47 protein-coding genes, 2 tRNA genes and 1 pseudogene (1 of these 50 running past the window's edge) are annotated in these 57,671 nt (G+C 64.7%); 32 read left to right on the forward strand and 18 right to left on the reverse strand.

Annotated features, from left to right (window positions below; translation table 11 throughout):
* Window positions 1–641: 641 nt before the first annotated feature.
* Both ABWV23_RS20075 and ABWV23_RS20080 read left to right on the forward strand, forming a co-directional pair.
* On the forward strand, window positions 642–1,640 hold the full coding sequence (locus ABWV23_RS20075; protein ID WP_353351043.1) for a phosphotransferase: 999 nt from the start codon (window positions 642–644) through the stop codon (window positions 1,638–1,640).
* 24 nt (window positions 1,641–1,664) lie between these two features.
* Window positions 1,665–3,002 carry an aspartate aminotransferase family protein gene (locus tag ABWV23_RS20080; protein WP_353351045.1) on the forward strand — a complete coding sequence of 446 codons (1,338 nt, stop codon included), beginning with the start codon at window positions 1,665–1,667 and terminating at the stop codon, window positions 3,000–3,002.
* A 32-nt stretch (window positions 3,003–3,034) separates the two neighbouring features.
* On the opposite strand, the gene ABWV23_RS20085 is transcribed toward ABWV23_RS20080, so the two are convergent.
* A complete protein-coding gene (locus ABWV23_RS20085; protein WP_353351047.1) occupies window positions 3,035–3,364 on the reverse strand; it encodes a hypothetical protein in 330 nt (109 codons plus the stop codon).
* On the opposite strand from ABWV23_RS20085, the gene ABWV23_RS20090 reads away from it, so the two are divergent.
* From ABWV23_RS20090 to ABWV23_RS20130, 9 genes are all read left to right on the forward strand, one after another.
* Window positions 3,363–4,949, forward strand: coding sequence for an ABC transporter substrate-binding protein (locus tag ABWV23_RS20090; protein WP_353351049.1), 1,587 nt, complete (start codon window positions 3,363–3,365; stop codon window positions 4,947–4,949). The two genes, ABWV23_RS20085 and ABWV23_RS20090, sit on opposite strands and share 2 nt — an antisense overlap.
* A gap of 7 nt (window positions 4,950–4,956) precedes the next feature.
* Window positions 4,957–5,898, forward strand: a complete 942-nt coding sequence (locus ABWV23_RS20095; protein ID WP_353351051.1) for an ABC transporter permease — start codon at window positions 4,957–4,959, stop codon at window positions 5,896–5,898.
* Window positions 5,899–6,013: 115 nt separating this feature from the next.
* Complete coding sequence (locus ABWV23_RS20100; protein WP_353351053.1) at window positions 6,014–6,925, forward strand: ABC transporter permease; 912 nt, start codon at window positions 6,014–6,016, stop codon at window positions 6,923–6,925.
* A gap of 38 nt (window positions 6,926–6,963) precedes the next feature.
* The gene (locus ABWV23_RS20105; RefSeq protein ID WP_353351055.1) at window positions 6,964–8,604 is read left to right on the forward strand and encodes a dipeptide ABC transporter ATP-binding protein; all 1,641 of its coding nucleotides are present in this window, start codon (window positions 6,964–6,966) and stop codon (window positions 8,602–8,604) included.
* A gap of 17 nt (window positions 8,605–8,621) precedes the next feature.
* Window positions 8,622–10,148 (forward strand): M81 family metallopeptidase, encoded by a 1,527-nt coding sequence (locus ABWV23_RS20110; RefSeq protein ID WP_353351057.1) that lies wholly within the window; start codon window positions 8,622–8,624, stop codon window positions 10,146–10,148.
* Between the two features lie 24 nt (window positions 10,149–10,172).
* Window positions 10,173–11,570, forward strand: coding sequence for an amidase family protein (locus ABWV23_RS20115; RefSeq protein ID WP_353351059.1), 1,398 nt, complete (start codon window positions 10,173–10,175; stop codon window positions 11,568–11,570).
* 16 nt (window positions 11,571–11,586) lie between these two features.
* Window positions 11,587–13,191 (forward strand): gamma-glutamyltransferase, encoded by a 1,605-nt coding sequence (locus tag ABWV23_RS20120; RefSeq protein ID WP_353351061.1) that lies wholly within the window; start codon window positions 11,587–11,589, stop codon window positions 13,189–13,191.
* A 15-nt stretch (window positions 13,192–13,206) separates the two neighbouring features.
* Window positions 13,207–14,646, forward strand: a complete 1,440-nt coding sequence (locus ABWV23_RS20125; RefSeq protein ID WP_353351063.1) for an amidase family protein — start codon at window positions 13,207–13,209, stop codon at window positions 14,644–14,646.
* Window positions 14,647–14,712: 66 nt separating this feature from the next.
* A complete protein-coding gene (locus tag ABWV23_RS20130) occupies window positions 14,713–15,396 on the forward strand; it encodes a GntR family transcriptional regulator (RefSeq protein ID WP_353351065.1) in 684 nt (227 codons plus the stop codon).
* A gap of 195 nt (window positions 15,397–15,591) precedes the next feature.
* On the opposite strand, the gene ABWV23_RS20135 is transcribed toward ABWV23_RS20130, so the two are convergent.
* The 3 genes from ABWV23_RS20135 to ABWV23_RS20145 are packed head-to-tail and all read right to left on the reverse strand — an operon-like array spanning window position 15,592 to window position 18,678.
* Window positions 15,592–16,629 (reverse strand): ABC transporter substrate-binding protein, encoded by a 1,038-nt coding sequence (locus ABWV23_RS20135; RefSeq protein WP_353351067.1) that lies wholly within the window; start codon window positions 16,627–16,629, stop codon window positions 15,592–15,594.
* Complete coding sequence (locus ABWV23_RS20140; RefSeq protein WP_353351069.1) at window positions 16,626–18,002, reverse strand: sensor histidine kinase N-terminal domain-containing protein; 1,377 nt, start codon at window positions 18,000–18,002, stop codon at window positions 16,626–16,628. The genes ABWV23_RS20135 and ABWV23_RS20140 overlap by 4 nt, the downstream gene beginning before the upstream one ends.
* Complete coding sequence (locus tag ABWV23_RS20145; RefSeq protein ID WP_353351071.1) at window positions 17,995–18,678, reverse strand: response regulator transcription factor; 684 nt, start codon at window positions 18,676–18,678, stop codon at window positions 17,995–17,997. Before ABWV23_RS20145 ends, ABWV23_RS20140 begins: the two co-directional genes overlap by 8 nt.
* Window positions 18,679–18,834: 156 nt before the next feature.
* On the opposite strand from ABWV23_RS20145, the gene ABWV23_RS20150 reads away from it, so the two are divergent.
* From ABWV23_RS20150 to ABWV23_RS20170, 5 genes are all read left to right on the forward strand, one after another.
* Window positions 18,835–19,812 (forward strand): Bug family tripartite tricarboxylate transporter substrate binding protein, encoded by a 978-nt coding sequence (locus tag ABWV23_RS20150; protein ID WP_353351073.1) that lies wholly within the window; start codon window positions 18,835–18,837, stop codon window positions 19,810–19,812.
* A 124-nt stretch (window positions 19,813–19,936) separates the two neighbouring features.
* Window positions 19,937–20,368, forward strand: a complete 432-nt coding sequence (locus ABWV23_RS20155) for a tripartite tricarboxylate transporter TctB family protein (RefSeq protein WP_353351075.1) — start codon at window positions 19,937–19,939, stop codon at window positions 20,366–20,368.
* Window positions 20,369–20,371: 3 nt separating this feature from the next.
* Complete coding sequence (locus ABWV23_RS20160) at window positions 20,372–21,907, forward strand: tripartite tricarboxylate transporter permease (RefSeq protein WP_353351077.1); 1,536 nt, start codon at window positions 20,372–20,374, stop codon at window positions 21,905–21,907.
* 195 nt (window positions 21,908–22,102) lie between these two features.
* Window positions 22,103–22,507 (forward strand): DUF2946 family protein, encoded by a 405-nt coding sequence (locus ABWV23_RS20165; RefSeq protein WP_353351079.1) that lies wholly within the window; start codon window positions 22,103–22,105, stop codon window positions 22,505–22,507.
* A gap of 98 nt (window positions 22,508–22,605) precedes the next feature.
* Entirely contained in the window at window positions 22,606–24,675 is a 2,070-nt protein-coding gene (locus tag ABWV23_RS20170; RefSeq protein WP_353351082.1) for a TonB-dependent receptor domain-containing protein, read from the forward strand.
* 411 nt (window positions 24,676–25,086) lie between these two features.
* On the opposite strand, the gene ABWV23_RS20175 is transcribed toward ABWV23_RS20170, so the two are convergent.
* Complete coding sequence (locus ABWV23_RS20175; RefSeq protein ID WP_353351084.1) at window positions 25,087–25,698, reverse strand: TetR/AcrR family transcriptional regulator; 612 nt, start codon at window positions 25,696–25,698, stop codon at window positions 25,087–25,089.
* Between the two features lie 81 nt (window positions 25,699–25,779).
* On the opposite strand from ABWV23_RS20175, the gene ABWV23_RS20180 reads away from it, so the two are divergent.
* Window positions 25,780–27,825, forward strand: a complete 2,046-nt coding sequence (locus ABWV23_RS20180; RefSeq protein WP_353351086.1) for an FAD-dependent oxidoreductase — start codon at window positions 25,780–25,782, stop codon at window positions 27,823–27,825.
* Window positions 27,826–28,088: 263 nt separating this feature from the next.
* Here ABWV23_RS20180 and ABWV23_RS20185 read toward each other — a convergent pair whose 3' ends face one another.
* The 4 genes from ABWV23_RS20185 to ABWV23_RS20200 form a co-directional block, all read right to left on the reverse strand.
* Entirely contained in the window at window positions 28,089–28,973 is an 885-nt protein-coding gene (locus ABWV23_RS20185) for a pyridoxamine 5'-phosphate oxidase family protein (protein ID WP_353351088.1), read from the reverse strand.
* Window positions 28,974–28,991: 18 nt separating this feature from the next.
* Window positions 28,992–29,639, reverse strand: a complete 648-nt coding sequence (locus tag ABWV23_RS20190; RefSeq protein ID WP_353351090.1) for a glutathione S-transferase family protein — start codon at window positions 29,637–29,639, stop codon at window positions 28,992–28,994.
* Between the two features lie 18 nt (window positions 29,640–29,657).
* Entirely contained in the window at window positions 29,658–30,122 is a 465-nt protein-coding gene (locus ABWV23_RS20195) for a nuclear transport factor 2 family protein (RefSeq protein WP_353351092.1), read from the reverse strand.
* A gap of 74 nt (window positions 30,123–30,196) precedes the next feature.
* Window positions 30,197–30,751, reverse strand: a complete 555-nt coding sequence (locus ABWV23_RS20200) for a carboxymuconolactone decarboxylase family protein (protein ID WP_353351094.1) — start codon at window positions 30,749–30,751, stop codon at window positions 30,197–30,199.
* 103 nt (window positions 30,752–30,854) lie between these two features.
* Between ABWV23_RS20200 and ABWV23_RS20205 the strand changes: the two genes are divergently transcribed.
* Window positions 30,855–31,751: a LysR family transcriptional regulator gene (locus tag ABWV23_RS20205; RefSeq protein ID WP_353351096.1), complete on the forward strand. Its 897-nt coding sequence runs from the start codon at window positions 30,855–30,857 to the stop codon at window positions 31,749–31,751.
* Window positions 31,752–32,103: 352 nt separating this feature from the next.
* On the opposite strand, the gene ABWV23_RS20210 is transcribed toward ABWV23_RS20205, so the two are convergent.
* Window positions 32,104–32,628, reverse strand: coding sequence for a TetR/AcrR family transcriptional regulator (locus tag ABWV23_RS20210; RefSeq protein ID WP_353351098.1), 525 nt, complete (start codon window positions 32,626–32,628; stop codon window positions 32,104–32,106).
* 88 nt (window positions 32,629–32,716) lie between these two features.
* Here ABWV23_RS20210 and ABWV23_RS20215 point away from each other — a divergent pair, with 88 nt between their 5' ends.
* Entirely contained in the window at window positions 32,717–33,769 is a 1,053-nt protein-coding gene (locus ABWV23_RS20215) for an alcohol dehydrogenase family protein (protein WP_353351100.1), read from the forward strand.
* 273 nt (window positions 33,770–34,042) lie between these two features.
* On the opposite strand, the gene ABWV23_RS20220 is transcribed toward ABWV23_RS20215, so the two are convergent.
* Genes ABWV23_RS20220 through ABWV23_RS20235 form a run of 4 tightly spaced genes read right to left on the reverse strand, consistent with a single transcriptional unit; the run spans window position 34,043 to window position 37,224 of the window.
* The gene (locus tag ABWV23_RS20220; RefSeq protein ID WP_353351102.1) at window positions 34,043–34,426 is read right to left on the reverse strand and encodes a nuclear transport factor 2 family protein; all 384 of its coding nucleotides are present in this window, start codon (window positions 34,424–34,426) and stop codon (window positions 34,043–34,045) included.
* Window positions 34,419–35,225, reverse strand: a complete 807-nt coding sequence (locus tag ABWV23_RS20225) for an SDR family NAD(P)-dependent oxidoreductase (RefSeq protein WP_353351104.1) — start codon at window positions 35,223–35,225, stop codon at window positions 34,419–34,421. The genes ABWV23_RS20220 and ABWV23_RS20225 overlap by 8 nt, the downstream gene beginning before the upstream one ends.
* Window positions 35,226–35,235: 10 nt before the next feature.
* Window positions 35,236–36,204, reverse strand: a complete 969-nt coding sequence (locus ABWV23_RS20230; RefSeq protein WP_353351106.1) for an LLM class oxidoreductase — start codon at window positions 36,202–36,204, stop codon at window positions 35,236–35,238.
* Between the two features lie 24 nt (window positions 36,205–36,228).
* A complete protein-coding gene (locus ABWV23_RS20235; protein ID WP_353351108.1) occupies window positions 36,229–37,224 on the reverse strand; it encodes a zinc-binding alcohol dehydrogenase family protein in 996 nt (331 codons plus the stop codon).
* Window positions 37,225–37,328: 104 nt separating this feature from the next.
* Between ABWV23_RS20235 and ABWV23_RS20240 the strand changes: the two genes are divergently transcribed.
* A complete protein-coding gene (locus ABWV23_RS20240) occupies window positions 37,329–38,234 on the forward strand; it encodes a LysR family transcriptional regulator (RefSeq protein ID WP_353351110.1) in 906 nt (301 codons plus the stop codon).
* Between the two features lie 185 nt (window positions 38,235–38,419).
* Here ABWV23_RS20240 and ABWV23_RS20245 read toward each other — a convergent pair.
* Window positions 38,420–39,812: pseudogene (locus ABWV23_RS20245) on the reverse strand (IS1182 family transposase).
* 140 nt (window positions 39,813–39,952) lie between these two features.
* Here ABWV23_RS20245 and ABWV23_RS20250 point away from each other — a divergent pair.
* The 12 genes from ABWV23_RS20250 to ABWV23_RS20305 all read left to right on the forward strand — a co-directional run bounded on the left by ABWV23_RS20250 (window position 39,953) and on the right by ABWV23_RS20305 (window position 55,126).
* Complete coding sequence (locus tag ABWV23_RS20250) at window positions 39,953–41,740, forward strand: acyclic terpene utilization AtuA family protein (RefSeq protein ID WP_353351112.1); 1,788 nt, start codon at window positions 39,953–39,955, stop codon at window positions 41,738–41,740.
* The gene (locus tag ABWV23_RS20255; RefSeq protein ID WP_353351114.1) at window positions 41,737–43,356 is read left to right on the forward strand and encodes an acyl-CoA carboxylase subunit beta; all 1,620 of its coding nucleotides are present in this window, start codon (window positions 41,737–41,739) and stop codon (window positions 43,354–43,356) included. The genes ABWV23_RS20250 and ABWV23_RS20255 overlap by 4 nt, the downstream gene beginning before the upstream one ends.
* Window positions 43,357–43,367: 11 nt before the next feature.
* Window positions 43,368–45,344: an acetyl/propionyl/methylcrotonyl-CoA carboxylase subunit alpha gene (locus ABWV23_RS20260; RefSeq protein ID WP_353351116.1), complete on the forward strand. Its 1,977-nt coding sequence runs from the start codon at window positions 43,368–43,370 to the stop codon at window positions 45,342–45,344.
* A gap of 1 nt (window position 45,345) precedes the next feature.
* Window positions 45,346–46,137 carry a TIGR03084 family metal-binding protein gene (locus ABWV23_RS20265; protein ID WP_353351118.1) on the forward strand — a complete coding sequence of 264 codons (792 nt, stop codon included), beginning with the start codon at window positions 45,346–45,348 and terminating at the stop codon, window positions 46,135–46,137.
* Between the two features lie 60 nt (window positions 46,138–46,197).
* Entirely contained in the window at window positions 46,198–47,766 is a 1,569-nt protein-coding gene (locus tag ABWV23_RS20270; protein ID WP_353351120.1) for a class I adenylate-forming enzyme family protein, read from the forward strand.
* A gap of 9 nt (window positions 47,767–47,775) precedes the next feature.
* Window positions 47,776–48,519 (forward strand): SDR family oxidoreductase, encoded by a 744-nt coding sequence (locus ABWV23_RS20275; protein ID WP_353351122.1) that lies wholly within the window; start codon window positions 47,776–47,778, stop codon window positions 48,517–48,519.
* A 46-nt stretch (window positions 48,520–48,565) separates the two neighbouring features.
* Window positions 48,566–49,522: a LysR substrate-binding domain-containing protein gene (locus ABWV23_RS20280; protein WP_353351125.1), complete on the forward strand. Its 957-nt coding sequence runs from the start codon at window positions 48,566–48,568 to the stop codon at window positions 49,520–49,522.
* A 129-nt stretch (window positions 49,523–49,651) separates the two neighbouring features.
* Entirely contained in the window at window positions 49,652–51,322 is a 1,671-nt protein-coding gene (locus tag ABWV23_RS20285) for a sulfatase-like hydrolase/transferase (RefSeq protein ID WP_353351127.1), read from the forward strand.
* Between the two features lie 48 nt (window positions 51,323–51,370).
* Entirely contained in the window at window positions 51,371–52,426 is a 1,056-nt protein-coding gene (locus tag ABWV23_RS20290; RefSeq protein ID WP_353351129.1) for a TAXI family TRAP transporter solute-binding subunit, read from the forward strand.
* Between the two features lie 82 nt (window positions 52,427–52,508).
* Complete coding sequence (locus tag ABWV23_RS20295; RefSeq protein WP_353351131.1) at window positions 52,509–54,845, forward strand: TRAP transporter fused permease subunit; 2,337 nt, start codon at window positions 52,509–52,511, stop codon at window positions 54,843–54,845.
* Window positions 54,846–54,956: 111 nt separating this feature from the next.
* Window positions 54,957–55,031 (forward strand) — tRNA-Gly (locus ABWV23_RS20300).
* Between the two features lie 20 nt (window positions 55,032–55,051).
* Window positions 55,052–55,126 (forward strand) — tRNA-Gly (locus ABWV23_RS20305).
* A 59-nt stretch (window positions 55,127–55,185) separates the two neighbouring features.
* Here ABWV23_RS20305 and ABWV23_RS20310 read toward each other — a convergent pair.
* The 3 genes in view from ABWV23_RS20310 to ABWV23_RS20320 are tightly spaced (at most 38 nt apart) and all read right to left on the reverse strand, a layout consistent with a single transcriptional unit that may run on beyond the window.
* On the reverse strand, window positions 55,186–56,544 hold the full coding sequence (locus ABWV23_RS20310) for an MATE family efflux transporter (RefSeq protein WP_353351133.1): 1,359 nt from the start codon (window positions 56,542–56,544) through the stop codon (window positions 55,186–55,188).
* Between the two features lie 38 nt (window positions 56,545–56,582).
* On the reverse strand, window positions 56,583–57,497 hold the full coding sequence (locus tag ABWV23_RS20315) for a nickel/cobalt transporter (RefSeq protein ID WP_353351135.1): 915 nt from the start codon (window positions 57,495–57,497) through the stop codon (window positions 56,583–56,585).
* Window positions 57,488–57,671, reverse strand: the final stretch of a protein-coding gene (locus ABWV23_RS20320; protein WP_353351137.1) for a DUF1007 family protein. Its footprint extends 455 nt past the window's final position; the window shows 184 of its 639 coding nt (coding positions 456–639); its start codon lies beyond the right edge, outside the window; the stop codon is at window positions 57,488–57,490. The genes ABWV23_RS20315 and ABWV23_RS20320 overlap by 10 nt, the downstream gene beginning before the upstream one ends.

Below are 57,671 nucleotides of genomic sequence, written 5' to 3' on the forward strand. Positions count from 1 at the left end.
GGGCAGGTCACACGAAAAAGCGGGTTCGAAGTTTCTCGCTCTAGGTGCACCATTACCTTCTCTTGAAGGCCTGTTTTCCAAGGATACTAGGCACCTAGCGCCCCTCCCGAGACAAACTCGGGACACTTCGAGGGCACGGCTATGGTGATGATGAAGCTCAAGCACGTCAATGAACTCTCCGACGGTCGTAAGCGGTTCCGTCGGCGCCCCCCTAAGGCCGTGGTCGAGGTGTTGGGCGCGCCAAGCAGAGCCTCGGTGAGAAGATTGCCAAGGACATCCACCGCGCGACGCGCAAGCAGTGTTCGGCGGAAGAGACGATCAGGATCGTGTATTTTGACGGCTTGAAGGGCGGGGACAACGAGACCTTGTCCTTGTGTTTGGGAAAGAGGCCAACTTCAAACCGCGGACTTTTCAGGGGAGTTTGTCATTCAGCACCCGGTTCGGGCGTCCACGTCCGTCGTTCCCTTCTAAATTGACAATTGTTGACAATCGACTTAACCGTCGATGGATGCAACCGTTGCGAAGGGGAGATTTCATGACGGACGGTCTAGGCGTGGCGGTTGATTCATCGGAGAAATGGCGTGCAGGTTGAGACGGGCGATGCGATGGAGTTCGGGGCGCTTGCCACCTGCTTCACCCCCATGAGCGACGAGGTGGCTGCCGATCTGGCATTGCGCCACTATGGGCTGTCGGGCGGCATCAGGCGCTTTGCGACCGAAAAGGACGATACGTTCCGGATCACTACGGCGGACGGCGCAGCCTATGTGCTGAAGATCGGAAATGCCGATGAAGACCGCACCGAACTGGATATGCAGGTTGCGCTGATCGGGCATCTGGCAGACAGCGCGGACCTTCCGGTTCCATGCGTGTTTCCGGATCTGTCGGGCGATTTGATCAGTGAGATGATCGACCCGGAGGGCCAGACGCGTCTTGCGCGCTTGATTACCTATCTGCCCGGCACGGTGCTGGATACCACCGACAGCAGCGCGGCTGAGCGGGAGCGGATCGGAGAGGTCCTGGCGCGGCTGCGTTTGGCAATGGCCGATTTTTCGCATCCCGGCGCACATCGGGTCGTTGCCTGGGATGTGCGCCACCTGGCCGGCCTGACGGAACTGATGGAATATGTCGCCGACCCCCTCCAACGCGCAGCGCTGCAAGCGGGGCTGGATCGGTTCCTGCCCCTGATGCCGCGGGTCGACGCGTTGCGCCGCCAAGTTCTGCACAATGATTTCAGCCGTTCCAATCTGATCGTCGATCATGCCCGGCCCGATTTCGTGACCGGCATCATCGACTTCGGTGATGCGGTGCATACGGCGGTTGCAGTGGATGTGTCGACGGCATTGCTCAACCAGTTGCCGCGTGATGCAGCCGCGCGGGGGCGCGATGGAGACCTCTTTTCCGAGGGGCGCGATCTGCTGCGCGGCTATTTGACCTTTGCCGATCTGACGGAGGAGGAGCTGCGTCTGATCCCGCACATGGTCATGGGGCGCGTGATCGCGCGGGCGCTGCTGTCGATCTGGCGTGCGGCGCTGTTGCCCGAGAATGCGACCTATATCCTGCGCAACACGGATCAGGGCTGGGCACAGCTTGACTGGTTCCTGGCGCGCAGTCCCGAGCAGGTTTCCGATCTGCTTTTCTGACATCCTATCCTAGGAGTATCCCTTATGACCCAGCAACGCGGAAAGATGGTCAATGCCTTCGATCCGGCAAGCCTTGCCGCCCTCGCGCCGGAAGAACAGGCCGCTATCGAACGCCGTATCCGATTGCTTGGCCCGGCATATCGGTTGTTTTATCAGACCCCGGTTCAGGTCAGCGAGGGCCGGGGGACGCGGCTTTTTGATCGGCAGGGGCAGGAATATCTGGATGCCTACAACAACGTGGTGTCGGTCGGCCATGCCCATCCCCGCGTGGTCGAGGCCGTGCACAGGCAGATGTCCACGCTGTGCACCCATACCCGCTACATTCAGGACGGCATTCTTGATTTCGCCGAACAGATCCTTCCGACCTTCGGCGGCACGATCGGTGAGAGCGGGCACATCATGTTTACGTGTACAGGATCGGAGGCCAACGATCTGGCGACCCGGATCGCGATGCACAAGACGGGCAGGCAGGGCATCATCGTGACGCGTGAGGCCTATCATGGGAATTCCTATCTGACGGCTGGTTATTCGCCGTCTCTGGGGACATCTTCGCCGCTGGGGACTTGGGTGCGTCGGGTGAATGCGCCCGACAGCTATCGCCACGATCCGGCCGAACTGGGCCGGCGCATGGCGGCCGAGGTCACCGCGACGGCGGCCGAACTGGCCCGACAGGGCGACGGCTTGGCCGCGTTCATCGCGGATTCGCTGTTCTCGTCGGATGGGGTTTATGGCAACCCCGAGGTTCTGGGGCCGGTGGCCGAGGCCGTGCGCGCTGCGGGTGGCCTGTTCATCGCCGACGAGGTGCAGAGCGGCTTCGGGCGGTCCGGCGACAAGATGTGGGGCTTTCAGCGCCATGGCCTGGATCCCGATATCGTCACCATGGGCAAGCCGATGGGCAATGGATACCCGGTGGCTGCCGTGGCTTTGAAGCATGATGTCGTTGCGGAATTCGGTCGTGATACACGCTATTTCAACACATTTGGCGGCAATGGCGTGGCGATAGCGGCGGCCCATGCCACCTTTGACGTTCTGCGTGACGAGGGGCTGCAGGAAAATTCACGTCTGCGTGGCGAACAGATTCGCAGTGCTATTCGACAAATGGCTCCACGCTTTGACAAAATCGGCGATGTGCGCGGTGCCGGGCTCTATATCGGGGTCGAAATGGTCTCGGATCGGGAGGCAAAGATTCCTGACGCCGTTGAGGCCACGCGGGTCGTCAATGCGCTTCGGGAACGCCGTGTGCTGATCTCGGCCACCGGGCCGGATGCCAATGTGCTCAAGATCCGCCCGCCGCTGGTCTTCTCCGAAGCGGATGTGGACTGGCTTCTTCACGATTTGGAGGCCGTCCTTGCCTCGGAGTGAGATCGTTTCTGCCGAGTCTCTAAAGCCCGATTTCAAAACCGCCAGCTTGTCTGGCGGTTTTTTTGCACGATTTTGCGGCACGGCAGCTTCATCTTGCCTCCGATGACACTTTTTTTTCGGAGGAGGGGTCGTTCGTTCAAGCCGGTTTGAAACGGTCTTGTGTCGCTAGATGTTTTTTCAAGACACTGAAAAGTATTGATAAAATAAAGGGAGCGCTGACGGTTCTTCTCTGAGCGTTTCCATCCAAGGCTCTCAACCAACGCTGTTGCAGGACGAAAGGATCGCTGGCTAGCTTGCATGGACGATTGTTGACAATCGGCAAGACCGCAAACAGCCAGCATCCGGAGAATTACTATGTTCATGAGCCCCCTTGGTTCCCGCTTCACGAAAGCGGTACTGCTCTCGCTCGCGATTGGTGCGACGACCAGCACCACCGCATTTGCCGAAACCACTGTCACCGCCGTGATGCACGCCCCCCTGCGCGCACTCGATCCGGCGATCTCCACGGCCTACATCCTGCGCAACTATGCCTACATGGTTTATGACACGCTTCTGGCACGTGATGCCGATGGCAACATCAAGCCCCAAATGGCGGATTGGACGGTCTCGGACGACGGGATGACCTATACATTCACTCTGCGTGATGGCCTGATGTGGCACGATGGCACCCCGGTCACCGCCGAGGATTGCATCGCCAGCATCGCGCGTTGGGATCAGGTCGACAAGACCGGCCAGGTCATGGCGTCGCTGATGACCGAAATGTCCGTGGTGGACGACAAGACCTTTACCATGACCTTTTCGGAGCCGACCGCCGTGGTGCTGACCGCGCTCAGCAAGCCGTCCGGGATCGCACCGTTCATGATGCCGAAAGCCGTGGCGTCAACCCCGGTCAGCGAACCGATCACGTCCACCATCGGATCGGGTCCGTTCAAGTTCGTGGCGGATGCCTATCAGCCTGGCGTCAGCGCCACCTTCGAGAAGTTCGACGGCTATGTTCCGCGCGATGAACCCTCGAGCGGCTTGGCCGGGGCCAAGGAGGTTCTGGTCGACGAGGTCGTCTGGACCTCGATGCCGGATCCCATGACCGCCGCAAACGCGTTGATGGCTGGAGAGATCGACTTCATCGAACAGCTGCCCCATGACTTGCTGCCGCTGGTCGAGGGTAACTCTGACTTCCAGCTGAAGATCTTTGCCAAACAGGGCAGCCAGAACCTGGCTCGGATGAACCACACCCTGCCGCCGTTCGATAATCCAGAGATGCGTAGGGCCGTGATGCTGGCGCTGGGTCAGCAGTCGATGCTGGATGCTCAGGTTGGGGCGGGTTCGGAATACGGCAATACCTGCCCGGCAGTCCTTGGCTGCGGGAGCGCCTATGCCAGCGACTACCTGGCCGATGAAATCGTCCAGCCGCATCCCGAGGCCGCGAAGAAGATCCTCGAAGAGCAAGGTTATGACGGCACTCCGATCCTGCTGATGCACGCGACAGACCTTGCCAACCTGACGCCGCAGGGCCCGGTCATTGCCCAGCAACTGCGCGATGCGGGCTTCGCTGTCGACATGGTATCCATGGATTGGGCCAGCGTCGTCGCGCGTCGCGGGTCGAAGGCGACGATCGCCGATGGTGGGTGGAACATGTTCTCCACCACCAACGTGCTGCCCGACGTGGATGATCCAATCGGTTTCATCGGTGTGGCCGCAGGGGGCGATTCCGCATGGTTCGGCTGGCCGGACGTGCCGGAAATCGAACAGGCCCGCGCCGATTTTGCAAGCGTGGCGGACCCGGAAGAAGCCAAGGCGATCGCGCTCAAGATCGACAAGCTGGTCAAGGATAACGGTGTGATGGTCCCGATGGGCGAGTTCTCTTCGGTCACCGTCGCGTCCAGCGCGATCACGTTGGGTGTCGATGCAGAAGCTCCGGTCTTCTGGAACCTGTCAAAGTCAGAGTGATCGACTAATGGGGGTCTTCATTCTCAAGCGGTTTCTCTCGGCGGTGCCGGTGTTGTTCATGGTGGCGATCATCGTCTTCCTTGTGCTGCGCCTGTCACCGGGGGATCCCGCGGTCATGATCGCGGGGCCCAATGCGACCCCCGATCAACTCGCAGCGCTCCGCGATGCAATGGGCCTGAACGAGCCCCTTCTGACCCAGCTGTTTGTCTGGCTGGGTCAGATCCTCAGCGGCGATTTCGGCGTTTCGCTGGTTTCGGGCCAGCCGGTGACTCACCTGATCATGGACCGCTTTGGTCCGACCCTGTCGTTGAGCATCGTTACCTTGATCATCGCGGTCGTTGTGGCGATTCCGCTGGGCGTGATCGCCGCCTGGCAACAGGGCAAGTGGCTGGATCGCCTCGTGATGGCGGGCTCGGTTCTGGGGTTCTCGGTTCCGGTCTTCATCATCGGCTACACGATGATCCTGATCTTCGCGCGTATTTTGGGGTGGTTCCCGGTACAGGGGTACAAGCCGCTGTCGGACGGGTTCGGTGAATTCGCGGTCCGGCTGGTGCTGCCTGCCGTGTCGCTCAGCTTTCCCTATATCGCGCTGATCGCACGCATCGTGCGCACCAATGTGATCGAGGTGATGAACGAGGATTACATCCGCACCGCTCGGGCCAAGGGCCTGACCGAAGGCGGCGTTCTGATGGGCCATGCATTGGGGAATGCGGCGGTGCCGATCATCACCATCATCGGTGTTAGCATCGCGATGCTGATCGGCGGTGTGGTGGTGACGGAATCGGTGTTCAACATTCCCGGTCTCGGGCGGCTGGTGCTGGAAGCGGTATTGGCGCGGGACTACACGGTGATCCAGTCGGTGATCCTGTTGTTCTCGACAATCTACGTTTTCATCAACCTGGTGGTCGACCTGCTCTACAGCCTGTTCGATCCGCGCATCCGCTACTAGCGGTGCCTCGGTCGCGCGGGTTGTCGACCTGCGCGACCGCACTTCGCGAACGGAGACTGGCCGGGTGCGTCCCGGCGCAAACACAATGAACGAGATAGGCAGGGTGACAAAAGACATGACTACAAAGACCTTGACCGAGCCTTCTACCACCGCGCAGGATCTGCCCGAAATGACAACCGTGCCCGAGACCGGTACGGTAGCCACGCTGCGGGCAGTATTCTCTACCTGGGCTGCACGCATTTCCCTGATCGTCGTGGTGGTTATCGTAGCGATGGCGCTACTGGCGCCTTGGCTGGGCACGCAGGATCCGGTGCAGATTGCTCCGGGAGAGCGTTTGCAAGGCAGTTCGCTTGCGCATTTCTTGGGAACCGACAGCTACGGGCGGGATGTATACTCCCGTATTGCCTATGGCGCGCGCATTTCGCTGGCCGTGGGGGCAGGGGCGGTTGTCATTTCTGTTCTGCTCGGCATCTTCTTCGGAGTGCTCACGGGCTATTTCCGTTGGGCGGACCTGATTGTCATGCGTTTCATGGACGGGTTGATGGCGATCCCCGGTATCCTGCTGGCGATCGCGCTGGTGGCGATTTCGGGTGCGACGCTGACCACCGTGCTGATCGCGATCGCCGTGCCGGAAATCCCCCGCGTTGCCCGCATGGTGCGGGCCGTCATTCTGGGGGTGCGCACCGAACCCTATGTGGAGGCTGCCACCTGTCTCGGCACCAGCATGTGGGCGATGGTCTGGCGCCACCTGTTGCCCAACACGTTGGCGCCGTTGTTGGTGCAGGGGACCTATATCTTCGCGTCCGCCATCATGACGGAATCGATCCTGAGCTTCCTTGGCGCCGGCATCCCGCCCGAAACGCCTTCATGGGGCAACATGATGGCCGAAGGGCGGGTCTATTTCCTGCTTAAACCTGAACTGATCCTCTACCCGGGCGTGATGGTGTCGCTGACCGTTCTTAGCGTGAACATGCTCGGCGACGTGCTTCGGGACCAACTGGATCCGCGCATGGCGAAACGGCTTTGAACATGACCAATTCAACAGATTCCGAAGGAAACTCAGACATGACTGATATCGCTTCCGCTCCCAAGGTCGTGCTCTCGGTTGAGGATCTGCGCGTCGATCTGGTGCCCGCTGGCGAAAAGTCGATTGTGCGCGACGTGAATTTCCACGTGATGGAGGGAGAAACCGTTTGCATTGTGGGGGAATCCGGTTCGGGAAAATCGGTGACCTCGATGGCGGTGATGGGCCTGTTGCCAAAGGGTAGCTTGGCCGTCACCGGCGGGCGCATTCTGCTGGATGGCGAGGATATCACCCGCGCCAGCGCCGCCCGAATGCGTGAATTGCGCGCCGCAGGTGTGGCGATGGTATTCCAGGAGCCGATGACTGCGCTCAATCCCGTGCAACGGGTGGGTGAGCAGATTGACGAGGTTCTGCGCCTGCACAGAAAGATGTCGTCAGCAGAACGCAAGAAGAGCGTCCTCGACATGCTCGAACGGGTGCATTTACCGGATGTTCAGCGGATCTATCGCTCTTATCCGCACCAGCTGTCTGGCGGCCAGCGCCAGCGTATCGTGATCGCCATGGCTCTGATCCTGCGCCCACGTCTGTTGCTGGCCGATGAACCCACCACCGCGCTCGACGTGACCACGCAAAAGCAGATCCTGCGTTTGATCCGTGAGCTGCAGCAAGAGGAACGCACAGCGGTCGTCTTCGTCACCCACGATTTCGGCGTGGTGTCGGAAATAGCGGATCGCATCGTGGTTATGAACCGGGGCGACTTGGTCGAAACCGGCAGTTGCGACAAGATTTTGTCCGATCCGGCCGACGATTACACGCGGATGCTGGTCTCTTCCGTGCCCAGTTTGATCCCGCGCTGCGGCCCGGTCGAGAAAACGCCGAAGGTGCTGGATGTCGTGGGACTTTCGAAGACCTACGGCAAGAAGGGGTTTGGCAAGGGGGGCAATCTGGTCCACGCGGCGAATGAGGTGAACTTCACCGTCCGCAAGGGTGAAATCACGGGTATCATCGGGGAATCCGGGTCCGGAAAATCCACCGTGGCGCGCTGCGTGATCCGTCTGGCCGATCCGTCGGCAGGCGCTGTTCTGGTCAATGGGAGTGACATCGCGAGCACCAAGAACCTGAAAGCCGTGCGCAAGACGGTACAGTACATTTTCCAGGATCCCTATCGCTCACTCAATCCGCGTCGCACCATTGCGCAGTCACTGATGGAGGGGTTGGTCAACTATGGCATGGCCGACACCGAGGCCTATGCGAAGGCTGCCGAAACCCTGGAACTGGTCGGGCTTCCCGCAAGTGTGATGGGCCGCTACCCGCACCAGTTTTCCGGAGGTCAGCGACAGCGGATCGCGATTGCACGCGCCTTGGTGATGCAGCCGGATTTGCTGATTGCTGATGAGGCCGTCTCGGCACTCGACGTGTCGGTCCAGGCCCAGGTGCTGGAACTGTTCGAGACAATCCGCAAACGCACCGGCATCGCCGTTCTCTTTATCACCCACGATCTGCGCGTGGCGGCGCAGATCTGCAACTCGATCGTGGTGATGCAACGCGGTCAGGTCGTGGAGGCGGGAACGGCCGCCGATGTCCTCTCCGCCCCGCAGCACCCCTATACCCAAGCCTTGATCGCGGCAGCCCCCGCGCCAGGCTGGGATTTTCAGAATTTCCGACCCTCCAGGGCCGTCTGATCAATAAAGGAAAGATCATGCGTATCGTCTTTGCAGGTTTCCAGCACGAGACAAACACCTTTGCCCCCGACAAGGCTGATGATGCGGCCTTCGCCCATGGCGGCGGTTTCCCCGGCCTGTGCAGGGGCACCGACGTGTTCGACGCGCTGGTGCCCACGGCCAATGTGCCGGCTGCAGGCTTTGTCAAAGCCGCGCGCACGGCCGGGCATGAAATCGTGCCGGTCCTGTGGTGCGCGGCCTGTCCCTCGGGCCCCGTGGCACAAGAGACGTATGAAAGGATCACGACCGAGATCATTGACGGCATCATGGCGGCGTTGCCCGCCGACGCGATCTACCTGGATCTGCACGGCGCGATGGTCGCGGAACATGTCGATGATGGGGAAGGCGCGTTGCTGAGCCGTCTGCGGGCGAAAGTGGGTGACCTTCCGATCGTGGTGAGTCTCGACCTGCATGCCAATGTCACCGCGCGAATGCTTGAGGCGGCGGATGCGCTGGTCGCCTTCCGCACCTATCCGCACGTCGACATGGCCGCGACGGGGGCCCGTGCGCTTGCCGTGCTCGAGTCCCGCCTGGCCGTTGGAAAACCCTTCGCGATGGCAGCGCGGCGCCTGCCGTTCCTGTTGCCGATCTGCTGGCAATCGACCGATGATCAGCCGGCCAAGGGGCTCTATGAACGCCTGGAATCGATCGAGGCGGAAACCGGCGTGCCGGCGCTGAACTTCACCATGGGCTTTGCCGCTGCTGACTTTGCCGAATGCAGCCCGGTCGTCTGGGCCTATGGGGCGACAGAGCGTGAGGCAATCGCAGCTGCTGAAACGATGGAGGCCGAAGTCCTGGCCGCCGAGGCCGCCTTCGAAGGGCCGCTTTTCGATGCCGAAGGAGCCGTCGCCGAGGCCTTGGCGCTGAACGCGCAGGGCATGGCGCCCATCGTCATCGCCGATGCGCAGGACAATCCCGGCGCGGGCGGAAACTCCGACACGACGGGCCTTCTGCGGGCGTTGATCGCGGCGGATGTGCCCGATGCCGCCATCGGCTTGATCGTTGACCCTGCGGCGGTTGCAGCCGCCCATGCGGCAGGCGAGGGCGCGACCGTCCATGTTGCGCTGGGCGGGCGCACCCAACCCGGCGACGCGCCGGTGGAACTGGAGGCTGTGGTGGAGCGTCTGTCGGATGGAAATCTGCGCACGAAAGGGCCTTATTACGGCGAAAACTCCATGGATCTCGGCCCCAGCGCCTGCCTGCGCGTGGGCGGTGTGCGGATCGTCATCGCCTCGCACAAGGCGCAGCTCGCCGATCAGGAGATGTTCCGGTATGTCGGGATCGAACCGACCCGGACAAAGATTCTGGTGGTGAAGAGCGCGATCCATTTCCGTGCCGATTTCCGGCCAATCGCCGCGAAGATACTGACCGCCGTCGCGCCCGGGCCGATGGCGATGCTCGCCACCGATTGGACCTGGACGAACCTGCCCGATGCGATGCGGATGCGCCCCTGCGGCCCGACCTTTGCCGAGGTGTCGGGCAAGGCGTCCGAACCAATCTGCTGATCATCATCATCCGAGGAAACGATCATGTCCAATCTCTGGCGCCATTCCGCCACGACCATCGCCAATCTTGTCCGCCTGAAACAGGTGTCCGCCACCGAGGTGGCAAAAGACGCGCTGGCGCGCCTGGATGCAGTAAACCCGTCGATCAACGCGGTGGTCGATTTCCGCCCCGACGAGGTGATCGCCCAGGCCGAGGCAACCGATGCCGCCATCGCTGCGGGCAAGCCGATGGGCCCGCTGGCCGGGGTGCCGGTGACGATCAAGATCAATATCGATCAGGCCGGTTTCGCCACCAGCAACGGGCTGAAGTCCAAGGCGAACCTGATCGCTTCGGAAAACAATCCGGTGGTGGACGGGTTCCTGCGGGCGGGCGCCACGTTGCTGGGTCGCACCAACACGCCGGCCTTTAGCTGCCGCTATTTCACCGACAACCAGCTGTTCGGACCGACGAAGAACCCGCGCGATCCGGCATTGGGGCCTGGGGGGTCGTCGGGCGGGGCGGCCGCGGCCACGGTTTCAGGGATCGGCTGCATCGGGCATGGCAACGACATCGGCGGATCGGTGCGCTATCCGGCCTATGCCTGCGGCATTCATGGCCTGCGCCCGGGTCTGGGACGCGTGCCCACCTGCAACGAGAGCGGCCCGGATCGCACCATCGGGTTCCAGATCATGTCGGTCCAGGGGCCGCTGGCGCGCACGGTCAACGACGTTCGCCTGGGGTTCCATGCGATGGCTGGCCGCGACATGCGTGATCCTTGGTGTTTCGAGGCCCCCGTGGCCGCAGGCTACAACCCGAAACTCGCGGCGATGTGCCTACGCCCCGAAGGGATCGAGATTGCGCCCGAGGTCGAGGCGGCGATGGTGGACAGTGCCGAACGTCTGCGCGACGCGGGGTGGACAGTGATCGAGCTGGACCAGATCCCGCCGCTCAAGGAGGCGAGCATGATCATGCATGTCCTGTGGGTGGCAGATGCCCCGGAGCAGAAGATCGCCGAAGCCGTCGCCGAGGGCGATCCGGGGGCCATGGCGGCGATGCGGGGGGCCGTGGCCAAGGTCGGCCCGGTCGATCTGGCGCGCTATTCCGACACGCTGACGCGGCGTGCAAATCTGGTGCGCGAATGGCTCGCCTTCCTCGAACGCTTTCCGGTTCTCTTGTTGCCGGTCAGTTCGAAACTGCCACTGGCGGCGGATGCTGATCTGACCGAGGGCTACGAATTCATCTATGACAACCAGCATTTCATGGCCGGCCTGCCCGCGATCGGGGTGCCGTCGATGACCGTGTCCACCGGCATGGCGGGCACGTCTCCCGTGGGGGTGCAGATCGTGGCCACCCGAATGCGCGAGGATCTATGTCTGGCGGCAGGGGAGGCGATCGAGGCGGGCGGGGTGCCCGCGATGCCGATCGACCCGATTCTTGCTTGAAACGAAAGTGCAAACCATGACCCTCACCGATATTCGCTCTCCCAACGTCTCGCGCGCGAGGGTGCTGGAAAAACCCGCCGTGAAGGGACGCGGGGGCATAGTTGCCGCCCAGAACCGCCACGCCGCGCATGTCGGCGCGGAGGTGCTGCGTGCGGGCGGCAACGCGGTGGATGCCGCTGTGGCGACCTCCTTCGCGCTGGGGGTTCTGGAACCCTGGATGAACGGGATTGGCGGGGTTGGTGCGATGCTGGTTCGTCCGCATGACGGGCCGGTGTCGTCGATTGACGCAGGCGCACGATCGCCTGCTGGCCTGAACCCTGCTGATTTTCCGTTGGTCGAGGGTAAGGATGGCGATCTGTTCGGCTGGCCGAACGTGCTGGAAGACCGCAATGTGGTGGGCGCGCGATCCATCTGCATTCCCGGCCTGGTTCGCGGTCTGGGCGCGGCCCATGCCCGCTTCGGGCGGATGCCTTGGGCCGATCTTGTTGCACCTGCTGTAGACCTGGCTTCGGACGGGCTGGTGGTGGATCACCACGTGACACAGTGGGTCGCGCAGGAGATGGCGCGGTTGCAGCGCAACGAGGCCTGTGCGGCCTGGTTTCTGCCGGACGGCTATCCGCCTGTTTCGCCTGCTGCCGTGACCGGAGAGGTTGCCCGGCTTTGCTCCCCGAACCTGTCAGCGACACTGGCCCGGATTGCGCAGGAAGGACCTGATGCGCTTTATCTGTCAGATCTGGCACAGGATTTGACCCGCGACGTGCAGGATCTGGGCGGCTACCTGAGTGCCGAAGACATGGCCGGGTTCGAGGTTGTCGAGGCTCCGGCGCGCAGCGAACCCTATCGCGGATACGAGTTGCATTACGTGCCGGACCTCAATGGTGGGGTTAGCGTCGCGCTTGCCATGCGGTTGTGCAATCGCGATCACCGCCCCGCCGGCCCGATGGTCTCACCGGATGATATCATGGCCTATGCCTCGGCAATGGCCGCATCGTGGGAGCACCGCTTTGCGGAATTGGGCGATGGTGCCGAGCGCACGCTGCCAAGTTGCACGACGCATTTCAGCGTGGTCGATTCCGAGGGTATGACGGTCTCCCTGACCCAGACGCTGCTGTCGCTGTTCGGATCGGGTGTTGTGTCGCCTTCCACGGGGATCTTGCTCAACAACGGGGTGAACTGGTTCGATCCGCGCCCCGGAAAGATCAACGCTATCTCGCCGGCCCGCAAGGCGTTGGCGAATTATTCGCCCGTCATGCTGACTGGCGAGGATGATGTCGTCGCTTTTGGTGGGTCTGGCGGACGCAAGATCCTGCCCGCCGTGTTCCAGGCCCTGGCCCGGATCGCCGATTTCGATGTCGAACTGGATTGTGCCATCGCCGCCCCGCGCTTCGATCTGTCGGCGCCGCCCGTCCTGGTTGCGGATCCGCGTTTTGGCGCGGACCTGCTGAGCCGCCTGGCTGAATGCTATCCGGTCGTCTTGGCCGATCGGATCGACCATCCCAACCATTACACCACCTTGTGCGGCGTCCGTCGCAAGCAGGGGATGAATTATGGTGCGGCAGAGCCGTGGCACCCTTGGGCCGAAGCCGTTTCCGAAGGCGAGCGCCTGTTTCCCGAAGATTGATCAAGCGAGACAAAAATGACCAAAGTTTCCCTCCCCTCTGTTTCCTCCGCCGAGAGCGATGCGCTCTGGAGCCTGAGTGCAAGTCGTATCGCGGCACTCGTCTCGGGGGGCGAGATTTCGGCACTCGACGTCGCCCGCGCGGCAATGGATCGTCTGAGCGCGGTGAACCCGGCGCTGAACGCGGTGGTCGATTACCGCCCCGAAACGGTGATCGCGGCAGCACAGGCCGTGGACGATGGTCTTGCTGCAGGCCGTGACATGGGGCCTCTCGCGGGGGTGCCGATCACAACCAAGGTCAATGTCGATCAGGCTGGGTTTCCCACCACCAACGGGCTGAACGCACAGAAGGATCTGGTTGCCGAGACGAACAACCCGGTCGTGCAGAACCTTATCGATGCCGGCGCCGTACCGCTGGGGCGAACCAACACACCCGCCTTCAGCTATCGGTGGTTCACCTCGAACCTCCTTCACGGGCGCACGGTCAATCCGCGCGGCAAGGGGCTCACGCCGGGTGGATCGTCCGGCGGTGCCGGTGCGTCGGTGGCGGCCGGGATCGGGGCCATCGCACATGGCACCGATATTGCCGGTTCGGTGCGTTACCCGGCCTATGCCTGCGGCGTGCACGGTTTGCGTCCGACAATCGGGCGCGTGGCGGCCTGGAATGCCAGCGGCAAGGATCGCCCGATCGGGCCACAGATGATGGCGGTGTCCGGTCCGCTGGCGCGTCATGTCGGGGATCTTCGTCTGGCATTGCAGGCGATGATGCGCCCGGATGTTCGCGACGCCTTGCATGTGGCGATGCCGTTCAATGGCCCGGACGTGCCGAAACGTGCCGCATTGTGCATTCGCCCCGACGGGATGGACACCGCACCCGAAATCGAGGTCGCGCTGAGGGAGGCGGCCGCACGTTTGGTAGAGGCCGGCTGGGTCGTCGAGGAACTAGAGGATCTGCCGCCGATCAACGAGGCCGTGAAGGTGCAGATCGTTCTATGGATGGGCGACAATTACGATGGTCAGGTCGCTGCGGCACAAGCCGAAGGTGATCCGGGCGCAATCGCTGCGCTGGCCGGTCAACGCGAGTTCGTCGAGGCGCTTGGCCCGCAGGATCTGTCCGAAGCGTTCATCACCCGCTTGGGTATCGTGCGGGCCTGGATGCAATTCATTGCACGCTACCCGGTCGTTTTGTTGCCGCCCTGCGCCGAGTTGCCGTTCGAGGATGATCTGGATCTGAAAAGCCCCGAGGACTACGCTCGTGTCTGGCGCGCCCAGGCCCCGATGCTCGGCCTGCCCGTCACGGGCCTGCCGTCGCTGACGCTTAATACCGGGTTCACAGCGAATGGCACACCGGTGGGGGTGCAAATCGTGTCGGGCAAGTTCCGAGAGGATGTGTGCCTTGACGCAGCCGAGGCGATCGAGGCGCGAATGCCTCCGTGCCCCATCGCCATGCTGCCCTGAACGGAACTTGTGCCCGAGATCGGATGGCTCTACGGTCTTGCGCCGGCAAGCGGGGAGGAGACGCCCATGGCCTTTGAGAATCTTCCGTCTGTCACGCGGAAGTCCACCGAGATGATCGTGACCGACACATTGCGCGACTACCTCCTGTCAGGAGAGATCTCTCCTGGTGAGCGGCTGACGGAAATTTCGTTGGCCGATCGCCTGGGGGTGGCGCGATCAACTGTGCGCATGGCGCTGCATCGGCTCAATTCCGAAGGGATCGTCCGACAGATCCCCTACACCGGATGGGAGGTCGCATCACTCACGGGAAAGGACGTCTGGGAGCTCTGGACATTGCGCGGTGCGCTGGAAAGCCTGGCTGCGCGGTTGGCCGCAGCGCGCAAGGAGCCGGAAATCAGAGCCGATCTGACTGCCGCGCATGACCAATTGATCGCGGCCTGCCATGCCAACAACCTGCCCGCGATTATCGAGGCTGATTTCGAGCTTCATCGTCGGATCCTGGCCGCCAGCGGGCATCAACTGCTGGCCGCGCAATATCGTGTGGTAGAATTTCAGGTCCGGTTGTTCATCGCCACGTCGAACACCCATATTGCCACCGGTCCTGATGATATTATCGCGCAACATGAACCACTGATGAACGCGCTGCTGGATGGTGATGCCGAACGCGCCGCGCAGGAGGCTTGGCTGCATGATGAAAACGAAGGACGGCGGCTGATGGATTGGCTCGCGGGGCAGGCCGCAGCAACATAACCACAGTCGCATTTGCCGCCGACCTTGCCGATTGAGAACGGCGGAGAAAAAGCCCTCCATGTTCCTGTCCGTCGTCATTTCACATGGGACATCAAAGCGACTTGTTCTTCGGGGGCTCCGGCTTGGTCGTGTGATCGGATGTGCGGGTTGTGTTTCGGCCCTGCTTTGTTGATGACGCCGGGATGGGGCATTGCTTCAGGGCGCGGTACCGGACCGGAACGTGTTTTCCCAGGAGTCTAGGAGTTGCGTGCGGCGGTTGGCGTCGAGCGCGACAAGCAGCGCCGGCGACAGCGCGATGGGTCGGCGCGCGCTGGGTGGCAATCCGGTTTCGACAGGGTCCATCGCAGTGACCAGGCCAGCCTGGCCCAACAGCGCCTGCGCCTCGGCCGAGAGCAGGAAATCCAGCAGCGCGGCAGATGCGGTTGCCTGGGCGGCACCGGTCGGGATCATGTAGGCGCGCGACAGGGTCAGGGTGTAATCCTCGGGCAGAATCATGCCGACCTCAGGGCGCGCCGCGCTGGTGACGTAAGAGCCGAGCACGTTGTAGGCGACGACGAACCGGCCCTCGGCAACCCCCTCGATGATCTCGGCGGAGCAGCATGTCGCGATGGCATCGACCCGCGCGAAGCTTTCCAGGAGCGCGCCAAAGGTCGAAGCCTCGAGACTGTCGCTGAAGGCAAAGAGGAACCCCAGGCCGGAGGCGGCGATATCATAGGTGGCGATCCGCCGGCGAAACAGGTCCGGGTCGCTGCGCAGGGCATCCAGCAGGGCAAAACGGTCGCGCGGCACCGCCTTGCCGGTGAACGCGGCCTTGTTATAGGCGATCACCGCCGGCTCCATCGTCACCCCCCACAGTTCGTCGCGCCAACGGCGGGTCGTGGGCAGCGCCAGCGTGGCAGGGGAACGGTGCGGAACCGCGCAGGCCGCATTCACCAGCCAGACCATCTGTTGCACCGCCGAGGACAGGATCGCATCGGCCGGTTGCCCCTCGCCTCGGCAGTCCGCCCGGGCGCGGGCGAACAGGGCGTTGGATCCCCATTGCTCGTAGGTGATGGCCAGGTCCGGGTGCCGCGCGGCAAAGCGGTCGATGAGGGGGCCGATGATCGCGATATCGGTGGTCGACCGCACGAGGAGCCGGGTTGCCCCGGTTCCGAACCGGCCGGTGGCCTCCTGCGCCGAAAGCGGGCCGGAGGCAAGGGCGACAAGGGCGAGCAGCCAGGCGAAACACCTCATGACAGATCCTCCGCTGCGGGCAGGACCAGCGCGATCTGAAACCCCTGCGCGTCGCGGCTCAACGCCACCGTGCCGCCAAAGGCCGTCGCGACCGCTTTCACGATCGACAGCCCGATCCCGGCGTTGGTCTCGCCCGATCCGGCGGTCCGGTTGAACCTCTCGCCTAGTCGGGCGGTCACCGAAGGGTCGGGACCGGACCCGCTGTCGCGTACCCAAAGGATCGCGTCCTGCCCCCGCCGTTCGGCGCCGATGAAGACCGGCGATCTGCCGTGTTTCAAGGCGTTGCCAAGCAGGTTGCGCGCGGCCTCGCCAAGCGAAAAGGCGTCGGCGCGGACCAGGACCGGCTGGTCCCCGATTTCCAGCTTGAGCCGCATCCCGGGTGCCAGAACCGCGTGGTCGTCGCGCTCCAGGATGTCGAGCGCGACATCCCGCAGGTCCACCGGGACACGCGGTGCGCTGTCGCTCCGGTGCACGACAAGGGCGCGGCTCAGAAGCTGGTCCAGAAGCGTGCCCAACGACCTTGTCCGCACCAGCAGGCGGTCCAGGGCATGGGACCTGACATCGGCGTCGGGTTCGGTCGCGGCGCTCTCGGCCTGGATGCGGATCGCGGCCACCGGCGTGCGCAACTGGTGCGCCGTGTCCGAGATGAGGGTGCGCATCGCGTCGACCTGTCCCTCGAGGCGCGCCATGAAACGGTTCATGGCCCCCAGCATGACCTGGAATTCCCGCGGCAGGCGTTCTGTCGGAATCGCGGTGAGGTCATAGGGGTCGCGTCGGGCCAGATCCTCGGTGACCGCCTCCAGCGGGCGCAGCGCCCTGCGGACCACCACCCAGGCGATCAGCAGCAGCGTCGCCCCCGCGACCGCCATCGGCACCAGCGCGTCAAGGACAAGGTTGCGGGTCATCGCCGTCCGGGCCCGCGTGGTCTGTCCGACGATCACCTCGATCGTGCCGGAGAAATCGCGTTCGGCGAACCGGCGGTCGACCTTGACGAAACGGGCGGCCTCGCCGTTCAGCGCCGCGTCGAAAAAGCCGTCCCGGCGGTTGGAGCCAGGGGCGATCCGGGCTTGCGTGTCCAGCCCGGTGACAAAGGCGCCGTCCGGGCCGTGAACCGCGTAATAAACGCGATCGTCAGGCGCCTGCGCGAGGAGTTCGAACGCCGATACCGGCAGGTTTACCAGCGGTTTGCCGTCCTGGATCCGGATCGACTCGGCGATGTGGGTCGCCGCGCCCAGCAGGATCCGGTCATAGGCCTGCTGCGCCGCCTTGCGCCCGTTCCACCAGGTCGATCCGGCCACCAGGACGCCGCCCAGCAGCAGGATCGCCAGCACCGCGACCAGCACCCGGGTGGCAAGGGCGCGCGGTTCAGCCATCCCGGTCGCCACTCTGGCCGATCCGATAGCCGACGCCGCGCTGCGTGGTGATGGTCACGTCGCTGCTGGCCAGCTTCTTGCGCAGCCGGGCAATATACAACTCGATCGCATTGACCCCGACATCGGCATCGTCGAACCCGTAGAGCATATCGTAAAGCCGCGTCTTCGACAGGTATTGCCCCCGGTGGCGCATCAGCGCATCCAGCAGCGTGGCCTCACGACGCGTGAGGCTGAGCGGATGTGCCCCGAGCGCCGCGCTTCGGTCCTTCAGCACATAGGTCAACGACCCGAGGGTGATGGTTTCGTCCTTGCGGGCGGCATCGCGCCGCACCAGCGCCCGCAGCCGCGCCTCGAGTTCGCGCTGGTCAAACGGCTTGCCCAGGTAGTCGTCCGCGCCCTGGTCCAGCGCCTCGATCCGGTCATCGACCGAGGCCAGCGCGGTCAGCATCAGAACCGGCGTGCGGTCGCCGGCGGCGCGGATCCCCCGCAACAGCGACAGGCCCGAACCATCCGGCAGGTTGATGTCCAGGATGATCGCGTCATAGCTCTGCACCGCGCGGCAATCGTGCGCCGCCTCGATGGTCGCGGCAAGATCGCAGGTGAGGCCGGCGCGCCCGAGATGGGCGATCACCCCCTCGGCCAGATCCGCCGCGTCCTCGACCATCAGGATGCGCATGTGCCGTCCTTCCCACCGGTTTCGGAGTTTCTGACAGGTTCGTGACAGGAACATTGGTTACACATTCGGAACCCGCAGGAAAGGGGCCTCGGCCTCATGCCGCGCGGGGACCGATGTCGGCGCAGGGGAGCGCCGGACACACCCAAGGAGGAACACATGAAATTCGTCGCAACCCGCGGTGCGCTCGCCGCCGCCTTGCTGTCTCTGTCCACAATCGCGGCGACGGCACAGGAAAACCCCGAATGCATCGCCCCCGCCAACCCGGGCGGCGGCTGGGACTTCACCTGTCGCCAGGTCGGCAAGTCGATGCAGGACCTCGGCATCATCGAAAAGACCATGCAGGTCGTGAACCTCGCCGGGGGCGGCGGTGGCGTGGCCTTTGCCGAGGTGGTGAACAAGCGCGGCGACGACAACGACCTGATCGTCGCGGCGTCCTCGGCGACCGCGACCCGGCTGGCGCAGGGCGCCTATCCGGGCAACACCATGGACCAGGTGCGCTGGTTGGCCTCGATCGGGGCGGACTACGGCGTGATCGCCGTGGCGGCCACCTCCGAAATCGACAGCCTTCCCGCGCTGCTCGACCAGATCAAGACCGACCCGACCTCGGTCTCCGTCGCCGGCGGTTCGGCGGTGGGGGGCTGGGATCACCTCAAGGTGCTGATCGCCGCCAACGCCTATGGCATCGAGGACGTGCGCTCGGTCAAGTACATCGCCTTTGACGGTGGCGGCGAGGCCGTGACCCAGCTGCTGGCCGGGTCGGTGCAGGCCTTTACCGGTGACATCTCCGAGGCCAAGGGCTTCGTCGACAGCGGCGATATCAAGGTGATCGCGGTGCTGGCGCCAGAGCGGCTTGGCGGCGAATTCGCCGACATGCCCACCGCCCGGGAACAGGGTATCGACGCCATCGGCGCCAACTGGCGCGGATTTTACGCGCCGGGCGGCATGTCGGACGCAGCCTATGACGCCTGGGTCGCCAAGATCTCGGAACTCTACGCTTCGGACGCGTGGAAACAGGTGATGGCGGCCAACGGCCTTGCCCCGCTTGACCTCCAGGGAGCGGCCTTCCAGTCCTTCGTGTCCGACTCCGTGGCGCAGATCCAGTCGATCTCCCGCGACATCGGAATCATCAAGTAGGCGCGCCCGGCGCGCTGACCGGGTGGCGGCGCCTCCCTGCCGCCATCCGACGCGCGCCGCCTGTCCCCTTGGGCGGCGCGCGCCCCTTTCATGACACCCCTGACGTCCCGAACTGGAGATCCCAATGAGTGATCGCATCTTCGGGATCTTCGGCATTTTCCTCGCCATCGGCTTCGCGGTCTCGGCGTTGTATATCGAGGAGAGCTTTCTCTCCGATGCCGTCGGTCCCAAGGCCTTTCCCATCATCGTTGCCGTGGTTCTCGGCCTGTCCTCGGCCGTGATCGCCCTGCGCCCCGACGCCGGGCCGCAATGGCCGGCGCTCGGACGGCTGGTCGAGATCGGCGCCGTCGTCGTCGTCCTGATCCTCTATGCCGAGCTGCTGCCGGTGGCGGGATTCGTCCTGGCCACCGCCTTTGCCGCCACCTACCTGGCCTGGCGTCTCGGCTCCTCGGTGATCGAATCCGTCCTGACCGGCATCGGCACCTCGGTCGGCATCTATGTCATCTTTCACCTCGTGCTCGGGCTGTCCCTTGCGCGTGGGCCGTGGGGGTTCTGAGCCATGGACACGATTTCGAATCTCGCCGACGGTTTTGTCATCGCGCTGACCTGGCAGAACCTGCTGCTGGCGTTTCTGGGGTGTTTCCTCGGCACCATCATGGGCGCGTTGCCGGGGCTCGGCCCGTCCAATGGCGTCGCCATCCTGATCCCGCTGGCCTTTACCCTGGGCCTCGGCGCCACGCCGTCGCTGATCCTGCTGACCTCGGTTTATTACGGCGCGATGTACGGCGGGCGGATCAGCTCGATCCTGCTGAACATCCCCGGCGACGAACCGGCCATGATGACCTGTCTCGACGGGCACCCGATGGCCAAGAAGGGCCTCGCTGGCGAGGCGCTGTCGCTGTCGGGCGTCGCCTCCTTCGTCGGGGCCTTCATCGCCACCTGGGGGCTGATCCTGCTGGCGCCGCAACTGGTGAAGATCGCGCTTCTGTTCGGCCCGGCCGAGTACTTCGCGCTCTTCGCGCTGGCCTTCATGACGCTGGGCGGCGTGTCCTCGACCAACCAGGCAAAGTCGGCCTTTGCCGCCGCGCTGGGCCTCGGCCTCGCCATGATCGGCGTCGACACCCAGACCGGCGTTCCGCGTTTCACCTTCGGCGAAGTCCACCTTTACGACGGTCTCGACTTTCTCGTGGCGATCGTCGGGCTGTTTGCCCTGTCCGAGGTCTTCATCTTTCTGGAGAACCGTCACGGCGGCAACGCGGACGGCTCCAAGCTGAAGATCGGCAAGCTCTACCCGCCGCTGTCGATGATCCGGCAGACCGCGCCCACCATGCTGCGTACCTCTTTCCTGGGTTTCCTCGCCGGGGTGTTGCCGGGGGCAGGGGCGTCGCTGGGGTCGTTCATCTCCTACTCGATGGAAAAGAAGCTGGTCGACAAGGAGGGCACCTTTGGCACCGGTGACCCGCGTGGCGTGGCCGCACCCGAGGCGGGCAACAACGCCGCCGCCGGTGGCGCGCTGGTGCCGATGCTGGCGCTGGGCGTGCCGGGGTCGGGCACGACCGCCGTGCTGCTGGCGGTCCTGCTGAGCCTGAACATCACGCCCGGACCGCTGCTGTTCACCCAGAACCCGGACGTGGTCTGGGGCCTGATCGCGGCGCTCTTCATCGCCAACTTCATGCTGCTGGCGATGAACATTCCGATGGTGGGCCTGTTTACCCGGGTGCTGATGGTGCCCTCGCGCATCCTGATGCCGGTGGTGGCGATGGTCTCCTTCGTCGGGATCTATGGTATCTCGGGTTCGACCTTTGACCTGCTGGTGATGATCGGTTTCGGGGTGATGGGCTGGGTGCTGCGCAAGCTGGACGTTCCGCTGGTGCCGATCATCCTGGGGACGCTGCTGGGCAACTCCATGGAGAACAACCTGCGCCGCGCGGTGACCATCGACAACGGCAACTGGCTGACCCTTGTCGACAGCCCGTTGTCGATCACGCTTTGGGCGATCGCAATCATCGGTTTCGTGCTGCCGCTCATCGTCGGCGCTCGGGTCAAGGCCGGCATGCACGCGCGGCGCGACGAAGAGGGCGCGATCAGCGACTGACCAGGGATCGCCGCCCTTCCCTCGGATTCGCGGGGAGGGCGGTGTCCGCATTCGGGCGGTCGGCCGGGCGCTCCTGCTTTCCGGCACCGCCGCACCATCTCGCGCGCCGCGGATCGCGTCCACTTTGCATCACATTGGTCTCAATGTGATTTTTCGCATTGCAGGCCGGCCGTGCCTTGGGGCACAAGGCGCGGCATGAGGATGGGGCAGGGATACAAGGCAGGGGGCGGCGGCATTCTGACCGCCGGTCTGGCGATTCTGCTCGCGGTGCAGGTCGCGCTCGCCCATGTGCACAGCGGTGCGGCCCGGACGCCCGGGGGGCTGGAACTGGTCATCTGTTCCGGCGACCAGGTCCGCACGATCATCCTGAACCCGGTCGATGGCTCCGTCGATGAGCGGCCGACAAAGCCCGACCTGCCGGGCGAGGCGGAATGCCCGTTGTGCATCACCGGCGCCACGGTGCTGTTCGAACAGCCCGACCGCGCCTCCGTCCCGGCCGAGCTTCACCCGCTGCGCTATCCATTGGCCGCCCGCCTGCAGACCCGCTCCGCGCGGCCCCTGCTGACCCGCGCCATCCGCGCGCCCCCCTCGATCGTCTGACTCACGGACAGGGCGCCGAACCGGCGCCCGACCCGCGCAGGCGGCCGCATCCGCACGGCCCCCGTGTGCCTGTTCAACGATAATCGAAGGGATATGAAATGACCGTCACCCAACCGGTGCGCCTTGGCGCCACCGCTCTCTTGTTGTCCTCGCTCTCCAGCATCGCAATGGCCCAGGTCATCGGGACCGATGCCGGGGGCGAGGTGATCGAACTTGCCCCGATCACCGTCGACGCCGCGACCGAAACCGCCGGCGCCGCCTCGCATGAATTCGTGCCGCAGGGGATCAGCCTGGCACCGGCCACCGATGGCGGCGAGCTGCTGCAATCGGTTCCCGGCGTCAACGCCGGCCGGATGGGCGGCCACGGGCTCGAGGTGATCATCCGCGGCCAGCAACAGAACCAGCTCAATATCATCGACGCCGGCTCGTTCACCTATGGCGCCTGTCCGAACCGGATGGACCCGCCCGCTGCCACCGCCGCCTTTGCCCGCGCCGACCGGGTGGTGGTCGAGCGCGGCTATCACACCGTCACCAACGGTCCCGGCGGCTCGGGTGGTGCGGTGATCCTCGAACGCGAGGCCCCCGAACTGGACGCCGAGAAGCGCTGGGAAGGGGAATTCCACACCGGCGTCTCCACCAATTCCGACAGCGCCGAGGTCGGCGGCGCCATCACCCTCGACCTGGGAAAGGGGTTCTACCTCAAGGGATCGGCCGAACGCCGCTCGGCCGAGAACTATACCGACGGCGACGGCAACACGATCCGCAGCGCCTTTGACCAGCAAAGCACCGGCGTGACGCTCGGCTATGCCGGCAACGGCCTCGACCTCGCCTTCGACGTGGAACGCGACCTGGCCGAGGATGTGCTTTATGCCGGCTCCGGCATGGACAGCCCGAGTTCGGAAACCATGGTCTATCGCTTCCGCTACGGCGTCGACCTGGACATGGGGGCGCTGCGCCGGATCGAGGGCAACCTCTACCGGACCGAGGTCGATCACGTGATGGACAACTACTCGCTGCGGCCGGTGGGGGCGATGGCGATGCGCACGCCGACCACCTCGGACACCACCGGCGGCAAGATCGAGGCGCAGTTGGATTTCGGCTCCACCACCGCCAGGATCGGTGTCGATTATCAATCCAACACCCGCAACGCGATGGCCTATGGCGGCATGCCGGCGATGATCCCGATGATCGACGCGTCGAATCCGGCCACGGCGCGGTTCAACATCTGGCCGGATTTCGAGATCGCCCAGACCGGCCTCTATGTCGAAACCGAAACCAAGCTGACGTCTCAGGCGACGCTGCAACTGGGCCTGCGTTATGACCACGTCAAGGCAAGTGCCGGCAGCGCGGCTACGGTGCCCGGCGGCTCGACCATGGCGCCCAACGATTATTATACCGCGCAATACGGCACCACCTTCGACAGTGCCCGGACCGAGGACAATATCGGTGGGCTGGCGCGGCTGGAATACGCGCTCAGCGGCGAGACGACGCTGTTTGCCGGCCTGTCCCGCTCGGTCCGCACGGCGGATGCCACCGAACGCGCCATGGCCCGCAGCACCTGGGTCGGCAACCCCGACATCGCCCCCGAAAAACACTACCAACTCGATTTCGGGGTCGAGACGGTGCGCGACAACTGGAGCCTGAACGCCGCGCTCTATGCCGACCGGGTTGATGATTTCATCCTGCGCGATGCCTTCTCGGTGCCCGGCGTGACCACCTATCGCAACGTCAACGCGCTGCTGTCGGGCGTGGAGCTCTCCGGCAGCTGGGAGCGTGACGGATGGCAGGTCTCGGGCGATGCCACCTATACCTATGGGCAGAACATGTCCGACGACCGCCCGCTGGCGCAGATCCCGGCGCTGAACGGCCAGCTCTCGGTCTCCTACGGGCAACAGGCCTGGCGCGCCGGTGCCCGGGTGAACTGGGCGGTGACCCAGACCCGGATCGACCCGGCCCGCGATCCCGGCCAGACCCCGGGCTATGCCACGCTCGACCTGTTCGGCAGTTATCAGGTCAGCGACAACGCGGTGCTGCTGGCGGGGGTCGATAACCTCACCGACCGGACCTATGCCAACCACCTGAGCCGGGCCAACGTCTTCGACCCGACCCTGACCCAGGTCAACGAGCCGGGCCGCAGCCTCTATGTCAAGCTCGTGGCGCAGTTCTGAGGCGCCTTGCAGGGGGCGGCGCGCGCCGCTCCTGACCGGATGTGCCAAGGACCGCGCCCCGATCAGGGCGCGGTTTTCAACGGTGGGGCGTGTTGGGGGGCGATGTGTCGGATTGTACTGACGGCAGCTATGCGCAGAAAGCGGAGTTTGCAAAGTTGCTGGCGCAGCGCTTATTTTAGCGACGCGACCGGCCCATACCGGCCGCTCGCCGTCCTCTCCTTCGCCGCAGCGCTGCTTCACGAGACCGGCCATTCGTGCATCTTGCAGCATCCGAGCAGGGGTGAACGTCAGGAAGGTGGACAAGCCGGGCCCTTGCTGCGGCTGCACCTGTGTCTGCAATACGCCTCTTATGCTGAACAGCGGGCGGGTAAGGATGGTATTGAAACGCTCAGAAAAGCGCCAGGCCGCTGTTCAAGTATGTCGCGCCAGAAAACGTTCGACGTCCCTTCTCGATGGAACGGTGCCAGAGAAAATCTCAACGTAGTGCTGCACGCGCGCCAGCCTGTCTGAGCGCGCCTCTTCGATCTGCATCGAGATATAACCGATCTGGGTGTAGATCACTGTCAGGCTGCGCACATGGGCTTGGTCAGGTGAAAAGCCGTGGCGTCGAAACAGACCTGCGACGGCCTCGATGCGGATGCGATCTGCCTCGTTGACGCGGCGCTGCAGATCATCGTCCACACGGGCCCAGTTGCGGATCGCCAGATCAAGGCGCGCATCGAACAAGGACGGATCAAGCCAACAATCCATCAGATTGAACAACGCATGGCAGATGTTTGGCGCATCCATATTGCAGCGCGCCACAAGATTGCCGGTGTTTTGATTTTCCCACCGCGCGATCATCGCGCTGTGCAGTTCCTTTAGGTCCGCAAAGAACCAATAGAAACCGGTGCGTGCAAGGTTCAGCTTTTTGGCCAGGCCCATGACTTTGACCGCGTCGATACCATCGGACACCAGCACCTCATAGGCGGCATCAAGCCAGAGATCTTTTGAGCCACGTTGACGAGAGCGAGAGCCATGCATCCCATCAGGATAGAGAACTTGACAGGTGTGTCAATTACCTCGAAGAATATACGCGAACACGTCCAACTGTGAGATTTTTCGATGACCAAAGACCCGCTGCTTCAGCCGTATCACCTGAAACATCTGACGTTGAAAAATCGGATCATGACGACCAGCCATGAACCTGCCTACCCCGAAGACGGCATGCCCAAAGACCGCTATCGCGCCTATCACGCAGAGCGCGCAAAGGCGGGCGTTGCGCTGGCCATGACCGCAGGCTCTGCGGCGGTGTCCAAGGACAGCCCGCCAGTGTTCAACAACATCTTGGCCTATAAGGACGAAGTGGTGCCGTGGATCCGGAACCTCACCGATGCCTGCCACGAACATGGCTGCGCGGTGATGATCCAACTGACCCATCTGGGGCGTCGGACGACGTGGAACAAGGGCGACTGGTTGCCGTCTGTGTCGTCGTCCAAACATCGCGAACCAGCGCACCGGGCCTTTCCCAAACTGATCGAAGATTGGGATATCGAACGGATCATCACCGATTTCGCCGATGCCGCAGAGCGGATGCAGGCGGGCGGCATGGACGGGATTGAACTGCAGGTCTACGGCCACCTGCTGGATCAGTTCTGGTCGCCACTGACCAATGATCTGACAGGGCCATATGGTGCGGACACCCTGGAAAACCGGATGCGGTTTCCGCTGGATGTGCTGGCCGCGATCCGCAAACGGGTTGGGGACAAATTTATCGTCGGGTTCCGCTACACAGCGGATGAGGCGCAAAAGGGCGGTATCACCGCCGAAGACGGGCTCAAGATATCCAAGACGCTGGCAGACACCGGTCAGCTTGATTTTCTGAACGTCGTGCGCGGGCGCATCCACACCGATCCCGCCATGACCGATCTGATCCCGATCCAGGGCATGAAGAACGCACCGCATCTGGATTTCGCAGGGCAGGTCAAAAAGCTGACAGGGATGCCCACCTTCCATGCGGCCAAAATCCCGGATGTGGCCACAGCGCGCCATGCGGTCGAGGCCGGGCTTCTCGACATGGTCGGCATGACCCGCGCGCATATGGCCGACCCGCATGTGGTCAAAAAGATCATGGAAGGGCGCGAGGATGACATTCGCCCTTGTGTCGGTGCCACCTATTGTCTGGATCGCATCTATGAAGCCGGTGACGCGCTATGTATCCACAACGCCGCGACAGGGCGCGAATTGACCATGCCGCATACGATTGAGGCGGCGGATGTGAAACACAAAGTCGTGATCGTCGGCGCAGGTCCCGCAGGGCTTGAGGCTGCCCGCGTCGCCGCCGAACGCGGTCATGATGTTGTGGTGTTCGAGGCCCAGCCAGACCCCGGCGGCCAAGTGCGCCTGACCGCCCAAAGCCCGCGCCGGCGCGAGATGATCTCGATCATCGACTGGCGCATGGCGCAATGCGCGGCCCGCGACGTGGTGTTCCATTTCAACACCTGGGCCGAGGCGGCGGATGTCACAGCCTTAAACCCCGATGTCGTCATCATCGCCACCGGCGGCATGCCCAACACCGAATTGTTGGAGACCGGTCAGGACGCGCCCCATGTGGTGACGTCTTGGGACATCATCGCGGGGGATGTGAAGCCTGCGGACAATATCCTGATCTATGACGAAGCCGGGGATCACGCGGGGCTACAAGCCGCCGACATTGCCGCCGCTGCCGGATCAACCGTCGAAGTGATGACCCCGGATCGCACCTTTGCGCCGGGCGTCATGGCGATGAATTTGGTGCCTTACATGCGGTCGCTTCAGGACAAGGACGTGACCTTCACAGTGACACGTCGGTTGATTGACGTGGCGCGCAGCGACAACAAACTGACGGCAAGGATCGGCACTGACTATAGCGACCACTGCAAGGAACAGGACTACGATCAAGTCGTGGTCAACTATGGCACCTTGCCATTGGATGACCTGTATTTCGACCTGAAACCGCTGAGTTCAAACGGCGGGGCTGTGGACCATGATGCGTTGATCGCAGGGATGCCGCAGACCATCCAGCGCAACGCGGACGGGACGTTCCAACTCTTTCGTATCGGCGATGCCGTCTCTGCCCGCAACACGCACGCGGCCATTTATGATGCATTGCGATTGGTGAAAGACATCTGAGGATGCCAAGATCAACGGCAAACAAACCGGCCATTCAAGCATCGCGCAGCATCGGTCATAATCGGCTCCAAGCCGACTTGCGGCGACGCAGCAAGCATCTTGAGTGTCCCGATCGACATGACCGGCCCGTTTCAGCCGTTTGTGTCTGCCCAAAGCGCTGAGCCTCTGAAAGCAGCCGGGGCGCGGTAGATTACATATCACTAACGCGCAGCCTCACGTTTTGAACGGTGGGGCAGCCGAGGCAGATCGTGATCCGCTGTCTCTCAATCCTCTGCGACGGCGCTGCGGGGCAACGCATGCCGCACATGCCAGACGTCCTCGGGGCGGATGTCCACGACGCGCTCGGCCCACTCGAACTCCGCCGCGCGGAGCGGGGACCAATCGATCCCGGCCCTGCCCGTCAACAGGATGGCCTCGCCACTGGCGAAATCCGGAATGAACAGCCCGGCGCGGCCGCTGACTTCGATGTTGCCAAGCGTGTTGTAGTATCGGTTGCCGGCATAGTCCGGAAAGGACAGCGAGCCGTCCACATTCTGGCGCAGGACTCCGGGCATCCCCCCGCGGTGGGAAACGTCCGCCCCGTCCTTCGCATAAGTCGCGATGAAGAACGTGTCCGCGGAAGAGATGATCCGCCGCGCGACCGGATCACTGATTGCAACACGTGTGCCTTCAGCGGGCGGGAACGCCGCGGTAGGCAGGCGGATATCGCGCTTCCGAATGTATTGCGGGCAGTTTCCATAGCTTTGTTCGACCTCGATGGACAGAACATCCTCTGCCACGGCCGAGATGACGCCATTCATGCGGTTGCGCCGCCGGGTTTCGAAGTCGAGCCCGAGAACGGCCGCCTTGGCGCCCGGTCGCAGATCCAGGCCCAGTGGTCGGGCGAGCACCGCGCGGGTGCTCGCTGTCAGCCGGGTGGAGGTCGTCTGCGCCCCCACGGGCAGCAGGGAAGCCGTCGCCCACGGCCGACCCTGCATGTCCCTCAGGCCGAGAAACAGCACCGGCAGGCTTTCGAAGAATTGCTGGTGCTGCCCCGGCATCGTCGCCCGGATGGCGCGTGCGGCGCGTGCGCGCCATTTCTCGGGGACGCCGACGCGGTCCTGTACCGCGCGTTCGCCGGCGTGGAAAACGCAATCAGGCTGAATCATGGCAAGAGCCTTTCCGGTTCAGGTCCCTTCAGGGATCGGCGAGTTGACCATGCCCACGAAGCCAGGCAGCGCCTCGATCCGGGCCAGCCACGCGCGAATGGCCGGGTAGGCCGCAAGGCTGACGCCGCCCTCGGGGGCATGGGCGATGTAGCTGTAGCCGGCGATATCGGCGATGGTGACGCCAGAACCGGCAAGGAAATCGCGGCGGCGTAGCTGAGGCTCCATAACGCCGAACAACCTGTGCGCCTTGGCCTTGGCAACCTCATGATCCACCGGCGCACCAAAGACCGTCACCAGCCGCGCCGACGCCGGGCCGCTGGCGATTTCGCCCGCAGCGACCGACAGCCAGCGCTGCACTTCCGCGGCAGCATCAGGGGCCTCCGGCAGCCAGCCGCGGCCATCAGGGTATTTCCGCACCAGATAGACGAGGATGGCATTGGAATCGGACAGCGTGGTGCCGTTGTCATCAATCGCGGGAACCTGACCGAAAGGGCTGATCTCAAGATATGCAGGCGCCTTGTGGGCGCCGCATGCCATATCCAGATCGACGGGTTCGCAGGGTACGCCAAGCAGCGACATCATCAGCTCCACCCTGTGGCAGTGCCCCGACTTCGGATTGCGGTACAGTTTGACCGGTGCGGCGCCGGCGGGAAAATGCGGGTTCATCTAACAGTCCTCCAAGGATCAAAGGCCAAGATCGGAAAGGCCCGGATGATCGTCGGGCCGGCGGCCCAGGGGCCAGAGAAACTTGCGGTCTTCCTCGCGGATGGGGTGTTCATTGATGCTGGCATGCCGGGCTGCCATCAGCCCGTCTTCGGCGAATTCCCAGTTCTCATTGCCGTAGGCCCGGAACCATTGCCCGCTGTCGTCACGGTACTCGTAGGCATAGCGCACGGCGATGCGATTACCCGCGAAGGCCCAGAGCTCCTTGATCAGGCGATACTCCAGTTCGCGCCCCCATTTGCGGCTCAGGAAGGCCTCGATCTCGGCGCGCCCCTTCGGGAATTGGACCCGGTTGCGCCAGCGGCTGCCCGGCGTATACGCCAGCGCCACCTTGGCCGGGTCGCGGGAATTCCAGCCGTCTTCGGCAAGGCGAACCTTTTGCCTGGCGGTGTCTTCGGTGAAGGGAGGAAGCGGGGGACGGCTCATCGGCGCATCCTTTCTGTCTTGGGTCCAGGCCTGAGAAGCAAGCGGCCGGGCACAGCCCGGCCGCTTCGAAACGATCAGGCCGCGAGTTCGCCAGCATCGACCGCCGGGAAGTCGATTTCCGTTTGGGCGAGCTCGTTCAGGTAGTTGGTCCAGATGTTCAGCGCGACATGCTGCACGATCTCGATGATCTGGCCGTCATCATAACCTGCATCACGGATGTCGCGCAGGTCTTCCGCCCCGACGCGTCCACGCGCGTCGACCAGTTTCACTGCGAACCGCACGGCGGTGTCCGCCTTGATGTCATACGAGTGGCCAGCACGATTGGCGGCGATTTCGGCTTCGTCGAGCTTGGCGAGGTTCTTGCCGAGGTAGGTATGGGCAGAGAGACAGTAGTTGCAGCCGTTCTTCTGCGCCACGGCCAGCGCGACGCGTTCGCGGGTGGCGGCCGGCAAACGACCTTTGCCGAGGGCACCGGACAGGCCGAGATATCCCTCCAACGCGGCCGGGCTGACGCTGGCAAGGCGGAACAGGTTCGGGACCGTGCCCAGCTGTTTTTCGACAGCTTGCAGCAGTGGCTGGGAAGCCGCCGGCGCGGTCGCGATGCTGTCAGGATAGGTGATACGAGACATGTGAAAGCTCCTCTGCTTGATGTGCAGTGGAGATGTAGAAGCTTCCATATGATGGCAGTAGATCATATTATCGAGATGCAGGCTTCCAAAAATTGGAAATCAGATGACCGACCGCCTTGAGACCATGTCCATCTTCGTGCGTGTCGTGGACGAAGGTAGCCTGACCTCCGGCGCACGTGCCCTGCGGATGCCGATCGCCACCGTCAGTCGCCGGATCAGCGAACTTGAGGGCAAGCTTGGTGCCGAGCTTTTGCTGCGCTCTCCCCGTGGGCTGACGCTCACGGACACGGGCAGAACCTACGTCGCGGCCTGCCGCAGAATCCTGGAAGACGTCTCGGAAGCAGAGCGCAATGCCTCTGGCGAATTCACCGCGCCGCGGGGAACCCTGACGATGACCGCGCCCATCGTCTTTGGCCGGCTGCATGTCCTGCCTGCAGTAAACGCGTTCCTGAGGACCTTTCAGGATGTCGACGTGCGGCTTGAACTGACTGACCGCCCGGTGAACCTGCATGAGGAACATCTCGATCTGGCAGTACGCATAGGGCCACTTGCGGACAGCATGTTCATTGCCCGCAAGGTGGGCGCGGTGCGCCGGATCGTCTGCGCCAGCCCCTCCTATCTCGAGAAACGGGAAACGCCAAAGCTGCCGGGGGACTTGGCAAATCTGGATGGCATCACCTTCCAGAGCCTCATGTCACCGCAGGACTGGCGTTTCGGATCTGGTCGGCAAGAGTTTACCGTTCCGGTACGTTCGCGCCTGATCGTGAATTCCGCTGAAGCCGCGATTGATGCAGCCATTGACGGGCTGGGCTTCACCCGCGTCCTGTCTTATCAGGCCGCGGCCGCAATCAGGGCGGGGCAACTCGTGCCCCTTCTGCAGGATTTCGAACCCGAACCCTGGCCAGTCCACCTTCTTTACGAGCCGCGCGCCTTGATCCCAAAGAAGCTCCGTGCTTTCCTCGATTTTGCCGCGCCGAGGATTGCAGCCGATATAGCCTGACCTTCCTCGCAGAGGCCGTCACCGCGTTGGCCACGCTGAAATTTCGATGACGTGGTGGATGATCGATGTCAGCAAATCGCAAACTACGCATCGCGATTGCGACGACATCACTCGACCGTCCTGACTACAACAGCGTCGCGACCGGCCTTTTGCGGACCTCGGCCATGGCGTCAGGCGGCGCGCCGCAGCTTCAGCAAACCTGCCATTCGAGCATCCCGCAGCATTTTTAGGGGGTGAATGACCGCTGTGCGGACCAAGCGGTCGTTCCTTTCCCCTCGATCCTCAAAGGCTCGCGGAGCATGGCGCCTCGGTCAAATTGCAGTTCAATCTGCAGTATCCGGCATGACGTCCGTCAGCTTCCCGGTGAGCGTAGCGCATGACCCAACCGCTGGGCCGCTTCGACCGTTGCCTCGCCGCACAGCGGCCAAGCCTGCGTTAGCCCTTCGATGATCACCAGGAGTTCGGTCTCGGCCCCAACGAGCCCGGTGGCCGCTGCGGCCCGTTCCGCGACCTCGCCCTTATGGCGCTCAAGAAGTTGGCGGAGGGGGAGGCTTCCCGGATCGGCCGCCACGGCCGCATGAAAAAGACAGCCGTGGGAGGTCTCGGTCGCCATCCATATTCCGACGCGGGACAGGATGGCAGCGAGCGCCTCATCAGGCTCTTCCGGCAAACCGTCAAAGACGCGGGTGAGATAGCGCTGATGCCGGTTTTCCAGCGCTGCCAGCACCATCTCCGCGCGCGAAGGGGTATATTTGTAGAGCGTGCGCAGGCTCACGCCGGCTGCGTCGCGCAGGTCCTCCACGCTGGGCTCGGCGAAGCCGCGGCTGGCAAAGGCACTCTCAAGCCCGGCGGATATCTTGCGCATCATGTCTGTCATGCTTGACGATGTAGAGTGATCACTCTACCTACGCAAGTAGAGCAACCATTCTACATCGGAGCAGGCCATCATGCCCCTTCCTGAAACAATGAAAGCCGTCGTTCTGACCGGCCATGGCGGGCTGGACAAGCTCGAATGGCGCGAGGATGTGCCGGTTCCTCGACCGGACGCAGGTGAGGTGTTGATCCGTGTGGGTGCCTCGGCGGTGAACAACACCGACGTCAACACCCGTACGGGCTGGTATTCGAAAGCCGTGCGGGGCGATACCGGCACGGCCGCCACGGAGGGCTATGGCGGCGCCTCCGATGCCGACGGGGCCTGGTCCGGTGCGCTCAGCTTTCCGCGTATCCAGGGCGCCGATTGCTGCGGTGAAGTCGTTGCCGTCGGATATGGTGTGGATGCGGGCCGGGTTGGCCAACGCGTCCTGGTGCGGCCGATGCATCATCCTGCGGGTACGGCCCCCGACGCGCTGGTGACCTTCGGGTCCGAGCGCAACGGCGGATTCGCCGAATACACGACCGTCGACGACGAACATGCGTTGCGGATCGACAGCCCGCTCACGGACATCGAACTCGCCTCCTTCCCTTGCGCGTTCTCAACCGCCGAGGGCATGATCCAGCGCGCCGGGCTGGGCTCGGAACGCGTGCTGATCACGGGGGCCTCAGGCGGTGTCGGCTCGGCGGCCGTGCAACTCGCCAAGCGACGTGGTGCTCATGTGACGGCGGCCACCAGCCGGGCCAAGATGGATGCGCTGAAGGCGCTTGGCGCTGATGCGGTCGTGGACCGCAACGACGCCTTTCCCGAAGAGGCCTTCGATGTGGTGCTTGACCTGGTGGGCGGACCGCGTTGGCCCGAACTGCTTGACGCGCTTGTTCCCCGGGGCCGCTATGTCACCTCGGGGGCCATCGCCGGGCCGATTGTCGAACTCGACCTGCGCACGCTTTATCTGAAAGACCTGACGCTGATTGGCAGCACGCGGCAGGACCCGCGTGTCTTCACTGACCTGATCAGCTACATCGAGGCAGGTGAGATCCACCCAGTGGTCGCCGAAACCTACCTTCTGCGCGACCTACGCACAGCGCAGGAGGCGTTTCTTGCGAAGTCGCACTTGGGCAAGATCGGGATCGTGATCGCAGGCTGACGGCGGCAGGCCAAACATCGGCACCCTTGATGGGCGACGTCCGGCATCTGGGCTCTCTCCACCAAGCTTCGTCGGAGTATGATCTGACCGGCCCCTCAGCAAGAAGTCGTGTCCGTTGATTTGAAACCCACACGCCCGCCTGCGCTTTTTGGCCACGGACGTTCATCCAAACCGCAAGGCGAACTACAAGGTCGGTTCGCATCAGAAACACGGCCGCATTGTTTTGATGCGCCGGGCCGTTTTCGGGTTCATAAAGCAGAGGCAAATGTCTCGTCAGAACATGCCGTTGTCATGGGCGCTGGTCTCTGGAAGTTCCTGAAGTACATCCCAATGCTCTACGATCTTCCCCGCGTCATCGAGCCTGAAGATATCGATCCCGGCGTATTCCAATCCGCCCGGCCAGATCTGGTGGCAATGCAAGATGACATGCCGCCCCTCGGCAAAGGCCCTTTTTATATCGACCCGTTTGCCCGGATACTCTGCAGCCATGCGCTCAAAATAGTCGATGAATCCCTGGCGTCCGCTGGCCACGTGCGGATTGTGCTGGATGTAGTCGTCGCCTGCGTATCGCTCAATTGCCTCACGCGGTGCGCCATCATTGAACATCATCTCGTAGAACCGGATCACATCACGCTTCATGGTCTGCAGATCACTCATGACCGTTCTCCTTCAAGTTTGCTGAGATGACAGCTTCTATCGCTTCCAGGATCTCCGCAACTTTTGCCGGGTGCGCTGCATCTTCATGCGGCGGCGCGAACCGACCTGCGTCATTGTCGAAATAGCGCCCGGAGGCCGTGGCAAATTCGTCCGACAGCGCAGCACGGCGCAGTATGTCGACGCCAATGGACAGGTCGTTGCCCGCCACGCCGAAGCCTTCCTTCACCATCTTCGAGGCCAGCAGAGAACCAGGATTCACGGCGACGAACATCGGCCCATCCGGGTGAGTGCGGGCCAGCTCTTGCGTCCAGATCGTGATCGCCAGTTTGCTTTGCGCATAGGCCGCCATGTGATCGAGGGCGCGCTCGCCGCGCATCGCGTCCACGTCAACCGGAGCCTGCGCCGCCGACGACAGGTTCACCACGCGGCCGTCTGCCGGGATGACCGGCAGCAAGTGCTGCGTCAGCAGGTACGGCGCGAGCGTGTTGACGACAAAGCGGGTGTCGAGGCCATCAGGCGTACGGGTCTCGGCCACCTTGTAGACGCCTGCGTTGTTGATCAGCACGTCGATCCGGTCATGACGGGCCAGAATCTTTCCGGCCAGCGTTGCGACCTCGTCCAGCCGGGACAGATCGGCGCGAAAAGTCTCGGGCGCGCCGCCGACTTCCTTTGCGGCGATCTCCAGCTTGTCGGCGCTGCGGCCGTGCAACAGCACGGTGTGGCCTTCGCCCGCCAGCGTCTTTGCCGTCAAAAAGCCGATGCCGTCGGTCGCGCCGGTGATAAGGATCGTCTTCGTCATTCGGGTCTCCTCAGGGTTTGAAATCCGGCAGGAGTTCATTCGCCAACCGGTGCATGGTGTCTTCGATATCCGCGCCGTTGAAGCGCAGGTTCAGGGCGACGTGATTGATGCCCAGATCGCGGATCTGCATCAGGTAGCGCTTCAGGTGATCTGTGCCCGACTGAAAGCCCAGATGGATCGGTCGCGGTGGCGCATCCGCCTGCGCCACGAGATCGACGTAGAGTGACTGCATCACGGGCTTGTCCGGCAGGCCCGCCTCGGCGATCCTCTGGCGATAGGAACCGATCACATGGCCCTGGGTTGCCACGTCCCGCGGATAGGTCATCCAGCCATCGCCGTTCTGCGCGACCCAGTCGGGGGTCTGCTGGCTGCCACCGGTAATCAGAAGCGGCAACTGTCCGCCCGTGGGTTTGGGCAGCATGTCGATCCCGCCTGAAAGCGTTCCGTGAGCGGTATCACGGCGGGGATAGGGATCGGCCATGGCGCGGATATAGTCGACGCTGTCGCGGAAGCGCGCGCCGCGATCCTCGAAGCTCATATCCAGCGCCGGATATTCCTCGGGCCGGTCCCCTGAGGCCACGCCCAACAGCAACCGCCCGCCCGAGAGCGCATCTGCTGACGCTGCGGCTTTGGCCACATGCGCCGGGTGGCGCAGGGGGAGGACGATGCTGGCCACCCCGAGCGCGATATCGCGCGTCGAGGCCGCCAGCGCACCAAGATAGACGAAGGGATCAAAGATCTGCCCGACGTCGCCGAAGGAGGGCACGTTGAACGGTACATCCCGCAGCCACAGGGCCGAAAAGCCCAAGTCATCGGCCAGCCTGGCACGTTCGACATGTCGTGCCATGTCCGGCACTGCGCTGTGCGGATAGGCGTCCAGCGGGGCGACAAGACCGATGCTCAAGCGCCCCGGTTTGAACGTGGCGTTATAGGCCCGGTTCAATACCGGAAACGCCTTGTGCCCCGTATGATCCAACATCTTCAGCCTCCTAAAGTCGCCAGTTCAAAATCCACCAAGCACTTGCTTGCCGATCACACGACCGCTCTCCTGGTGCAGATGAGCGGCACGCAGCGCTTCGGTGGTCATCGCACCACCGCGTTCGGTGACGGTAGATTGCAGGGTGCCCGCGTCGATCATCTCCGCGACCCGGTTCAACAGGTCCCGCTGGGCACTGATGTCGTCAGTGCCGAACATCGACCGGGCGAACATGAATTCCCAATGGATGCTCAGCGCTTTGGGTTTCGCCGCCTTGATATCCAGCATTTCAGGGTCGTCTATCAGGGCAATCTGGCCGCGCGGGGAGATCAGATCGATAATCGCGGGCCAATGCTGGTCGGTCGCGGTCAGCGCGGCGACATATCTGGGGGACAGGCCAAGCTCTGCCACCTGCGCGGCAAGATCGCCGCGATGGTCCACAATATGGTCGGCCCCCATTTTGAGCACCCATTCCCGAGTCTCGGGGCGAGAAGCAGTGGCGATCACCGTGAGGCCCGTCAGCGCCTTGGCCAGCTGGATCAGGATCGAGCCCACGCCCCCTGCTGCGCCGATGACAAGTAGGCTCTGACCCTCACCACCGCCTTCGGTCAGGCGAAAGGCGTCAAACAGCATTTCCCACGCCGTGATCGAGGTCAGCGGCATCCCGGCGGCCTCGGTGAAGTCAAGGCTGGCAGGCTTGCGCCCGACGATCCGTTCATCAACCGCGTGAAACTCGGCATTGGTGCCGGCGCGGGTCACGTCGCCGGCGTAGAATACCTCATCACCTACGGTGTAGCCTGTGACCGCGTCGCCAACCTCTGCCACGATCCCCGCCGCGTCAAATCCCAGAACGCGCGGCGCGCCATCGGGCTGTGCCGCCGCGCGCAGCTTGACGTCGACCGGGTTCACCGAGATGCCCTTGACCGCAACCAACAGGTCGCGCGGCCCGATCGCGGGCCGATCCACGTTGATCGTTTCCAAAGTGTCGGCCGCACCAGCTGTGCCATATCCGATTGCTTTCATGTGACTCGCCTTTCGCTTTCTGTTCACGGGAAGATAACTCTTGTGAATTTCCGAGAAACCGGTTGATCTTGGATTTGATTATTCGGATTTGGAGTATAATCGAGATGGATACTGACAATCTGCGCCTGTTCGTCATGGCCGCCGAGCGGCTGAACATCTCGGCTGCGGGGCGAGAGCTTGGTTTGGCTCCTGCCGTCGCCAGCGCCCGGCTCGCCAAGCTGGAGCAGGAGTTGGGGGTGGAACTGCTGCGGCGGACCACGCGCAAGGTGTCGCTGTCGCTCGACGGCTCAGATTTTCTGCCCTACGCGCGTGAAATCCTGGCGCAGGCCAGCGCTGCAAGGGCCATCCTTGGTGGCGGTGACTCCGGGCCCAAAGGGACACTGAGATTTGCCGCTCCCAGCAGTTTCGCGCAACGACACATCATGCCGCTGCTGCCGGAGTTTCACGCGCTCTATCCTGATCTGACGTTGGATTTGCGCCTGTCCGACACCCGTTTCGACGCGATCGAGGGCAGCTTTGACCTTGCCCTGCGCAGCGCGCCACTGGCGGACAGCAGCCTCAAAGGCCGCAAGCTGTCCGACGACACCCGCGTGCTTTGCGCGTCTCCCGCGTATCTCGAAGCGCACGGCATGCCGGAGACCCCCGCGGAGGTTCATGGTCATCACCTCATCGCCTGGATCGATCTTGAACCGAGGGAACTGATCGGCCCGGATGGCCGGACGGCCCGTCTTGACCCCACTGCCATGACTTGCCGCACCATCGTGGACGACGGCGATGCGCAGCGCGAAGCGACGCTCGCCGGGGCGGGTTTGTCGATCAACTCGCTTTGGAGCGTGTCCGATGAGCTTCTCTCGGGCCGGCTTGTCCGGGTCTTGCCGGCGTGGAGGCTGAACGACAATTCAGTTCTATGGCTGGTTTATCCGCGCTCGAACGTACTGACCCCAAAGACGCGAATTTTTATCGACTTCCTGATTTGTCATCTGGGAAATCGGACAGAGTGGGTCGGATAAACGTCCGTTCCCAAGGCTGAGAGTATTGAAGCGAAACCAAGTGCGCTGAGATGTCTGGTTTAGGATACGCGGTCAAATCATCTCGCTTATGCAGCGAATGTCGGCTTTCCGCCGATTCCGTGGAAAAACACCCGTTCGCGGGCGCAGAATTCCGTCACTTAATTTGGGCGCGAGCGCCTTTCCTGTCAGGCTTTTCGCGGTTGCTGCGGTGCGGGGAGGATCTTGGCCAGTTCGCGGAGGTTCTGCGCGGTGGCGGCGAGGAGGAATTCGTCATTCGCCCCGCATGGACCACGTAATCGGAGCCTGTTCAGGCCAAGGATCCGTTTCAGATGGGCGAAGAGCATCTCCACCTTCTTCCTCAGCTTCATCGAGATCACGTATTGCTTGGTCTTGGCGATATCCCGAGCAACCTGCCGGGCGTCCTCATGTTCCTCGCGGGTGATCTTGCGCGCGTCGGCATTCGGGCAGCATCTCGCCTTGGATGGGCAGGCCTGGCAGACCTCTTTCAGGGCGCGATACCGGGCTGTTCCCTTGCCGGTTGGTGCCCGAGTGGGGTCAGAGTAGTTCCGGCGGAACTGCTTCAACTCGTGGCCCTCTGGGCAAATGTATTGATCGTTCTCGGCATCCCATTCGAAGTCCGCGCGGGTCCAGGTTCCGTCGTTGCGACCCGACTTGTCCAAAACGGGGATATGCGGGGCAATCTTGCGGTCGACCAGCCAACCCAACATCGGTGCGGTGCCGTAGGCGGTGTCGGCGATCAGGCGCTCAGGATGCAGGTCGAACTTGGTCTTCACCCGCCGCAGCATGGTCTTGGTCGATCCGACCTCGGCCTGCCGGATGGATCTCGTGGCTTCCACATCCACGATAACGCCGTGATCCGTATCGCTCAGGTAGTTATCGGAATAGCTGAAGAACGCCGGGCCTTTACGGGCAGCGGTCCATTGGCTGGCAGGGTCGGAATGTGACGTGAACTTCGGCTGCACCTCGCTTGCGGCGCCAAAAGCGGCCTCGTCCAAGGTATCGAGATACTCGCGCACGGCGCGGGGCGCATCGGCAGGGTTGATCTCTCCCGCGTTCCAGTCCTCTTTCGGCGTCGAGTTCTGCTTGTTCGCATCCGCTTCGATCAGGCTGGCATCAATGGCCATGCGCTGGCCGCTGACCAAGCCCTCTTCAATGCAGCGTGCGACGGTCATCTCGAACAGGTGGCGCAGCAATTCGCTGTCGCGAAAACGCCCGTGTCTCACCCGGCAGTGCCTTGCGAAGCAAGGTCACGAGAGGGCGGTTCTTCGAAAACGTCGAGTGGTCCGGAACCCGGGCGCTCAGATCAAGCCGGCAAAACCAGCGATACGCCAGGTTCAGATGCACCTCTTCGCAGAGCCGTCGCTCCGACCGGATGCCGAAGCAATAGCCGACCAGGAGCATGCGGATCAGCAACTCGGGGTCGACGGATGGACGGCCCGTGTGGCTATAGAAATCCGCCAGATAGGCGCGGACGTCAGTCAGATCGACGAAGCGGTCGATAGAGCGCAGCAGATGATCCTGCGGGACGTGATCTTCCAGCGAGAACTCGTAGAACAGCGACGGCTGCGCCTCCCGCTCTGACCGCTTCCGTTACGTCGCGCGCGGCAATGGCGGTTGATCGGCGTCTCGCGGCGCCTCTAGAGTTCGGGCAGGCGGGCTGCAGGGTCCGCCGATGGGAGGACAGGAAAGGACATCGCGTGACCGATATCCTGCGGATCGGGGGCGCCAGCGGGTTCTGGGGGGAGACGCCGCTTGCCACGGGCCAGCTTCTGGCGGTGCCCGGGCTGGACGTGCTGGTCTATGACTACCTTGCCGAGATCACCATGTCGCTGCTGGCCCGGGCGCGGCTGAAGGACCCCGACCGGGGCTATGCCGCCGATTTCGTGACCGAGGCGATAGCGCCCAACCTTGCCCGCATCGCCGAGACCGGGGTCAAGGTGCTGTCCAACGCCGGCGGGGTGAACCCCGACGCCTGCGCCGCCGCCCTGCGCGCGCATATCGAGGCGGCGGGCCTTGCGCTCAGGGTCGCGGTGGTCGCGGGCGACGACCTGATGCCGCGCGCCGCCGACTTCACCGACATGCGCGAGATGTTCAGCGGTGCGCCGATGCCCGAGGCCGACCGCATCGCCTCGATCAACGCCTATATCGGTGCCGCGCCCATCGCCGCCGCCCTGCGGGCCGGGGCCGATATCGTCATCACCGGCCGCTGTGCCGACAGCGCGCTGACACTGGCCGCCTGCATGGCGCGGTTCGGCTGGGGCGCGGGGGACTTCGACCGGCTCGCCGCCGGCTCGCTGGCCGGGCACCTGATCGAATGCGGCCCGCAGGCCACCGGGGGCAATTTCACCGACTGGCGGCAAGCGGGCGACATCGCGCGCATCGGCTACCCGGTGGTCGAGATCGCCGCCGACGGAGCATTCGCCCTGACCAAGCCCGAGGGCAGCACCGGCACCGTCACCCTGGCCTCGGTCGGCGAACAGATGCTCTACGAGATCGGCGATCCGCGCGCCTACCTGCTGCCCGACGTGACCTGCGATTTCAGCACCGTGCGGATCGCGCCCGAGGGGGCCGACCGGGTGCGGGTCACCGGCGCGCGGGGGCGGGCGCCCAATGGCCGGCTCAAGGTCTCGCTCACTTACCACGACGGCTGGCGCGGTGGCCATGTGCTGTTCTTCAACGGCAGCGACGCCGAGGCGAAGGCGCGCGCCTATGCCAAGGCCACGCTGGATCGTGCCCGCACGCGGCTGACCGCCCTGGGCGCCCCGGATTACGCCGAAACCTGCGTCGAGACCTTCGGAGGGCGCCCCGGCGCAGGCGATTACGCGGAAATCGCGGTGAAACTCGCCGTGCGCCATGACGATCCCCGCGCCGTCGGCCTGTTCCTGAAAGAGGTCATCGGCGCCGCCCTTGCCACCCCGCCGGGGTTGCATTTCTTTACCGGGGCAGGGCGGCCCAAACCTTCGCCCGTTGTCGCGCTGTTCTCCTTCCTGGTCGATGCGGATGACGTGCCGTTGACCGTGACGCTGGAGGGGGAGCCTGTGTCCCATGACCCGCCTGGGCCGCCCGGCCCGGCGCCGGACCTGCCGCCCGCACCGTACCCCGAGGCCGCCGATCCGGCGGGCCGCGCGATGGTGAGCCGCCCGCTGCAGGCGCTGGCCTGGGCGCGCTCGGGCGACAAGGGCGACGCGGCCAATATCGGCGTCATCGCCCGGCATCCCGATTGCCTGCCGTGGATCTGGGCGGCGCTGACCCCCGATGCGGTGGCGCAGGTCTTCGCCAAGGAGAATACCGGCCCCATCGACCGCTTCTACCTGCCCGGCCTCGCGGCGATGAACATCGTGATGCAGAACGCGCTGGGCGGCGGCGGCATCGCCAGCCTGCGCACCGACGCCCAGGGCAAGAGCTTTGCGCAGAGGTTGCTTGCGCATCCCGTGCCCCTTCCCGCCGACCTCATCGCCATCTCCGACACAGGGGACGCCCCATGACATTCGCCAGCCGCATCGTCATCGGCTCCGACAGCTTTCGACAGAACCGCGCCGACATGCTGGCGCTGGTGGAATCCCTCCGCGCGCTCGAGGCCCGGCCCGCCGCGCTCTCGGAACAGCGCCGCGATCGGTTCGAGGCCCGCGGCCAGATCACCCCGCGCGAACGGCTGGCGCGGCTGCTCGATCCCGGGATGCCGTTTCTGCAACTGCACACGCTGGCCGGCTACCTCACCGACACCGAGGACGCGGAGACATCCGTTCCCGGCTCGTCGCTGATCGCCGGGATCGGTTTCGTCTCGGGCACCCGCTGCGCCGTGCTGGTGGATGATTCCGGCATCAAGGCCGGCGCCATGGGCGAGAAATCCCTGCCGGCCGTGCTCAGCCTGCAGGCGCTGGCCCTGCGCCACAAGCTGCCCTTCGTCCACATGGTCGAAAGCGCCGGCGCCAACCTGATGGACTATACCGTCGGGCTCTGGGCCGAGGGCGGCAAGCTGTTTCGCAACTTCGCCTGGATGAGCGCGGCCGGCATTCCCAACATCGCGGTGCTGCACGGCCCCTCGACCGCCGGCGGCGCCTATATGCCCGGTATGGCCGATTACGTGATCGGGGTGAAGAAAAACGGCATGGCTGCGCTGGCCGGGGCGGCGCTGGTGCATGCCGCGACCGGGGAAAAGGCCAACGACCGCGACCTTGGCGGCACCGAGATGCACGCCACCAAATCCGGCCTTGTCGAATACCTGGCCGAGGATGACGCCCACGGCGCCGACCTGGCCCGCGACGTGGTGGCACGGCTCGACTGGAACCGAAACCTGCCCACCCGCGCGGTGCCCGATTATGCCCCGCCCCTGCATGACCCGGACGAGATCGCGGGCGTGGTGCCCGTGGATTACCGCATCCCCTATGACATGCGCGAGGTGGCGGCGCGGGTGGTCGACGGTTCGGATTTCCAGGAGTTCAAGCCCGGCTACGGCCCCGCCACGCTCTGCCTGCAGGCGGCGATCACCGGCCTCCCGGTGGGGATCATCGGCAACAACGGCCCGCTTGACCCGGCGGGGGCCACCAAGGCGGCACAGTTCATCCTGGCCTGCGGACAGTCCGATACGCCGCTGATTTTCCTCAACAACACCACCGGTTTCATGGTCGGGACCGAATATGAACAGGCCGGCATGATCAAGCACGGGTCAAAGATGATCCAGGCGGTCAGCAACGTGGACGTGCCGCGCATCGCGCTTTACATCGGGGCCAGTTTCGGCGCCGGCAACTACGGGATGAGCGGGTATGGCTACCGGCCCGATTTCCTCTTTGCCTGGCCCAATGCCACCACCGGGGTGATGGGCGGTGATCAGGCCGCCGCCACGATGGAGATGGTCGCGCGCGCCGGTGCCAGACGCCAGGGCGTCGAGGTGGACGAGGACAAGCTTGCCAAGCAGGGCGCGATGATCGCGGCGCATTTCAATCGCCAGTCCGGGGCCTTCTATACCTCGGGGCAGGTGCTCGATCACGGGGTGATAGACCCCCGCGACACCCGCCGCGTGCTGGGCTTCTGCCTGCAAACCTGCCTCGAGGGGCGGGCGCGCACCCTGAAACCCAGCAGCCATGGCGTGCACCGGTTCTGAAGGGGGCGGCAATGCAACTCGACACCATCCTGATCGCCAATCGCGGCGAAATCGCCTGCCGGATCATCCGCAGCCTGCGCGCGATGGGTCTGCGCAGCGTGGCGGTCCATTCGACGGCGGACGCCGACGCGCCGCATGTGCGGATGGCCGACGCGGCGGTCGAGATCGGCGCCGGTCCCGCCGCCGACAGCTATCTCGACGGGCAAAAGATCATTCGCGCCGCGCAGGAGGTCGGGGCGCAGGCGATCCATCCCGGCTATGGCTTCCTGTCCGAGAACGCTGGGTTCGCCCGCGCGGTGGGGCAGGCGGGTCTCACCTTCATCGGCCCCACGCCCGAGGCGATCGAGGCAATGGGCAACAAGGCCGGTGCGAAACGCCTGATGGCCGAGGCGGGGGTGCCCTGCCTGCCGGGTGACCAAGGGGCGGATCAGTCCGACGTGGCCCTGATCGCGGCCGCCGGGCAGATCGGCTTTCCGCTCATGGTCAAGGCCGCGGCCGGCGGCGGTGGGCGCGGCATGCGGTTGGTTCACGACGCGGGCGCACTGCCCGAGGCGCTGGCCCGCGCCCGGTCCGAGGCGGAAAACGCCTTTGGCTCGGGCGAGCTGATCCTCGAACGCGCGCTTTTGCGGCCCCGGCACGTGGAGATCCAGGTCTTTGCCGACAGCCACGGCAACACCATCCATCTGGGCGAGCGGGACTGTTCCGTTCAGCGTCGCCACCAGAAGGTGGTGGAAGAGGCCCCGAGCCCCGCTGTCACCCCCGATCTGCGCGCCGCGATGGGTGCGGCGGCGGTGCAGGCGGCGCGCGCGGTAGGGTATCTCGGTGCCGGTACGGTGGAGTTCCTGCTGGATCAGGACGGCGGGTTCTACTTCCTCGAAATGAACACCCGCCTGCAGGTCGAACACCCGGTGACCGAATTGATCACCGGCCTCGATCTCGTCGCGCTGCAAATCGCCGTGGCACGGGGCGAGGCGCTGCCGCTGACCCAGGACGAGGTGACCCTTTCCGGTCACGCCATCGAGGTGCGTCTCTATGCCGAGGATCCGGCGCGCGACTACCTGCCCGCCACCGGCCCGGTCACGCTCTGGCAGCCTGCCAAAGGCGCCGGGGTGCGGGTCGATGCCGGGATCAACACGGGGATGCAGGTGTCCCCCTTCTACGACCCGATGCTGGCCAAGATCATCGCCCATGGGCCCACCCGCGCCGATGCCGTGGCCAGGTTGTCCCGCGCGGTCGAGGACACCGTCCTGCTCGGCACCGTGACCAACACCGAATTCCTCGCCGATGTGCTGCGGCAGCCGGGTTTCGTGCAGGGCGCCGCCACGACGGCGTTTCTCGATGAAAGCTATCCGGAGGGGTTTTCCGCCACCGCGCCCACGGCCGAGGAACTGGCACTGGCCACCGCGTTGTTTATGGAGCGGGACCGCGCCGACGCGCTGGCCTGCGCGGGCCATGTGCCCGCCGACCAGATCGGATGGTCGAGCACGCCGCTGTTGCCGCGCGAATTGACGCTGGACATCGGGGGCGTCGAATGGACTTGCCGCGTCGCCGCCGACCCCGGCGGCTGGCGGGTTTGGGTGGGTGAGGGCGCATTGTACGTTTCGGTCGAAAAAATGTACGAAAACCGGCTCCGCGCCCGCATCGGACCCCGCCGCCACGAGGTGAGCCACGCCGGGGCCGGAGATGTCCTGCACCTCGCCCTCGGCGCGCGTCGGCTGACGGTTCACAGGCTTCGCGCCGGTCGCGACTTGGCCGCCGGTGCCGCCAGCGGTCAGGTCACCGCCCCGATGCCGGGTCTGGTGCTGTCGGTCGCAGTGGCGCCGGGCGACCCGGTAGCGCGTGGCGATGTGCTGGCGGTGCTGGAGGCGATGAAGATGCAACACCAGATCACCGCGGCCAGCGCCGGAACGGTGAGCGCCGTGCATGTGGCGCCGGGCGCGCACCTGGCCGGCGGAGACGTGATGATCGAGATTAAGGTTGAGAGGTAAGATGCAGCAGGCACAAGATTTTCTCGAGGAGAGTGAGGCGCTGGCAGAGGTGCTGACCGACCTGCCAGAGGGCGAGTGGAGCCGCGTCTCCCAGTTCAAGGGCTGGACCGTGAACGACGTGATCACGCATCTCTATTACTGGAACCGCGCGGCGGACCTGTCGCTGACCGATCCGGCGGGGTTCGATGCAAGCATCGGTGCGGCACTGCCCCGGATGATGAAATCCGGGATGCGCCCGGTGGAAAACGCCGCGATCGTCGAACGCGGCTGCGCCCTGTTCGCGGCATGGCAGGCGCAGTTCCGAGACATGGCCGCGCGCTGGGCCGGGGTCGATCCGAAAACCCGGGTGAAATGGGCCGGACCCGAGATGTCGGCGCGCTCCTCGATCACCGCGCGGCAGATGGAAACCTGGGCCCACGGGCAGGAAATCTTTGACCTTCTGGGGGTTAGGCGGCGGGATGCCGACCGCATCCGCAATATCGTTGTGCTGGGCGTCAATACCTTTGCCTGGTCGCACAAGGTCCAGGGGCTGGAGGTTCCCGACCGGCTGCCGCGCCTGCGCCTCACCGCGCCCTCGGGAGCGGTCTGGGATTTCGGTGATCCGGAGTCTCCCGACCTGATCGAGGGCGCGGCGGTGGACTTTGCCCAGGTGGTCACCCAGACCCGCAACATCGCCGATACCGCGCTGAGGGTGTCCGGCCCCGTGGCCACCGGCTGGATGCGGACGGCGCAATGTTTTGCCGGCGGGCGCGAGGCGCCGCCAGAGCCCGGCACGCGTCATGCGGCCGGCTGAGCTTGTGTTCGGGCAGCGCCGGGCATTAGGGTCGTGGCGTGCGAAGGGGAGGAAATCCGCATGATCCAGTTCGAACGCCCGGCCGGGGCGGAGCAGCCGCGTTTGGGCGTGGTCGAGATGGTGCGTAACGCCGCGCGGAACAAACCGCAGGCCGAGGCGGTGGTCTGTGGCGCGACGCGCCTGACCTGGGCGGGGTTCGACGCGCGGATCAACCGGGTCGCCAACGCGCTGTTGGCGATGGGGCTGAAAAAGGGAGAGCCGGTGGCGATTCTGTCCCCCAACTCAGTTGCTTATGCCGAGTTGTTCATGGGGATCCTGCGCGCCGGTGGTTGCGTCACGCCGCTGTCTTCCATGGCCTCGCCCTCGGCGCTCAAGGGCATGTTGTCCGATTGCGGTGCGCGTATCCTTTTCCTGGCCGATGCCTATCGGGACCTGGCCGGGCCGGCGGTCGAAACCCTGTCGCTGCGGGTGGTGGCGCTGGATTTTCACGGGCCCGGTGTTGATGATTATGAGGCGCTGCTGGCGGCGGCCCCGAACCATGACCCGCATATCCCCATCGCGATGGAGGACCGGTTCAACCTGATCTATTCCTCGGGCACCACCGGAACGCCCAAGGGCATCCTGCACGACCACGGGCTGCGCGCGGCGCAGATGGACCGGATCGCGCTGAGCGGCTACGATCAGGACGCGCGCACGCTTTTGTCGACGCCGCTTTATTCGAACACCACCATCGTCTCCTTCCTGCCGACACTGGCGGGGGGCTCGACCGTGCATCTGATGGGCAAGTTCGACGCGCGCGGGTGGCTGGAGATCGCAGAACGTGAGCGGATCACCCACACCATGCTGGTGCCGGTGCAGTACAAGCGCATCCTCGACGTGCCGGAGTTCGACCAGATCGACCTTGGCGCGCTGCGCTTCAAATGGTCGACCTCGGCGCCGCTGCGCGCGGATGTAAAGCGCGACGCACTGGCCCGTTTTCCCGGCACTTTGACCGAGCTTTATGGCCTGACCGAGGGCGGCGGAATCACCATGCTGGCCGCGCATGAGTATCCAGACAAGCTGCACACCGTGGGCCAGCCCGCCCCGGGCAGCGAAATCCGGTTGATCGACGATCAGGGGCGCGAGGTCGCGCCCGGCGAGGTCGGAGAGATCGTCGGCCGCTCGCCCACCATGATGGCGGGGTATTTCGGCCGCGATGACCTGACCGAAGACTACCTTTGGCGCGATCCCGAGGGGCGGGTGTTCTTCCGTTCGGGCGACATGGGCCGGTTCGACGCGGACGGGTTCCTGATCCTGTCGGACCGCAAGAAGGACATGATCATTTCCGGCGGTCTCAACATCTTTGCCGATGATCTGGAGCGGGTGCTGCTGGCGGATCCGGACGTGACCGACGCGGCGGTGATCGGGGTGCCGTCCGAGCACTGGGGCGAGACGCCGCTGGGGCTGGTGGTGCTGCGGCCCGGCGCGACCCAGGGTGCAGAAGAGATCCGCGCACGCGCCAACGAGGTGCTGGGCAAGAGCCAGCGGTTGGCAAGCGTGGAGACCCGGGACGCGTTGCCGCGCAGTTCGATCGGCAAGATACTCAAGCGCGAGCTGCGCGCGCCATACTGGGAAAAGCAACCGGCCTGAGGGGGAAAGATGCAAACACTGACTGGAAAACGGGTATGGATCACCGGTGGCGGCTCCGGCATCGGAGCGGGCGCCGCGCGGGCGCTGGCCGAAGCGGGGGCCGAGGTGGTGGTTTCGGGGCGCCGTCCGGAGCCGTTGCAAGAGGTGGTAAGCCAGATCGAGGCAGGCGGCGGGCTGGCCCGCGCCGAGCCGCTTGACGTCACCGATGTCGAGGCCGTGGCGGCCGCGGCGGAACGGATCGGGGATGTCGACATCCTGCTGGCCAACGCCGGGCTGAACGTGCCGCAACGCGCGCTTTTCGACGTCACCGGCGCGGATTGGCGCCGGGTGGTCGACATCAACCTCAACGGCGTGTTCCATCCCGTGCACGCGGTGCTGCCGGGGATGCGTGCGCGCGGCGGTGGGCAGGTGATCCTGATCTCCAGCTGGGCCGGGCGCTACGCCGGACGGTTGACCGGGGCGGCCTACAACGCGACCAAGCGGGCGGTGATCGCGCTGAACGAGACGATCAACGACGAGGGTGGCGCCCATGGCATTCGCTCGACCGTGATCATGCCGGGCGAGGTGGCGACCGAGATCCTCGACAAGCGCCCCAATCCTCCGGCCCAAGCCGAGCGCGATCGCATGCTGCAGGTCGAGGATCTGGCTGCCACGGTACGCTTCGTGGCCGGGATGCCGCCGCATGCCTGCGTCAACGAGATCCTGATTTCGCCGACCCACAACCGGTTCTATCAGGGCTTCGACGAGATGTGAGGCATCCGGGTCGGGCGGGACCGGGTCAAAGGGAAGGGGCGGCAGGATGATCAAGGGGCTGGCATCGAACCGCATCCGCATGCGCCACTTGCGCTGTTTCCTGTCGGTGGCCAACCTCGGGTCGGTCACCCGCGCGGCCGAGGCGATGGGCACGGTGCAGCCCGCCGTCTCCCGCTCGATCCGCGAGTTGGAGGAGGAGTTGGGCGGCCCGCTGTTCGACCGCACCGCGAACGGGCTGGTGCTGAACGCCATCGGCAACACGCTGTTTTCCTATGTCTCGAATGGTATGGGCCAGATCGACCGCGGGCTCGAGGCACTGCAGGGGCAAAGCGCGGAGGCGCAGGTGGTGGCTTATATCCTGCCCAACGTGGTCCGCGTGGTGATGCCTGGCGCGGTGCGCCGCTTCAAGGTGCTTTACCCGACGGTCGACCTGCGGTTCATCGCCACCACGAGTGGTGGGCTGCAGCACTACCTGCGGACCGGCAAGGTTGATTTCGGCTTTGGCCGGCTGCTGGCCGTCGAGCACATGCAGGGTATGAATTTCGAGCATCTCTACAGCGAGCCGCTGGTCTTTTTTGTCCGGGCGGGCCATCCGCTGGCGGAGCGGGCGGACCTGACGATCCGCGATATTGACCGCTATCCGGTGGTGATCCCTATCCCCGACACGATCATCCGCGCGGAACTGGACCGGTTCCTGGTCTCGCAGGGGGTGTCGCGCCTCAGCAACATGATCGAGACGATCTCGTTTGAATTCGCGCGTTCCTACATGGCCATGTCAGACGCGGTGGTCTGCCAGCCGATGGGCGCGATGCGGCGCGAACTGTCGGAGGGCACCGTGGAGTGCCTCGATTTCGCGCGCGGCGCGATGGACGGGGCGGTCGGGTTGACCACGCCGGCGGGGCAGACGATCAGCGCCCCGGCGCAATTGCTGATGCAGATGATCCGCGAAGAGGTGCGGGACCTGTTGCTTCCCACCGGGGGCGGTATAGCGGAACCGATATAGGCTGTTCGGAATCATTATTTCTCCCCTGTGGCGGGGCTTGCTAGGTTGCGACCGAATGTCACGGGAGGAGAGGTGACGTCGATCCCGACACCGCAACCGCCGGTGCCGGGGGCGCGCGCCGCATAAGGAATGGCCAAACCAAAGAACGTCCTGTTCATCATGTTCGACCAGCTGCGCTGGGATTACCTGAGCTGCTATGGGCATCCGCATCTGGACACCCCCAATATCGACCGGCTGGCCGAGAAAGGCGTGCGGTTCACTCGTGCCTATATCCAGTCGCCGATCTGCGGCAGTTCGCGGATGAGTACCTATACCGGGCGCTACGTGCATTCCCACGGCGCCAGCTGGAACGGCATCCCGCTCAAGGTCGGCGAGATCACCATGGGCGACCACCTGCGCAAGGCGGGGATGGATTGCTATCTGGTCGGCAAGACCCACATGCGCGCGGACGAGGAGGGGATGGCCCGGCTGGGGTTGGAGCCCGACAGCCTGATCGGCGCCCGTGTGAGCGAATGCGGCTTCGACGTCTTTGAGCGTGACGACGGCATGCTGCCCGAGGGGCCCGATGGCTCCTATGACCCGGACGGCGCGCGGGAATACAACAAGTGGCTCAGGGCCAAGGGTTATGAGAGCGACAACCCCTGGCACGATTTTGCCAATTCCGGCCTCGACGCGGAGGGCAACGTGCTGTCGGGGTGGTTCCTGAAGAATTCGCGCGAGCCCGCCAACATCGCCGAGCAGGACAGCGAAACCCCCTACCTGACCGGGCGCGGCATGGAGTTCATGCAGGGCCATGACGGCCCGTGGTGCTGTCACCTGTCCTATATCAAGCCGCACTGGCCCTATATCGTGCCGGAACCCTATGCCTCGATGTTCGGTCCCGAACACGTGCAGCCGGTGATCCGCTCGGACGCCGAACGTCAGCACGCGCACCCGCTGTTCAAGGCCTTCATGGACACCAAGGTCGGCGAGGCCTTTTCGCGCCAGGATGTGCGCGAGACGGTGATCCCGGCCTACATGGGGCTGATCAAGCAGGCCGACGACCAGATGGGGCGGCTGTTCGCCTGGCTGGAGGAGACCGGCCGCATGGAGGACACCATGATCGTGCTGACCTCGGATCACGGCGATTTCCTCGGCGATCACTGGATGGGGGAAAAGACCTTTTTCCACGACACCTCCACCCGGGTGCCGCTGATCATCTACGATCCCAGCCCGGAGGCCGACGCGACACGCGGCACCACCTGCGATGCGCTGGTGGAGGCCATCGACCTGGCCCCCACCTTCGTCGAGGTCGCGGGCGGCGCGCCCGCCTATCATATCCTCGAGGGCGAAAGCCTGCTGCCGATCCTGCGCGGCGAGCGGACGGAAACCAAACGCGACTTTGTCATCTGCGAATATGATTTCTCGGCCACGCCGGTGGCGCATATGAACGATATCCCGGTGCGCGACGCGGTGATGTTCATGGTCGCCGACAAACGCTGGAAGCTGATCCATTTCGAGGGCGGTCATCGCCCGATGCTGTTCGACCTGGTGGCCGATCCGCAGGAACTGACCGACCTGGGCGACAGCGACATTCACGCCGAGATCATCACGACGATGTACGACAAGCTCTTTGCCTGGACCCGCCGCGCGTCGCAGCGCACCACCCGCAGCGAGGAACAGCTGATCGAGATGCGCACCAAGACCCGCAAGCGCGGCGTCGTCATCGGCATCTACGACGAGAACGACACGCCGCTGGACCTCACGGTCAAGTATCGCGGCCGCACCGCCCCCGACATGAAAGCGGGGCCGCGCGGCTGAAAGAACGGGGTCGGAGGAGGCCCCGCATGTTCCACAGGGAGGAAAAGCATGAAACATCTCGCACTGGGCCTTGCAGCCCTGATCGCCTCGGGCGCCCTCGGGGCCGATCCGGCGGCGGCACAGGTCAACCTCAGCGCCGAGGCGTCGAGCCCCGGCAACAGCCCGCATGTCTCGATCCTGCACATGGCCGAGATCGCCAACACCGCCGGACTCGCCAGCCTGCAGGTGCAGGAGGGGCAGACCCTGACCAATTCCGTGCTCAACGTCGCCGAGGGGCGCACCGACATCGCGCCGATGCCGCTGATCCTGGGGTTCTTGCTGGAAAAGGGCCGTGGCCCCTATTCCAAGCAGGGCGACAAGGGCGCTGAACTGGCCGCCAACCTGCGCGCGCTGTATCCCTATAACGCCGGGGCCTATGGGCTGATCGCGCTGGAGAGCGAGGGCATCGACAGCTGGGACGACCTGAAGGGCAAGGAGGTCTGGAACGGCCCGCCGCGCGGCGCCGCGCTGGTCAATGCGCGCCAAGCGATCTTCCTCGCGGCCGGGTTGAAGGACGGCGAGGATTACACCGGCCACCAGTCCAACTGGGGCCAGCTTCCGACCACGCTGGTCGACGGGTCGATGGATGCCTTCGTCTTTCCGCTGACCTTCCCCTCGGCGCGGGCCACCACCATGCAGGCCGCCGGCAACGCGGTGATCGTTTCGACCCCCAAGGCGGTGTTCGAGGGCGACGCCTATCAGAAGATCTTCAACGCGCCGGGCAATGTGCCCATCGTCATCAATTGGGCCGACATGGGCTATGAAGAGGGCAAGGGCATCCGCCTGATCTCGGAGGACGCCACCTTTCGCGGTCTGGGCACCGCCTTTGCAGATATCGTGCACAAGGACATGTCCTTTGACCTGGCCAAGGCGCTGGTCGCCGAGTACATCGACAAGCTCGACGCGCTCAAGGCCAAGACCGCCTACATGAAGAACGTCGGCCTTGCCACGCTGGACCCCAAGCTCTCCGGGTTCTGCGGGCTGAATTCGCTCAAATACCACCCCGGCGCCGTCGCCGCCTGGGAAGAGGCGGGCTATACCGTGCCCGACTGCGCCAAGGACTGACACGCGCGCCTGCGCATCCCGGCCGGGGGACCGCCCGCGTGCGCCCCGGCCCATTCGATCCGCCTGCGGACAGGGGACAGCCATGACATCCGAAACGCTTGCCAAGCCGGGACCGGCCCGGCGCCTGTCCCTCGTCCTGGGGCTCGTGCTGGTCGTGATCGGCCTGCTCAACACGCTGCCCTCCATTCCCGGGCTCGACGCGCTGGCCGCCTCGGTTCTGGGCGAGGGGGTGGTGATCCGGCGGTTCAGTTACGAGTACCTGTTCCCGCTGGTCTTCGTCGTGATGATGAGCGCGGTGGCGCTGGACAATTCGATGGCGCGCGATTTCCGCCGGAGCGGGCGCGGCCCGGCGCTGCGCGGCTTCGGGCTGGCGATGGATGTCGGGCTGGTGGTCATGGCGGTGGCGGTGGCGGTCGGTTACCTGATCGAGATCGACTCTGTCTGCCTGATCGATCAGGTCACCGGCGCGCGCGCCGAGCTGATCGCAAGGGCGCTGCAGGAGGAGATCGAGTTCGCCGAATCCATGGGCCTGCCGCCGCCCAACAGTGTCGACGATCCCAGTTGCATCGACACGCTCGGGCTGTGGATCTTTCCCATGGTGGCCTGCGCCATCGCGGTGTTCCTGGGCTACAACGTCAAGGTCTGGGGCTTTCCCCTCGTCGCGGTCGCCATCCTGATCGCCACCTACACGCTGCTGACGGTGCTGGTCTGGTACGCCTTTGGCGCCGAGGACATGAACAAGTACCTCGTCACCAAGCTGGGCGGCGAGCCGCGCCAGCTGATCGACGGGCGCCCCAACATGCAGGACATATTGGTGAACAATGCCCAGGGTCTGCTGGGCCGGTTCATGGGCATCCTGATGAATACCGTGTTCCCCTATATCGTGCTGGGGGCGCTGTTCGGGGTCTCTGCCGGCGGGCGATCCCTGATCAAGCTGGCGTTTCTCTGGACCAGGTCGCTGCGCGGTGGTCCGGCCCATGCGGCCATTGTCAGTTCGGCGATGTTCGGCACCATCTCGGGTGGGCCGGTGGTCAACGTGCTCTCGACCGGGGTGCTGACCATCCCGATGATGCTCAAGCGCGGGTTCAACCGCACTTTTGCCGGCGGGATCGAGGCGGCGGCCTCTTCCGGCGGGCAGATCATGCCGCCGGTCATGGGCGTCGCGGCCTTTGTCCTGTCGGCGATGACGGTGGTGCCCTATCGCGAGGTGATCATCGCCGCCGCGCTGCCCGCCGCCGCCTATTTCGGCTGCCTGTTCCTGACCGTCGTGTTCCAGGCCCGCAAGCAGGGGATCGAGGCGGTGGGCGAAGCCACCGAGGACATGCGCCTGACCCGGGCCGACAAGCTGCACTTGGTGATGATCTTTGCCCCGATCGGGCTGATCCTGCTGCTGCTGCTCACCCCCAAGGAGGCTGTGGGCTGCGGTCCGCTGGCCGGGCTTTGGGGGGTGACGCGGATCGTCACCGAAGCCGGCTGCCGGGCCGAGAGCCTGCCCTGGCTGCTGGAACTGTTTCAGAACTCTGCCGGCGATGCAGGCTCGGCGGGATGGTGGGCGATGGCGCTGCTGATCGTGCTGTTCTTTCTCGACCGAGAGATCCGCCAATCGCCCGGCAGGATCGTGACCGCTCTGGCCGAGGCCGGGCTGCTGGTCAGCCGGCTTTACCTGATGTTCCTCGCGGTCTCGGTGATCGATTTCTGCCTGAACCTGACCGGGCTGTCGAATTACATCGCCGTCGACATCATCTCGTGGCTGCGCGCCTCGGGCGGGCTGATCGGCGACAGCGCGCTGTTTCTGTTCCTCGCCCTGATGGCGACCATGCTGATGGCGATCCTGCTGGGCATGGGGATGCCCACGGTGCCGGCTTATATCAACGTGGCACTGCTGATGGGGCCGATGCTGGTGGGGCTCGGGATTGCCAGTTTCACCGCCAACATGTTCATCTTCTATTTCGCGGTGGCCAGCGCCATCACCCCGCCGGTCGCGGTGGCCGCCTTTGCCGCGTCCTCCATCACCAAGGCTGACCCGATGCGCACCGGGATCGCCTCGGTGCGGGCAGGGGTGGTGATCTTCGTCATCCCCTTCGTCTTTGCCTTCTACCCCGAGCTTTTGCTGATCGAGGCGGCGCAGCTCAGCCCGACCACCGGCGGCGCACGCTATCTCGAGGGGTACGACGGGTCGGTTCACATCGGCGCGATGGCCTTCGTGATCCTGCGGGTGGCCGTGGCGCTCTACCTGCTGGCCAGCGTCCTTGCCCGGCACGAAACACGGCCCATCGGTGGTGCCGAACTGCTGCTGCGGCTGGTGCTGGCGGTGCTGGTGCTGATGAAGGCGCCCTGGCTCAGCCTCGGCGCGATGGCCGCCGCCGCGGCGCTGGTGGCTTGGCACTGGTCGGGGCGAGGGGGCCGGGCGCCGGTGTGAAAGGGCAGGGGCAAGGGGACCAGCGCCCCGGTGTGAAATTTTTTCCGCCGCATGCGTATTTCCCCTTGCGGCCACAGCCGGATATTTATATCTCACGCCTCACTCAATGACGCGGGCGTAGCTCAGGGGTAGAGCACAACCTTGCCAAGGTTGGGGTCGAGAGTTCGAATCTCTTCGCCCGCTCCATTGAAGTGAAGACCCAGGACGCGGGCGTAGCTCAGGGGTAGAGCACAACCTTGCCAAGGTTGGGGTCGTGAGTTCGAATCTCATCGCCCGCTCCAATATCTTCCGAAGACCATCATCTTGACCGGGTGCCGGGCGCAATGCGCCCGGCACGGGTCTAGCTTTCCGCGCGGGCCAGCCCCTGCCGCCAGAACCGTGCCATCAGCAGAACGCCGGCCACCGCAAGGCCGCAGGCCAGCCCCAGCCAGATGCCGACGCCGCCGAATCCCAGCGGAAATCCCAGCACGTAGGAGGCCGGGATCCCCACCCCCCAATAGGCCAGCGCGGCGATCAGCATCGGTCCGCCGGTATCCTGCACCCCGCGCAACAACCCCAGCGCGATCACCTGCGCGCCGTCGACAAGCTGGAACAACGCCGCCGCCGCCAGCAACGTGGTGCCGATCACGAGGATCTGCGGCCGGCCCGGGTCGTCGGGATCGAGGAACAGCGAGATCAGCGGATCGGGCACCGTCAGGAACAGCACGATGGTCAGCGCCGAGGCCGTCAGCGACATCGCGATGACCACCGCCGCCCCGCGCGCCATATGCGTTCGGTCGCGACGGCCATAGGCATTGCCGGCGCGCACGGTGGCCGCGTTGCTCAGCCCCAGGTGCACCATGAAGGTGGCGGACGCCAGTTGCAGCGCGATCCCATGCGCGGCCAGCGGCACGGTGCCGAGCCAGCCCATCATCAGCGCCGAGGCCGAGAAAAGGCTGACCTCGGTCAGGCTGGTGATGCCGATCGGCACCCCCAGGCGGAACACCTGCGCGAACATCTCCCGGTCGAGGCGCCAGAGACGGCGGAACAACTCCTGCTCGGGCAGGGTGCGCAGCACGTAGATCACCACCGCCACCAGCGAGACCGCATGCGTCAGGATCGAGGCCAGCGCCGCACCGCGGACCCCCATTTCGGGCAGGCCCCAGTTGCCGAAGATCAGCCCATAGTTGGCCACCGCGTTGGCCAGCGCGCCGAGCACCGTGATCCACAATACCACCTGGGTCCGTTCCAGCGCGGCGAGATAGGATTTCAGCACCATGACCAGCAGGGCCGGGAACAGACCCCAGCCCGCGATCCGCAGGTAGCGCGCGGCATCCGCCGCGACCTCTTCGCCTTGCCCCAGGGCCAGCAGGATCGGCCCGGACCACCACAGCAACGGCATCACCAAAACGGCATAGAACACCGACAGCCACAACCCCATGCGGGTGGCGCGGCGCGCGCTGGTCTCGTCGCCTGCCGCGTTGGCCGCCGCCACCATAGGCATCACCGCCAAGCCGAACCCGGCCCCGGTCAGGAACAACACGAAGAAATAGCTGCTGGCCAGCGTCACCGCCGCCAGCGCCTCGACCCCGTACCAGCCCACCATGATGGTGTCGGTCAAGCCGATGGCGAATTGCGCCAGGTGCCCGCCCACCAGGGGCAGGCCCAGCAGCGCCACGGCGCGCGCATGGCCGCCATATGTCATCTGTTCGCGTGTCATCCCCTTGGATTAGGCGGCTTGCGTTGCTCCGGCAAGGCTCAGATGGCGCGCAACAGGATCGGCAGGGCGACGGCGAAAACCACGATCCCGGCCGCCAGCTCCAGCATTGCCGCCGCGCGCTGGGCGCCGGGGCCGCTCCAACGCTCGAGCGCGCCGGCGCGGAACAGCGCGGCGGCCAGTGCCACCGCCACCGTCACGCAGGCGGTGCCGAGCGCCATGGCAAAGGCGCCGGCGATTCCGGCCAGGGCGATTCCCATCTGCCATGTTACCACCAGCACAAAGATCGCCCCGGTGCAGGGGCGCGCGGCGACCGCCGCGATCACCGCCAGCGCATCGCGCAGACCATGCACCTGTGCAGCCTCTTCAAGGGTCGGGCCGTGGCGATGGCCGCAGCTGTCGCAGATGCCGTCGGCCTCGTGGTGATGGTGACCGTGGGGATGGTGAGGGTGCTCCCGCCCGAGCATGCGCCAAAGCCGCCGGGCGCCGCGCACCGCCAGCCAGAGCCCGACCAGCGCGATCATGCCGTAGCTGAGCGGCGCGAACAGGTCTTCTGCCGCGCCCACCAGTTGGCGTCGGCCCCATCCGAACAGGCCGAACGCGGCATAGACCAGCGCCACGGCGCTGGCCGCCTGTGCCAGCGACGCCCCCAGCGCCAGCACCGAGAGCCGCAGCACCGGCACCTTTCGCGCGACGCCGTAGCCGCCGATCACGATCTTGCCGTGTCCCGGCCCGGCGGCATGAAAGAACCCATAGGCGAAACACAGCCCCATCAGCGCGGTCAGGGCGCCGGGTTCGCCCGCCTTCAGCGCCCGCAGCCCCTGTGCCATGGCGACCTGCGCCCGGTGTTGGCCTTGGATTGCTGCCTGCGCCACCCAGTTGGCCCCGTCGAATGCCCAGAGCCAGAGCGCCGCCACCCCCACCGCGAGGGCTCCGACCCAGATCACTATTCGCATCGGATCGCCACCGTATCCGCATAGGCATCGCCGACGGCCGGGAAGTCGACCTCGACCTGCTCGGCGGTCCGTTCTTGCAAAAGGGCGGTGAGCCGCGCGTCGGCTTCGTCCCGGTCCGCCGGCATCACCTCGGCATTGCAAGGGCCGTCGACCGAGACGCCCAGCCCAAGCCCA

It is taken from the genome of Aquicoccus sp. SU-CL01552 (assembly GCF_040365005.1).
Taxonomy (GTDB): Bacteria; Pseudomonadota; Alphaproteobacteria; order Rhodobacterales; family Rhodobacteraceae; genus Antarcticimicrobium.

Bases quoted from the DNA above. Each gene is read 5' to 3' on its own strand.
- ABWV23_RS20145 (WP_353351071.1), bottom strand. From the start codon at position 18,678: ATGCGCATCCTGATGGTCGAGGACGCGGCGGATCTGGCCGAGGGGGTG.
- ABWV23_RS20290 (WP_353351129.1), top strand. From the start codon at position 51,371: ATGAAACATCTCGCACTGGGCCTTGCAGCCCTGATCGCCTCGGGCGCC.
- ABWV23_RS20200 (WP_353351094.1), bottom strand. From the start codon at position 30,751: ATGTCTCGTATCACCTATCCTGACAGCATCGCGACCGCGCCGGCGGCT.
- ABWV23_RS20310 (WP_353351133.1), bottom strand. From the start codon at position 56,544: ATGACACGCGAACAGATGACATATGGCGGCCATGCGCGCGCCGTGGCG.
- ABWV23_RS20195 (WP_353351092.1), bottom strand. From the start codon at position 30,122: ATGAGCCGTCCCCCGCTTCCTCCCTTCACCGAAGACACCGCCAGGCAA.
- ABWV23_RS20165 (WP_353351079.1), top strand. From the start codon at position 22,103: ATGAGGATGGGGCAGGGATACAAGGCAGGGGGCGGCGGCATTCTGACC.
- ABWV23_RS20120 (WP_353351061.1), top strand. From the start codon at position 11,587: ATGACCCTCACCGATATTCGCTCTCCCAACGTCTCGCGCGCGAGGGTG.
- ABWV23_RS20270 (WP_353351120.1), top strand. From the start codon at position 46,198: ATGATCCAGTTCGAACGCCCGGCCGGGGCGGAGCAGCCGCGTTTGGGC.
- ABWV23_RS20105 (WP_353351055.1), top strand. From the start codon at position 6,964: ATGACTGATATCGCTTCCGCTCCCAAGGTCGTGCTCTCGGTTGAGGAT.
- ABWV23_RS20205 (WP_353351096.1), top strand. From the start codon at position 30,855: ATGACCGACCGCCTTGAGACCATGTCCATCTTCGTGCGTGTCGTGGAC.
- ABWV23_RS20280 (WP_353351125.1), top strand. From the start codon at position 48,566: ATGATCAAGGGGCTGGCATCGAACCGCATCCGCATGCGCCACTTGCGC.
- ABWV23_RS20170 (WP_353351082.1), top strand. From the start codon at position 22,606: ATGACCGTCACCCAACCGGTGCGCCTTGGCGCCACCGCTCTCTTGTTG.
- ABWV23_RS20295 (WP_353351131.1), top strand. From the start codon at position 52,509: ATGACATCCGAAACGCTTGCCAAGCCGGGACCGGCCCGGCGCCTGTCC.
- ABWV23_RS20130 (WP_353351065.1), top strand. From the start codon at position 14,713: ATGGCCTTTGAGAATCTTCCGTCTGTCACGCGGAAGTCCACCGAGATG.
- ABWV23_RS20100 (WP_353351053.1), top strand. From the start codon at position 6,014: ATGACTACAAAGACCTTGACCGAGCCTTCTACCACCGCGCAGGATCTG.
- ABWV23_RS20085 (WP_353351047.1), bottom strand. From the start codon at position 3,364: ATGAACATAGTAATTCTCCGGATGCTGGCTGTTTGCGGTCTTGCCGAT.
- ABWV23_RS20115 (WP_353351059.1), top strand. From the start codon at position 10,173: ATGTCCAATCTCTGGCGCCATTCCGCCACGACCATCGCCAATCTTGTC.
- ABWV23_RS20175 (WP_353351084.1), bottom strand. From the start codon at position 25,698: ATGCATGGCTCTCGCTCTCGTCAACGTGGCTCAAAAGATCTCTGGCTT.
- ABWV23_RS20160 (WP_353351077.1), top strand. From the start codon at position 20,372: ATGGACACGATTTCGAATCTCGCCGACGGTTTTGTCATCGCGCTGACC.
- ABWV23_RS20150 (WP_353351073.1), top strand. From the start codon at position 18,835: ATGAAATTCGTCGCAACCCGCGGTGCGCTCGCCGCCGCCTTGCTGTCT.
- ABWV23_RS20260 (WP_353351116.1), top strand. From the start codon at position 43,368: ATGCAACTCGACACCATCCTGATCGCCAATCGCGGCGAAATCGCCTGC.
- ABWV23_RS20220 (WP_353351102.1), bottom strand. From the start codon at position 34,426: ATGAGTGATCTGCAGACCATGAAGCGTGATGTGATCCGGTTCTACGAG.
- ABWV23_RS20110 (WP_353351057.1), top strand. From the start codon at position 8,622: ATGCGTATCGTCTTTGCAGGTTTCCAGCACGAGACAAACACCTTTGCC.
- ABWV23_RS20215 (WP_353351100.1), top strand. From the start codon at position 32,717: ATGAAAGCCGTCGTTCTGACCGGCCATGGCGGGCTGGACAAGCTCGAA.
- ABWV23_RS20255 (WP_353351114.1), top strand. From the start codon at position 41,737: ATGACATTCGCCAGCCGCATCGTCATCGGCTCCGACAGCTTTCGACAG.
- ABWV23_RS20125 (WP_353351063.1), top strand. From the start codon at position 13,207: ATGACCAAAGTTTCCCTCCCCTCTGTTTCCTCCGCCGAGAGCGATGCG.
- ABWV23_RS20275 (WP_353351122.1), top strand. From the start codon at position 47,776: ATGCAAACACTGACTGGAAAACGGGTATGGATCACCGGTGGCGGCTCC.
- ABWV23_RS20315 (WP_353351135.1), bottom strand. From the start codon at position 57,497: ATGCGAATAGTGATCTGGGTCGGAGCCCTCGCGGTGGGGGTGGCGGCG.
- ABWV23_RS20265 (WP_353351118.1), top strand. From the start codon at position 45,346: ATGCAGCAGGCACAAGATTTTCTCGAGGAGAGTGAGGCGCTGGCAGAG.
- ABWV23_RS20185 (WP_353351088.1), bottom strand. From the start codon at position 28,973: ATGATTCAGCCTGATTGCGTTTTCCACGCCGGCGAACGCGCGGTACAG.
- ABWV23_RS20285 (WP_353351127.1), top strand. From the start codon at position 49,652: ATGGCCAAACCAAAGAACGTCCTGTTCATCATGTTCGACCAGCTGCGC.
- ABWV23_RS20230 (WP_353351106.1), bottom strand. From the start codon at position 36,204: ATGTTGGATCATACGGGGCACAAGGCGTTTCCGGTATTGAACCGGGCC.
- ABWV23_RS20080 (WP_353351045.1), top strand. From the start codon at position 1,665: ATGACCCAGCAACGCGGAAAGATGGTCAATGCCTTCGATCCGGCAAGC.
- ABWV23_RS20190 (WP_353351090.1), bottom strand. From the start codon at position 29,639: ATGAACCCGCATTTTCCCGCCGGCGCCGCACCGGTCAAACTGTACCGC.
- ABWV23_RS20090 (WP_353351049.1), top strand. From the start codon at position 3,363: ATGAGCCCCCTTGGTTCCCGCTTCACGAAAGCGGTACTGCTCTCGCTC.
- ABWV23_RS20235 (WP_353351108.1), bottom strand. From the start codon at position 37,224: ATGAAAGCAATCGGATATGGCACAGCTGGTGCGGCCGACACTTTGGAA.
- ABWV23_RS20210 (WP_353351098.1), bottom strand. From the start codon at position 32,628: ATGACAGACATGATGCGCAAGATATCCGCCGGGCTTGAGAGTGCCTTT.
- ABWV23_RS20225 (WP_353351104.1), bottom strand. From the start codon at position 35,225: ATGACGAAGACGATCCTTATCACCGGCGCGACCGACGGCATCGGCTTT.
- ABWV23_RS20075 (WP_353351043.1), top strand. From the start codon at position 642: ATGAGCGACGAGGTGGCTGCCGATCTGGCATTGCGCCACTATGGGCTG.
- ABWV23_RS20095 (WP_353351051.1), top strand. From the start codon at position 4,957: ATGGGGGTCTTCATTCTCAAGCGGTTTCTCTCGGCGGTGCCGGTGTTG.
- ABWV23_RS20140 (WP_353351069.1), bottom strand. From the start codon at position 18,002: ATGGCTGAACCGCGCGCCCTTGCCACCCGGGTGCTGGTCGCGGTGCTG.
- ABWV23_RS20180 (WP_353351086.1), top strand. From the start codon at position 25,780: ATGACCAAAGACCCGCTGCTTCAGCCGTATCACCTGAAACATCTGACG.
- ABWV23_RS20240 (WP_353351110.1), top strand. From the start codon at position 37,329: ATGGATACTGACAATCTGCGCCTGTTCGTCATGGCCGCCGAGCGGCTG.
- ABWV23_RS20135 (WP_353351067.1), bottom strand. From the start codon at position 16,629: ATGAGGTGTTTCGCCTGGCTGCTCGCCCTTGTCGCCCTTGCCTCCGGC.
- ABWV23_RS20155 (WP_353351075.1), top strand. From the start codon at position 19,937: ATGAGTGATCGCATCTTCGGGATCTTCGGCATTTTCCTCGCCATCGGC.